The 56,219-nt window shown below is 66.7% G+C and carries 53 protein-coding genes, 1 tRNA gene and 1 other RNA gene (2 of these 55 running past the window's edge); 28 read left to right on the top strand and 27 right to left on the bottom strand.

The annotated features are described in order from the left end of the window. Window positions 1-114 carry the 5' portion of a glutaredoxin-like protein NrdH gene (gene nrdH / locus OU682_RS09965; protein ID WP_268941950.1) on the bottom strand. The gene continues 108 nt to the left of window position 1, outside the view, so 114 of the gene's 222 nt are visible here — the first part of the coding sequence; its start codon is at window positions 112-114; its stop codon lies beyond the left edge, outside the window. A gap of 465 nt (window positions 115-579) precedes the next feature. Between nrdH and OU682_RS09960 the strand changes: the two genes are divergently transcribed. From OU682_RS09960 to OU682_RS09910, 11 genes are all read left to right on the top strand, one after another. Continuing rightward, window positions 580-1,812 (top strand): aromatic ring-hydroxylating oxygenase subunit alpha, encoded by a 1,233-nt coding sequence (locus tag OU682_RS09960; protein WP_268941949.1) that lies wholly within the window; start codon window positions 580-582, stop codon window positions 1,810-1,812. A gap of 8 nt (window positions 1,813-1,820) precedes the next feature. After that, window positions 1,821-2,912, top strand: a complete 1,092-nt coding sequence (locus OU682_RS09955) for an FAD-binding oxidoreductase (protein ID WP_329609797.1) — start codon at window positions 1,821-1,823, stop codon at window positions 2,910-2,912. Between the two features lie 282 nt (window positions 2,913-3,194). Next, window positions 3,195-6,083 (top strand): monovalent cation/H+ antiporter subunit A, encoded by a 2,889-nt coding sequence (locus OU682_RS09950; RefSeq protein ID WP_268941948.1) that lies wholly within the window; start codon window positions 3,195-3,197, stop codon window positions 6,081-6,083. Then, window positions 6,083-6,427: a Na+/H+ antiporter subunit C gene (locus OU682_RS09945; protein WP_268941947.1), complete on the top strand. Its 345-nt coding sequence runs from the start codon at window positions 6,083-6,085 to the stop codon at window positions 6,425-6,427. Before OU682_RS09950 ends, OU682_RS09945 begins: the two co-directional genes overlap by 1 nt. Then, window positions 6,424-8,058 carry a monovalent cation/H+ antiporter subunit D gene (locus tag OU682_RS09940; RefSeq protein ID WP_268941946.1) on the top strand — a complete coding sequence of 545 codons (1,635 nt, stop codon included), beginning with the start codon at window positions 6,424-6,426 and terminating at the stop codon, window positions 8,056-8,058. Before OU682_RS09945 ends, OU682_RS09940 begins: the two co-directional genes overlap by 4 nt. Next, window positions 8,055-8,540, top strand: a complete 486-nt coding sequence (locus OU682_RS09935; protein ID WP_268941945.1) for a Na+/H+ antiporter subunit E — start codon at window positions 8,055-8,057, stop codon at window positions 8,538-8,540. The genes OU682_RS09940 and OU682_RS09935 overlap by 4 nt, the downstream gene beginning before the upstream one ends. Further along, a complete protein-coding gene (locus OU682_RS09930; protein WP_268941944.1) occupies window positions 8,537-8,818 on the top strand; it encodes a K+/H+ antiporter subunit F in 282 nt (93 codons plus the stop codon). The genes OU682_RS09935 and OU682_RS09930 overlap by 4 nt, the downstream gene beginning before the upstream one ends. Further along, window positions 8,815-9,198: a monovalent cation/H(+) antiporter subunit G gene (mnhG, locus tag OU682_RS09925; RefSeq protein ID WP_268941943.1), complete on the top strand. Its 384-nt coding sequence runs from the start codon at window positions 8,815-8,817 to the stop codon at window positions 9,196-9,198. Before OU682_RS09930 ends, mnhG begins: the two co-directional genes overlap by 4 nt. Window position 9,199: 1 nt before the next feature. After that, complete coding sequence (locus OU682_RS09920; RefSeq protein WP_268941941.1) at window positions 9,200-9,664, top strand: hypothetical protein; 465 nt, start codon at window positions 9,200-9,202, stop codon at window positions 9,662-9,664. A gap of 83 nt (window positions 9,665-9,747) precedes the next feature. After that, window positions 9,748-10,653, top strand: coding sequence for a polyphosphate kinase 2 (gene ppk2, locus OU682_RS09915; protein WP_268941940.1), 906 nt, complete (start codon window positions 9,748-9,750; stop codon window positions 10,651-10,653). Window positions 10,654-10,733: 80 nt separating this feature from the next. Next, window positions 10,734-11,180, top strand: a complete 447-nt coding sequence (locus tag OU682_RS09910; RefSeq protein WP_268941939.1) for a tellurite resistance TerB family protein — start codon at window positions 10,734-10,736, stop codon at window positions 11,178-11,180. On the opposite strand, the gene OU682_RS09905 is transcribed toward OU682_RS09910, so the two are convergent. The 3 genes from OU682_RS09905 to OU682_RS09895 are packed head-to-tail and all read right to left on the bottom strand — an operon-like array spanning window position 11,177 to window position 14,534. Continuing rightward, a complete protein-coding gene (locus tag OU682_RS09905; protein ID WP_268941938.1) occupies window positions 11,177-12,484 on the bottom strand; it encodes an NAD(P)/FAD-dependent oxidoreductase in 1,308 nt (435 codons plus the stop codon). The genes OU682_RS09910 and OU682_RS09905 overlap by 4 nt on opposite strands. After that, the gene (locus tag OU682_RS09900) at window positions 12,481-13,839 is read right to left on the bottom strand and encodes a glutamine synthetase family protein (protein ID WP_268941937.1); all 1,359 of its coding nucleotides are present in this window, start codon (window positions 13,837-13,839) and stop codon (window positions 12,481-12,483) included. The genes OU682_RS09905 and OU682_RS09900 overlap by 4 nt, the downstream gene beginning before the upstream one ends. After that, window positions 13,836-14,534: a type 1 glutamine amidotransferase gene (locus tag OU682_RS09895; RefSeq protein WP_268941936.1), complete on the bottom strand. Its 699-nt coding sequence runs from the start codon at window positions 14,532-14,534 to the stop codon at window positions 13,836-13,838. The genes OU682_RS09900 and OU682_RS09895 overlap by 4 nt, the downstream gene beginning before the upstream one ends. Window positions 14,535-14,679: 145 nt before the next feature. Here OU682_RS09895 and OU682_RS09890 point away from each other — a divergent pair, with 145 nt between their 5' ends. From OU682_RS09890 to OU682_RS09865, 6 genes are all read left to right on the top strand, one after another. Beyond that, the gene (locus OU682_RS09890) at window positions 14,680-15,813 is read left to right on the top strand and encodes an aminotransferase class V-fold PLP-dependent enzyme (protein ID WP_268941935.1); all 1,134 of its coding nucleotides are present in this window, start codon (window positions 14,680-14,682) and stop codon (window positions 15,811-15,813) included. A gap of 166 nt (window positions 15,814-15,979) precedes the next feature. Further along, window positions 15,980-16,198, top strand: coding sequence for a hypothetical protein (locus OU682_RS09885; protein ID WP_268941934.1), 219 nt, complete (start codon window positions 15,980-15,982; stop codon window positions 16,196-16,198). 23 nt (window positions 16,199-16,221) lie between these two features. Then, the gene (locus OU682_RS09880) at window positions 16,222-17,223 is read left to right on the top strand and encodes a sulfate ABC transporter substrate-binding protein (RefSeq protein ID WP_268941933.1); all 1,002 of its coding nucleotides are present in this window, start codon (window positions 16,222-16,224) and stop codon (window positions 17,221-17,223) included. 6 nt (window positions 17,224-17,229) lie between these two features. Further along, entirely contained in the window at window positions 17,230-18,069 is an 840-nt protein-coding gene (gene cysT, locus OU682_RS09875; protein WP_268941932.1) for a sulfate ABC transporter permease subunit CysT, read from the top strand. After that, window positions 18,062-18,937 carry a sulfate ABC transporter permease subunit CysW gene (gene cysW, locus OU682_RS09870; protein ID WP_268941931.1) on the top strand — a complete coding sequence of 292 codons (876 nt, stop codon included), beginning with the start codon at window positions 18,062-18,064 and terminating at the stop codon, window positions 18,935-18,937. The genes cysT and cysW overlap by 8 nt, the downstream gene beginning before the upstream one ends. A 10-nt stretch (window positions 18,938-18,947) precedes the next feature. Next, window positions 18,948-19,667, top strand: coding sequence for a sulfate/molybdate ABC transporter ATP-binding protein (locus tag OU682_RS09865; protein ID WP_268941930.1), 720 nt, complete (start codon window positions 18,948-18,950; stop codon window positions 19,665-19,667). Between the two features lie 12 nt (window positions 19,668-19,679). Here the strand turns inward: OU682_RS09865 and recN are convergent, their stop codons facing one another. From recN to OU682_RS09790, 15 genes are all read right to left on the bottom strand, one after another. Continuing rightward, window positions 19,680-21,326: a DNA repair protein RecN gene (recN, locus tag OU682_RS09860; RefSeq protein WP_268941929.1), complete on the bottom strand. Its 1,647-nt coding sequence runs from the start codon at window positions 21,324-21,326 to the stop codon at window positions 19,680-19,682. Between the two features lie 36 nt (window positions 21,327-21,362). After that, complete coding sequence (locus OU682_RS09855) at window positions 21,363-22,214, bottom strand: outer membrane protein assembly factor BamD (protein WP_268941928.1); 852 nt, start codon at window positions 22,212-22,214, stop codon at window positions 21,363-21,365. A gap of 154 nt (window positions 22,215-22,368) precedes the next feature. Continuing rightward, window positions 22,369-23,298 (bottom strand): UDP-3-O-acyl-N-acetylglucosamine deacetylase, encoded by a 930-nt coding sequence (lpxC, locus tag OU682_RS09850; RefSeq protein ID WP_268941927.1) that lies wholly within the window; start codon window positions 23,296-23,298, stop codon window positions 22,369-22,371. A gap of 220 nt (window positions 23,299-23,518) precedes the next feature. Beyond that, window positions 23,519-25,111: a cell division protein FtsZ gene (gene ftsZ / locus OU682_RS09845; RefSeq protein WP_268941926.1), complete on the bottom strand. Its 1,593-nt coding sequence runs from the start codon at window positions 25,109-25,111 to the stop codon at window positions 23,519-23,521. Window positions 25,112-25,331: 220 nt separating this feature from the next. Continuing rightward, a complete protein-coding gene (ftsA, locus tag OU682_RS09840; protein WP_268941925.1) occupies window positions 25,332-26,666 on the bottom strand; it encodes a cell division protein FtsA in 1,335 nt (444 codons plus the stop codon). 3 nt (window positions 26,667-26,669) lie between these two features. Beyond that, window positions 26,670-27,617: a cell division protein FtsQ/DivIB gene (locus OU682_RS09835; RefSeq protein WP_268941924.1), complete on the bottom strand. Its 948-nt coding sequence runs from the start codon at window positions 27,615-27,617 to the stop codon at window positions 26,670-26,672. Beyond that, on the bottom strand, window positions 27,605-28,495 hold the full coding sequence (locus tag OU682_RS09830) for a D-alanine--D-alanine ligase (protein ID WP_268941977.1): 891 nt from the start codon (window positions 28,493-28,495) through the stop codon (window positions 27,605-27,607). The genes OU682_RS09835 and OU682_RS09830 overlap by 13 nt, the downstream gene beginning before the upstream one ends. 196 nt (window positions 28,496-28,691) lie before the next feature. After that, window positions 28,692-29,633, bottom strand: a complete 942-nt coding sequence (gene murB / locus OU682_RS09825; protein ID WP_268941976.1) for a UDP-N-acetylmuramate dehydrogenase — start codon at window positions 29,631-29,633, stop codon at window positions 28,692-28,694. A 46-nt stretch (window positions 29,634-29,679) separates the two neighbouring features. Then, the gene (locus tag OU682_RS09820) at window positions 29,680-30,069 is read right to left on the bottom strand and encodes a hypothetical protein (protein ID WP_268941923.1); all 390 of its coding nucleotides are present in this window, start codon (window positions 30,067-30,069) and stop codon (window positions 29,680-29,682) included. Continuing rightward, a complete protein-coding gene (locus OU682_RS09815; RefSeq protein ID WP_268941922.1) occupies window positions 30,066-30,311 on the bottom strand; it encodes a DUF2484 family protein in 246 nt (81 codons plus the stop codon). The genes OU682_RS09820 and OU682_RS09815 overlap by 4 nt, the downstream gene beginning before the upstream one ends. Next, a complete protein-coding gene (gene murC / locus OU682_RS09810; RefSeq protein ID WP_268941921.1) occupies window positions 30,308-31,735 on the bottom strand; it encodes a UDP-N-acetylmuramate--L-alanine ligase in 1,428 nt (475 codons plus the stop codon). The genes OU682_RS09815 and murC overlap by 4 nt, the downstream gene beginning before the upstream one ends. Then, entirely contained in the window at window positions 31,732-32,829 is a 1,098-nt protein-coding gene (locus OU682_RS09805; protein WP_268941920.1) for a UDP-N-acetylglucosamine--N-acetylmuramyl-(pentapeptide) pyrophosphoryl-undecaprenol N-acetylglucosamine transferase, read from the bottom strand. Before OU682_RS09805 ends, murC begins: the two co-directional genes overlap by 4 nt. Then, the gene (locus OU682_RS09800) at window positions 32,829-33,992 is read right to left on the bottom strand and encodes an FtsW/RodA/SpoVE family cell cycle protein (protein WP_268941919.1); all 1,164 of its coding nucleotides are present in this window, start codon (window positions 33,990-33,992) and stop codon (window positions 32,829-32,831) included. Before OU682_RS09800 ends, OU682_RS09805 begins: the two co-directional genes overlap by 1 nt. A gap of 105 nt (window positions 33,993-34,097) precedes the next feature. Next, on the bottom strand, window positions 34,098-34,841 hold the full coding sequence (locus tag OU682_RS09795; protein WP_268941918.1) for a cytochrome c biogenesis CcdA family protein: 744 nt from the start codon (window positions 34,839-34,841) through the stop codon (window positions 34,098-34,100). A 95-nt stretch (window positions 34,842-34,936) separates the two neighbouring features. After that, window positions 34,937-37,624 (bottom strand): Rne/Rng family ribonuclease, encoded by a 2,688-nt coding sequence (locus OU682_RS09790; protein ID WP_268941917.1) that lies wholly within the window; start codon window positions 37,622-37,624, stop codon window positions 34,937-34,939. A 545-nt stretch (window positions 37,625-38,169) separates the two neighbouring features. On the opposite strand from OU682_RS09790, the gene OU682_RS09785 reads away from it, so the two are divergent. Continuing rightward, complete coding sequence (locus tag OU682_RS09785; RefSeq protein ID WP_268941916.1) at window positions 38,170-39,066, top strand: lipase family protein; 897 nt, start codon at window positions 38,170-38,172, stop codon at window positions 39,064-39,066. Window positions 39,067-39,177: 111 nt separating this feature from the next. Here the strand turns inward: OU682_RS09785 and OU682_RS09780 are convergent, their stop codons facing one another. Next, on the bottom strand, window positions 39,178-39,786 hold the full coding sequence (locus OU682_RS09780; protein WP_268941915.1) for an inner membrane-spanning protein YciB: 609 nt from the start codon (window positions 39,784-39,786) through the stop codon (window positions 39,178-39,180). A 71-nt stretch (window positions 39,787-39,857) separates the two neighbouring features. Then, complete coding sequence (locus OU682_RS09775) at window positions 39,858-40,820, bottom strand: DUF1223 domain-containing protein (protein WP_268941914.1); 963 nt, start codon at window positions 40,818-40,820, stop codon at window positions 39,858-39,860. 240 nt (window positions 40,821-41,060) lie between these two features. On the opposite strand from OU682_RS09775, the gene acnA reads away from it, so the two are divergent. The 4 genes from acnA (at window position 41,061) to radC (ending at window position 45,814) form a co-directional block, all read left to right on the top strand. Beyond that, a complete protein-coding gene (gene acnA, locus OU682_RS09770) occupies window positions 41,061-43,784 on the top strand; it encodes an aconitate hydratase AcnA (RefSeq protein WP_268941913.1) in 2,724 nt (907 codons plus the stop codon). 128 nt (window positions 43,785-43,912) lie between these two features. Continuing rightward, an RNA gene (gene rnpB / locus OU682_RS09765) (RNase P RNA component class A) lies at window positions 43,913-44,287 on the top strand. A 129-nt stretch (window positions 44,288-44,416) separates the two neighbouring features. Continuing rightward, complete coding sequence (gene rpmG / locus OU682_RS09760; protein ID WP_022707377.1) at window positions 44,417-44,584, top strand: 50S ribosomal protein L33; 168 nt, start codon at window positions 44,417-44,419, stop codon at window positions 44,582-44,584. A gap of 408 nt (window positions 44,585-44,992) precedes the next feature. Further along, window positions 44,993-45,814 (top strand): RadC family protein, encoded by an 822-nt coding sequence (gene radC / locus OU682_RS09755; protein WP_371832229.1) that lies wholly within the window; start codon window positions 44,993-44,995, stop codon window positions 45,812-45,814. 124 nt (window positions 45,815-45,938) lie between these two features. Here radC and OU682_RS09750 read toward each other — a convergent pair whose 3' ends face one another. Then, complete coding sequence (locus OU682_RS09750; RefSeq protein ID WP_268941911.1) at window positions 45,939-46,814, bottom strand: hypothetical protein; 876 nt, start codon at window positions 46,812-46,814, stop codon at window positions 45,939-45,941. Between the two features lie 153 nt (window positions 46,815-46,967). On the opposite strand from OU682_RS09750, the gene OU682_RS09745 reads away from it, so the two are divergent. The 6 genes from OU682_RS09745 (at window position 46,968) to OU682_RS09720 (ending at window position 50,928) form a co-directional block, all read left to right on the top strand. Continuing rightward, window positions 46,968-47,043: transfer RNA gene (locus tag OU682_RS09745), tRNA-Thr, on the top strand. Between the two features lie 73 nt (window positions 47,044-47,116). Then, window positions 47,117-48,034, top strand: a complete 918-nt coding sequence (locus OU682_RS09740) for a manganese-dependent inorganic pyrophosphatase (RefSeq protein ID WP_268941910.1) — start codon at window positions 47,117-47,119, stop codon at window positions 48,032-48,034. Then, window positions 48,034-48,903, top strand: coding sequence for a TIGR01459 family HAD-type hydrolase (locus OU682_RS09735; protein WP_268941909.1), 870 nt, complete (start codon window positions 48,034-48,036; stop codon window positions 48,901-48,903). The genes OU682_RS09740 and OU682_RS09735 overlap by 1 nt, the downstream gene beginning before the upstream one ends. 180 nt (window positions 48,904-49,083) lie before the next feature. Further along, complete coding sequence (locus tag OU682_RS09730; protein ID WP_268941908.1) at window positions 49,084-49,527, top strand: MaoC family dehydratase; 444 nt, start codon at window positions 49,084-49,086, stop codon at window positions 49,525-49,527. Between the two features lie 31 nt (window positions 49,528-49,558). Further along, window positions 49,559-50,488 carry a bifunctional riboflavin kinase/FAD synthetase gene (locus OU682_RS09725; RefSeq protein ID WP_268941907.1) on the top strand — a complete coding sequence of 310 codons (930 nt, stop codon included), beginning with the start codon at window positions 49,559-49,561 and terminating at the stop codon, window positions 50,486-50,488. Next, window positions 50,488-50,928: a YcgN family cysteine cluster protein gene (locus OU682_RS09720; RefSeq protein WP_268941906.1), complete on the top strand. Its 441-nt coding sequence runs from the start codon at window positions 50,488-50,490 to the stop codon at window positions 50,926-50,928. Before OU682_RS09725 ends, OU682_RS09720 begins: the two co-directional genes overlap by 1 nt. 78 nt (window positions 50,929-51,006) lie before the next feature. On the opposite strand, the gene aspA is transcribed toward OU682_RS09720, so the two are convergent. The 5 genes from aspA to benD form a co-directional block, all read right to left on the bottom strand. Further along, window positions 51,007-52,440 (bottom strand): aspartate ammonia-lyase, encoded by a 1,434-nt coding sequence (gene aspA, locus OU682_RS09715; protein WP_268941905.1) that lies wholly within the window; start codon window positions 52,438-52,440, stop codon window positions 51,007-51,009. Between the two features lie 78 nt (window positions 52,441-52,518). After that, window positions 52,519-53,412: a LysR family transcriptional regulator gene (locus OU682_RS09710; protein WP_268941904.1), complete on the bottom strand. Its 894-nt coding sequence runs from the start codon at window positions 53,410-53,412 to the stop codon at window positions 52,519-52,521. Between the two features lie 113 nt (window positions 53,413-53,525). Continuing rightward, entirely contained in the window at window positions 53,526-54,416 is an 891-nt protein-coding gene (pcaD, locus tag OU682_RS09705; RefSeq protein ID WP_268941903.1) for a 3-oxoadipate enol-lactonase, read from the bottom strand. Beyond that, on the bottom strand, window positions 54,391-55,719 hold the full coding sequence (locus tag OU682_RS09700; RefSeq protein ID WP_268941902.1) for an MFS transporter: 1,329 nt from the start codon (window positions 55,717-55,719) through the stop codon (window positions 54,391-54,393). The genes pcaD and OU682_RS09700 overlap by 26 nt, the downstream gene beginning before the upstream one ends. A 36-nt stretch (window positions 55,720-55,755) precedes the next feature. Then, window positions 55,756-56,219: the 3' portion of a benzoate diol dehydrogenase BenD gene (benD, locus tag OU682_RS09695; protein WP_268941900.1), read on the bottom strand. Its footprint extends 322 nt past the window's final position; the window shows 464 of its 786 coding nt (coding positions 323-786); the start codon falls outside the window, past its right edge — the gene reads right to left on this strand; the stop codon is at window positions 55,756-55,758.

Genomic DNA, 56,219 nt, shown 5'->3' with positions numbered 1-56,219 from the left:
CTGGGCATCCTCGGTCAGGTCGATGACGCTGTAGGACAAGCCGCGGGCATCAAGCGCACGGGTGGTTGCGGTGCATTGCACGCAAGCGGGTTTGGAATAAACGGTGATGGTCATGCGCACTGCTCCTTCTGCTTCGGGCAGAGTCGGACAGGCCGCAGGACAAGTCCCCGAACCGCTCTGTCAGGCCTGCTGCCCGGTGTCGTTTTCCTGTCATGGCCAGCCTTGGCCCCGGACCTCTCGGTCAGACTGCCCTGCCAGCCATCGGCTTGCCAAGGAGGTCGTTCCTGCGTGATCCGGTCGCCCTCTTAGCTGTTGCATATCGACAACCGCAAGGGGGCATCACCACATCATCTAGCCATATTTGCCAACGACACGTCAACATGTTGACAGGCGATTCGGTTTCTGACTTGGAGGAAAAACACCGCTGTTGCTTTTTCGGCACCACCTGCCGCCGTGTATTTCAGCATGGCAGCCAGCCATGTCTCAATCATGCGTCACAAGGTCGCAATTCTGCCATTTTTGCGCGACAATGCGTCTAACTTGCACCCCATAGCAGCCAGCACCTCCATGGGTCCAGACATGAACACGACCTCGACCGCCAGCCTGATCGCAGAACGCGTTCCCGGCTTTTCCCTGCCGCGCGACCTGTATTGCGGCGAACAGGCCTTCCAGGACGATCTGGAACAGATCTGGTATCGCGAATGGCTTTTCGCGCTGCCTTCCTGCGAGATCCCCAAGACTGGCAACTTCGTCACCCTGAATGTCGGCGCCTATCCGGTGATCGTGGTGCGCGGCGGCGACGGCCGTATCCGCGCCTTCCACAACGTCTGCCGCCATCGCGGCCAGCGGCTTTGCGCCAAGACGAACGGGTCCAACCCCAAGCTGGTCTGCCCCTATCACCAGTGGACCTATGACCTGGACGGCAAGCTGCTTTACGCCCGCGACATGGGCGAAGGGTTCGACGCCAGCAAATACGGGCTGAAGCCGGTCCATTGCGTGGACCTGGGCGGCATGGTCTTCATCTGCCTGGCCCAGATCCCGCCCGCGATCAACGAACTGGCCGCCAACCTGCCCCGCTTCGTGCAGCCGTCGGGCATCGCCGACAGCAAGATCGCCTTCAGCTCGACCATCATCGAGAAGGGCAACTGGAAGCTGGTGATGGAGAACAACCGCGAGTGCTATCACTGCGGCGGCTCGCATCCCTCGTTGTGCCGGACCTATTCCGACGATCCGCTGATGACGGTGATGGAAGGCCCGAATTCCGCCTCCCCCGAGATCCTGGACCACTGGGCGCGCTGCGACGCGGCGGGCCTGCCCTCGCGCTTCACCAACGCGCCCGACATGCAATGGCGCATGGCCCGCGTGCCGCTGATGGACAACCAGGAAAGCTTCACCATGTCGGGCAAGGCCGCCGTGTCGCGCCGGATGGGGACGATCCCCTGGAACGACGCGGGCAGCCTGATGTTCTATCACTTCCCCTCGTCCTGGAACCACTTCCTGCCCGATCACGCGATCGTCTTCCGCATCCTGCCGATCAGCCCCACCGAGACCGAGGTCACGACCAAGTGGCTGGTCCACAAGGACGCGGTCGAGGGCGTGGACTATGACCTGCAGAAGCTGACCGAGGTGTGGCTGAACACCAACGACGAGGACCGTCAGGTCGTCGAGGAAAACCAGCGCGGCATCCTGTCGCCCGCCTACCAGCCCGGCCCCTATTCGCCGACGCAGGAAGCCGGCGTCATCCACCTGATCGACTGGTATTGCGGGCTGATGGCCCGGCGGCTGACCCCGACCTCGGTCGCTGCGGAGTAAGAGAACTGATGAAGAAGCCACGCCTGAACTGGGCCGCCGAGCCGTGGTCCGACGACGAGTTGCTGGAATGCACGATGGTGGTTCCCGAAACACCGGACACTGCCACCTTCACCTTCCGGGCGCCGTCGGGGGCGTGGTTCGACTATCAGCCGGGGCAGTTCATCACGCTTGACCTGCCCGTCGATCCCGCGCGTGGCCAGGCGGGCAATGTCCAGCGGACCTACACGATCAGTTCCAGCCCGTCGCGGCCGCTGTCGATCTCGGTCACGGTGAAGGCGCAGCCGATGTCGGTCGGCACGCGCTGGATGCTGAACAACCTCAAGCCCGGCGTGCGGATCAAGGCCTTCGGCCCGTCAGGCATCTTCAGCTTCCACAAGCATCCGGCGAAGAAATACTTGTTCATCTCGGCCGGGTCGGGGATCACGCCGATGATGTCCATGACCACCTGGGCCTGGGATTCGGGCGAAGCGCCCGACATCGCCTTCGTTCACGCCGCGCGGCGTCCGTCCGACATCATCTTCCGCCACCGGCTGGAGCAGTTCGCCAGCCGCACTCCTGGCCTGCAGCTGCATTTCACGGTCGAGGAACAGGATGCCTTCGGCGCCTGGCCCGGCTATCGTGGGCGGCTGAACCAGATCATGCTGGGCCTGATGGCCCCCGACTACCTGGAGCGAGAGGTCTTCTGCTGCGGCCCCGAGCCCTTCATGCAGGCCGTGCGCGACATTCTGATCGCGCTCGGCTTCGACATGAACCATTACCATCAGGAAAGCTTCGGTGCCCCGATCATGACCGAGGCCGATGCCCCGGTGATAGAGGATGTCGCGCCCGAGGAAGGCGCCAAGGCCCAGATCACCTTCACCGCCAGCGGCGTCACCGCCGCCTGCGCGGAAACGGACACCGTTCTGGCCGTCGCCAAGCGGTCGGGGCTGAACATCCCATCGGGCTGCACCTTCGGATTGTGCGGCACCTGCCGGATCAGGAAGGTCTCGGGCGAGGTGCACATGGTCCACAACGGCGGCATCAGCGACGAGGATATCGAGGACGGATATATCCTTGCCTGCTGTTCCCATCCCATGGGCAAGATCGAGGTCGAGGTCTGAGAACCCGCGCGCGCCGTGCCCCAACGGCGGCGCGCGCCTCTTGGTTCAATGCCGGGACAATCTGCCGCAGGCCTTGCCCACCCCCCGGGAAGGGGTAACGGAAAAGTTGGAGAAATCTGGCCCTTGCCGTCAATCCAGCCTTGATCTTGGCCGTGGCGGAAGGCATTCGGGTCCAAACCCCCGACCGCCTGGCGCCGCTTGTTCCCGATACCCCGGAACCAGATTCGCACCGGCATGCGCGGGGACCGCGATGCATTTATCCAGGGTGAGGGCAAGGCAAGCATGGCCGAACACAATCTGTTCCTGTTGCTGGCTTGCCTTCCCTTCGCGACCTCGCTGATCCTGCTGACCCTCCCCCAGGGCGCGCGCGGAGCTTCCAGCTGGCTTTCGGCCCTGTCCATGGCGGGTGGGCTGGCGGTCCTGTTTGCGTTCCTGCCTGAAATCCAGGCAGGCAACGTGCTGCGCGCCCGCCTGGAATGGGTGCCCTCTCTGGGCATGAACATGGCGCTGCGGATGGACGGCTTTGCCTGGCTGTTCGCCACGCTGGTCCTGTCGATCGGGCTGCTGGTCGTGATCTATGCGCGATACTACATGGGCCGCAACGACAGCCTGCCGCGCTTTTACGCGCTGTTGCTGGCCTTCACGGGCGCCATGCAGGGCATCCTGATTTCCGGCAACGTGCTGGTGATGGTGGTCTTCTGGGAACTGACCTCGTTCATGTCCTTCCTGCTGATCGGCTTCTGGCACCAAGGCGCGGCGGCACGCGACGGGGCGCGGACGGCGCTGATCATCACCGCGCTTGGCGGGCTCTGCCTGCTGGTGGCGATGCTGATGCTGGGCCATGCGGCGGGCAGCTATGACCTGGGCATGATCCTGCGGGCCGGCGAAAAGATCCGGGCGCATTCCCTCTATGGCCCGATGCTGGCGCTGTTCCTGATGGGCGCCTTCACCAAGTCGGCGCAATTCCCGTTCCACTTCTGGCTGCCCGGCGCGATGGCCGCGCCCACGCCGGTCTCGGCTTTCCTGCATTCGGCGACCATGGTGAAGGCGGGCGTCTTCCTGCTGGTCCGCTTCGCGCCGGTCCTGGGCGGGACCGAGGCCTGGTTCTTTGCCGTCACCGGCGCGGGCTGCGTCACGCTGGTCCTGGGCGCGGTGGTCGCGCTTTATCGCCACGACCTCAAGGGGCTGCTGGCCTATTCCACGATCAGCCACCTGGGCCTGATCACCGCGCTGGCCGGGATTGGCGGTCGGGTGGCGCTGCTGGCCGCGATCTTCCACATCTGCAACCATGCGGTCTTCAAGGCCTCGCTGTTCATGGCCGCAGGCATCATCGACCACGAGACCGGCACCCGCGACATGCGCCGGCTGAGCGGGCTGTTCCGGCCCATGCCCTATACCGCGACGCTGGCCATCGTCGCCGCCGCCGCCATGGCGGGCGTGCCGCTGCTGAACGGATTCCTGTCCAAGGAGATGTTCTTTGCCGAGGCCGTGGACTGGCACAACGGCACCTGGCTGGACGACGCCCTGCCCTATTTCGCCATTGTCGGCAGCAGCCTGTCGGTCGCCTATTCGCTGCGCTTCATCGCGACCGTCTTCTTCGGCCCCCAGGCGACCGATCTTCCCAAACCTCCGCATGAACCGCCCGCCTGGATGCGCCGCCCGGTCGAGCTGCTGGTCCTGATCTGCCTGCTGGTCGGCATCTTCCCCGCGCTGACGCTGGGGCCGATCATTAACACCGCCGCCCGCTCGGTCGCGGGGGCCGACATGCCCTATTACAAGATTGCGGTCTGGCACGGCGTCAACGCCCCCCTGATGATGAGCCTGGCGGCCCTGGGCGTCGGCACGCTGATCTATGCGCTCAGCGCGAAATCCATCTCCGACGGTCCGGAAGGCCCCTTCCTGCTGCACCGCATCCGGGGCCAGCGCGTCTATGACTGGCTGTTGTTCCGCTTGACGTGGCGGCTGCCCCGCCTTGCACTGCGGTGGCTTTCGACCGAGGCGCTGCAACCGCAGCTTCGCCTGCTGGTGCTGACGGCCATCGCTGTCGCGTGCGGGGCGCTGTGGGGGGCGCTGAGCTTCGCGTCCGACCTGCGGCTGCACGCGCCGAACCCGGGCTTCGGGCTGCTGTGGCTGGTCGGCGCGGCCTGTGCCATCGGCGCGGCCTGGCAGGCCAAGTATCACCGCTTCGCCGCCCTGGTCCTGCTGGGCGGCGCGGGGGTCGTGACCTGCCTGACCTTCGCCTGGTTCTCGTCCCCAGACCTTGCCCTGACGCAACTGCTGGTCGAGGTGGCGACCACCGTGCTGCTGCTTCTGGGGCTGCGGTGGCTGCCCAAGCGCCGCTCCGAGATTGCCGAGGACAAGCTGCTGCCCGCCAAGGTTCGGCGCGCCCGCGACCTGGTGATCGCCGTCATCGGCGGCCTGGGCATCGCCAGCATCGCCTTTGCCATGATGACGCGGCCGCTGATCAGCAACCTGGGCGACTGGTTCCTGGGCAATGCCTATTACGAGGGCGGCGGCACCAATGTCGTCAACGTCATCCTGGTCGATTTCCGTGCCTTCGACACATTCGGCGAAATCGCCGTGCTGGCGATCGTGGGGCTGACCGTCTATGCGCTGCTGCGCCGCTTCCGGCCCGCCCCCGAAAGCGTCGAGGCGCCGGACCAGCAGACCCTGGCCGACAGCCCGTCGCTGGACGACTATCTCTACGTGCCGTCGGTCGTGATGGTCTGGATGTTCCCTGTGCTGATCATGGTCGCGGGTTACTTCTTTTTCCGGGGCCATGACCTGCCGGGCGGAGGCTTCGCGGCGGGCGTCACGCTGGCGATCGCCTTCCTGGTCCAGTACATCGGCACCAATGTCCGCTGGGTCGAATCGCGCATCACCGTGCTGCCGATCCGCTGGATGGGCATCGGCCTTCTGGTCTCGGTCGCGACCGGCATGGGGGCCTGGCTCTTCGGCTATCCCTTCCTGACGGCGCATGCCCGCTATGTCCACATCCCCCTTGTGGGCGAGGTCCCGGCGGCCACCGCGCTGCTGTTCGACATCGGCGTCTTTGCCACGGTGGTCGGCGCCGTGGTGCTGATGCTGGTTGCCATCGCCCACCAGTCGCTGCGCGCCAGTCGTCGTCGCGAGATGGACGAAGCAGCCGCTGCCCGGAAAGAGGTTGCCTGATGGAGATCATCCTGTCTGCCGCCATCGGTATCCTGTCCGCGTCGGGCATCTGGCTGGTGCTGCGTCCGCGCAGCTTCCAGGTGGTCATCGGGCTGTGCCTGCTGTCCTATGCGGTCAACCTGTTCATCTTCTCGATGGGCCGCCTGACCCCCGGCGCGCCCCCGATCATGCCGAAGGGTGGTTTCATTGACCCGACACTTTACGCAGACCCGCTGCCTCAGGCTCTCGTCCTGACCGCCATCGTCATCAGCTTTGCCACGACGGCGCTGTTCCTGGTGGTCATGATCGTGTCGCGCGGCCTGACCGGCACCGACCATGTCGACGGAAAGGAGCGCAGCCAATGATCAGCGAACACATGATCATCGCGCCGATCCTGATCCCCTTCGTCACGGGCGCGCTGATGCTGCTTTACGACGACCGGCAGCAGCGCGAGGCGAAGTTCTGGCTTTCGATCGTCTCGACGGCGGCGCAGCTGCTGATCGCAGTGGAACTGGTGGTGCGCGCCAAGACCGGCGGCGACATCAGCGACGCGGAAGGCATCAGCTTCTATCTGCTGGGGGACTGGGCCGCGCCCTATGGCATCGTGCTGGTGCTGGACAGGCTGGCCGCGATGATGCTGGTTCTGACCGCGCTGCTGGCGATCCCGTCGCTGGTCTATGCCCATGCGGCCTGGGACCGGCAGGGGCCGCATTATTATTCCCTGTTCCAGTTCCTGCTGATGGGCCTGAACGGCGCCTTCCTGACCGGTGACGTCTTCAACCTGTTCGTCTTCTTCGAGATCCTGCTGGCCGCCTCCTATGGCCTTTTGCTGCATGGCTCGGGCCAGCTGCGGGTGCGGGCGGGGATGCATTACATCGCGATCAACCTGGCGGCTTCGCTGCTGTTCCTGATCGGCGTCAGCCTGATCTATGGCGTCACGGGCACGCTGAACATGGCGCATCTGGCGAACCTGATCGCCCAAGTCTCGGTCGAGGACCGGCCGCTGCTGCATGCGGGCGTGGCCATTCTGGCGGTGGCCTTCCTGGTCAAGGCTGGCAGCTGGCCGCTGTCCTTCTGGCTGCCCACGGCCTACATGGCGGCGGCCGCGCCCGTGGGCGCGATGTTTGCCATCATGACCAAGGTCGGCGTTTACGCGATCCTGCGCCTGTCCATGCTGCTGTTCGGCGAAACCGGCGGGGCATCCACCGGCTTCGGCGCCAGCGTCCTGATCGTCCTGGGCATGGCCACGGTTCTGTTCGGGCTGCTGGGGGTGCTGTCGTCGCAGGGCCTGGGGCGCATGGCCGCGCATTCGGTGCTGATCTCGTCCGGGACGGTCCTGGGCATCACCGGCTTCGCGCTGGCGGGTGGAGGCCCGGCGATGCTGTCGGGGGCGCTCTACTATCTGATCGGCTCGGTCCTGGCGGCGGGGGCGCTGTTCCTGCTGATCGAGCCGATGAACCGCGAGGACGGGGGCATCGCCGCGATGCTGGCGCTGACCGCCGATGCCTATGGCCTGGATGACACGGATCTGGACGAGGTGCCGGATGCGGGCCTGGACATCCCGGCGATGACCGTGCTGAGCATCTGCTTCGCGCTGTGCGTTCTGATGCTGGCAGGGCTTCCGCCGCTGCCGGGCTTCATCGGCAAGCTGGCGATGGTGCAGGCCCTGATCGCGCAGACCGCGCTGCCTGCGGGCCTGGCCTGGGCCTTCATCGTGCTGCTGATCGTATCGGGATTCGCCACCCTGATCGGCATGGCGCGGATCGGCATCCAGACCTTCTGGGCCAGCGACATCGCCCTGCCCCGTGTGCTGGCGCTGGAAATCACCCCGGTGATCGGCCTGCTGGTCATCCTGGCCCTGACCAGCCTCAAGGCCGAGGCGATGCTGCGCTATACGACGGGCACGGCCCGCGCGCTGCACGACACCGAGGCCTATGCCTATGGCGTGTTCGCAACCCCCCGCGTCGCCGACCGGTCCGAGGATCCGGCGCCATGACAAGACTGGTTCCCCATCCCGTCCTGTCGGCGTCGCTGGTCCTGCTGTGGCTGATGCTGACGCGCTTTTCCCTGGGCTACCTGATCCTGGGCACCGCGCTGTCGCTTGTCGCCGGCTGGGCCTATTCGGCGCTGCACCCCGCAAAGCCCCGCGTCAGGCGCTGGCGCGTCATCCCCCGGCTGGTCGCCACGCTGCTTTGGGACATCATCCTCTCGAACATCAACGTCGCCCGCCTGCTGCTGACTGAGGGCCGGGGCACGCGCCGCTCGGCCTTCATGCAGGTGCCGCTGAAGATCACCGACGAGAACGCGCTGGCGGTGCTGGCGATCATCCTGACGGCGACGCCCGGCACGGCCTGGCTTGAATATGTCGCGGATACGGGCACGCTGGTGCTGCACATCTTCGACGCGACCCAAGCGGATCATTATCGCGACGTGATCGGCAAGACCTATGAACCGATGCTGATGGAGATCTTTGAATGAGCGCGACGATCCTGACCATCGCCCTGGGTTACGCGCAGGTGGCCCTTGCGCTGGCGGGCTGCCTTGCCGGCACGCGGCTTCTGCGCGGCCCGCGTGCGCAGGACCGGGTGCTGGCGCTGGACGCCCTTTATGTCTCGATCATGCTCTTGTTCCTGGTCACGGGGATGCAGCTTGGCACGGCCTTCTTCTTCGAGGCGGCGACGGTGATTGCCATCATGGGCTTTGTCACCTCGGTCGCGCTGGCCAAGTTCCTGTTCCGCGGCGAGGTGATCGAATGAGCCCGCTTCAGGCCGTTCCCCTGTTCATCGCCATCCCGGTCGCAATCATGGTCGTGCTGGGTTCGACCCTGACGCTGATCGGCGCGCTTGGCTTCGCGCGGCTGACCAGCTTCTACGACCGGCTTCACGCGCCGACGCTGGCCACAAGCTGGGGAACGGGCGGAATCATTATCGCCTCGGCGCTGATGTTCAGCGTGATCGAGGGGCGCGCGGTGATCCATGAATTCGTCATCGGCCTTTGCATCGTCGTGACCACGCCGGTCACGCTGATGATGCTGGCCCGTGCCGCCCTTCAGCGCGACCGGGCCGAGCGATCGCCCGTCCTGCCCGAAGACATGCAGCTCCGCCCGCAACACCCCGAACCTCCCGCGCAGGGCTGAGATGCGCAGCCTGTCCGTCGTCATCGCCCTGGTCCTGGCATCCGCCGCCGCCCATGCCGACGTGCCGCTGATCGTCCTGGACCAGACCCGCCTGCCCTTCGACCTCGGCCCCGGCCACCCGGCCAACAATCCGGCAAGCCCGACCAACTCCCCGAACGCCGCCTGGAATTCGTCGGGCAATACCGCCAATGCGGGCACCACCTGGCAGAACCGGCCCTCGAACCCCGACAACGAACAGCGCCTGATCATCACCGCCGACGGGGGTGTCCTGGGCTATTACGCGACCAATCCGGGCGGCGTGCTGAACCTTTTCGACGTGAACGGCCGCCGCATTGCCTATCGTCCCGCCCGTGGCACGCGCAGCCTGTTCACCGTCACCGGACAGTGGTGCGGCACCGTGGACGGGGGCGCCCGCGACTTCGTGCTGGCCGTCACGCCCGCCTGCGCGGCCCGATTCGGGCGCTGACAATCTGCCGCAGGAACAACGGGCCGCCGCAATTTCGTTACGTTCCGCCCCTAGACGAAACCTCGAATAGCCGGAGTTGTGTCATGAACCAAGAACCCAAGGACTGGCTGGAAGCCGAACTTCTGGATACCCTGGACGAGGATTACGAGATCGAGCTGGAAGATGCCGCCCTGTCCGAGGAGATCCGGCGCATCTATCGCGACAAGCGGCCCGACCAGATGGACCGCAAGCTGTATTTCCGCGAACTGCTGCGGCTGCAGACGGAACTGATCAAGCTGCAGGACTGGGTCAGCCACAACAAGGAAAAGGTCGTGGTGATCTTCGAGGGGCGCGATTCAGCCGGCAAGGGCGGCGCGATCAAGCGCATCACGCAGCGCCTGAACCCCCGCGTGGTGCGCACCGTGGCCCTGCCCGCGCCCTCGGACCGGGAAAAGACGCAATGGTATTTCCAGCGCTATGTCCCCCACCTGCCCGCCGGGGGCGAGATCGTGCTGTTCGACCGCAGCTGGTACAATCGCGCGGGCGTCGAGCGCGTGATGGGCTTTGCCACCGACGAGGAGGTGGACCAGTTCTTCCTGGATGTCCCCGAATTCGAACGCATGCTGGTCCGGTCGGGGATCCGGCTGGTGAAATACTGGTTTTCGATCACCGACGAGGAACAGCAGATGCGCTTCCTGATGCGCATCCACGATCCCCTGAAGCAGTGGAAGCTGTCGCCGATGGACCTGCAGTCCCGCGTCCGCTGGGAAGCCTATACCAAGGCCAAGGAGGACATGCTGGAACACACCAACATCCCCGAGGCGCCGTGGTATATCGTGCCTGCCAACGACAAGAAGCGCGCCCGCCTGAACTGCATGAGCCACCTGCTGAGCCTGATCCCCTATGCCGAGGTCCCGCATGACGAGGTGACCCTGCCCGACCGCGTCTTCAACCCCGACTACGAACGCGACGTACTCTCGCGGGAGTTGTATGTGCCGCAGGTGTACTAGCGGCGGGTCCCCGGGCCCGATAAGGGACGGCTGCACCCTTAAGCCTTGAATGATGGCGGCGAAGGTCTACTATGGGCGCCATGTTCCGCAATCTCCTGAGCCGCCTCTTCACGGAAGAACCCGATCCGAAGCCGCTGGCGACGGAGGACGCGGAGATTGCCGTCGCCGCCCTTCTGGTGCGCGTGGCGCGCGTGGACGACCACTACAACGCGGCCGAAAAGCGGCGCATCGACGAAGTTCTGGCACGCATGCACGGCATGGGACTGGCTGACGCCGCCGAGCGCCGCTCGGTTGCCGAGATGATCGAGGCCGAGGCGCCTGACACCGTCCGCTTCACGCGCCTGATCAAGGATCGCGTCTCGCTCGAGGATCGCATCGCCATCATCGGCGCGATGTGGGAAATCTCTCTGGCCGACAACCACCGCGCCGCGAGCGAGGAAATGGCGATCCGGCTGGTTTCCGGGCTTCTGGGGGTGACGGACCGCGATTCGGCCCTGCAACGCCAGCGTGTGGTGGGCGGCTCCTAGAAACCCAGCCTGTCGCGCAGCCCATACCAGGCCATGCCCGCCACCAGCAACGGGTTGCGCAGCATGGACCCGCCCGGAAAGGACCGCGTCGGGATCGCGGCCATCGCGTCAAAGCCTTCGGATTGTCCTGCCACCGCATCGGCCATCAGCCTGCCTGCCAGCGTCGCCACGGCAACGCCGTGGCCGGAATAGCCGCCGGCAGACAGGCAGTTCGCGGCGGGTCGCGCGAAATGCGGCATCCGGCTCATGGTGATGGCCAGCGTGCCGCCCCAGGCATGGGTCAGCCTGACGCCTTCAAGCTGCGGATAGACCGCCAGCAGATGCGGGCGAACCAGGGCCCCGATGTCCTTGGGGAAACGATAGCTGACGGTCTCGCCCCCGCCGAAGATCAGGCGGCGGTCGTCGTCCAGGCGCCAGTAGTTCACCACGAACTTGGTATCGGCGGCGGCGGTCCGGCGCGGCAGGATCTCGGGGAAGCGATCGCCCAGGGGCTCGGTCGCGACGATATAGTTGTTGATCGGCATGACCCGCGCCGCCACCTTGGCATCAAGCCGCCCCTGGTAGCCATTTCCCGCCAGGATCACATGATCGCAGATGATCTTGCCGGTATCGCAGAGCACGCGGCTCTTGGCCGTCGCCGTGCCGTGTTCGACGCGGTGGACATGCGTGCCCTCGAAGATGCGCACGCCGGCAGCCACAGCCAGTCGCGCCATGCCAAGCGCCAGATTCAGCGGGTGGACATGGCCCGCGCCCCAGTCCACGTCGCCACCGGCATAGGCGTGGCTGCCCAGATGCGCGGCCAGCGCCTCGCGGTCCAGGGGCTGGACCTTGTCATAGCCGTAACGGGTCGCCAGATGCGCGGCCATATGGGCGCTGTGTTCGACCTCGGCCCGGTTGCGGCAGGCATGGGCCACGCCGGGGCGGATCGGCACGCCGGATTCGGCGGCCAAGGCCTGCGTCAGGGCCTTCGCATCCTCGGCCATATCCCACAGCCGGCGCGCGGTGTCGCGCCCGAACTGGCGTTCCAGCCAGTCCACCTCTTGCCGCTGGCCGGACCCGATCTGCCCGCCATTGCGGCCCGAGGCCCCGAAGCCCACCCGCTGCGCATCGACCAGCACCACGTCCCGCCCCGCCCGCGCCAGATGCAGCGCGGCCGAGAGACCCGTGTAGCCCGCGCCGATCACCGCCACGTCGGCGCGCGTTTCCCCCTTCAGCGGCGGAAAACGGTCCAGCGCTGCGCGGGTATCGGCATAAAGGCTGGGCGGATATTCCCCCCGCCGGTCGTTGGCATAAAGCAGCTTCATACGTTCAGCAGCAGGTGTTCGCGTTCCCAGGGGCTGATGACCTGCAGGAACTCCTTGTATTCATTTCGCTTGACGGATTCATAGACGGCGGCGAAATCCTCGCCCAGGACGCTGCGCATCGGCGCGCTGTCGGACATGATGTCCAGCGCGTCGCCCAGGTTGTAGGGCAGCTCGTCCTGCGAGGACATGTAGGCGTCGCCCAGGCATTCGCCGCGCGGGTTTTCACCCTCTACCAGCCCCAGATAACCGCAGGCGAGGCTGGCAGCGATCCCCAGGTAGGGGTTGCAGTCCATGCCCGCCAGCCGGTTCTCGACCCGCCGCGCCTCGGGGGACGAGATCGGCACGCGCAGCCCGGTGGTGCGATTGTCGCGGCCCCATTCCAGGTTGATGGGCGCGGCGAAGTCGGGGACATAGCGGCGATAGCTGTTCACATAGGGCGCCAGCAGCGCCACGGCGGCGGGCAGGTGCCGTTGCATCCCGGCGATGAAATGCAGGAACTGCGGCGTCTCTGCCCCCCTTTCGTCGGAAAAAAGGTTCCGCCCCGTCGCCACGTCGATGATCGAGTGATGCAGGTGCATGGCGCTGCCCGGCTCGCCCTCGATGGGCTTGGCCATAAAGGTGGCGAAGCAGTCGTGGCGCAGCGCGGCCTCGCGGATCAGGCGCTTGAAGTAGAAGATCTCGTCGGCCAGCGCGACCGGATCGCCGTGGTTCAGGTTGATTTCCACCTGACCCGCGCCGCCTTCCTGCAGGATGCCGTCAATCTCGAAGCCCTGCGCCTCGGCAAAGTCATAGATGTCGTCGATGACCTTGCCGTATTCGTCCACGGCGGACATGGAATAGGCCTGCTTGGCCGCCGCCCGCCTGCCGGTCCGGCCCATCGGCGGGATGATCGGCTGGTTGGGGTCGATATTGCGAGCGACCAGGAAGAACTCCATTTCCGGCGCGACGACCGGCTTCCAGCCGCGCTGGCGATACAGATCCACCACCCGCTTCAGAACGTTGCGCGGCGCGATCGGCACGGGGTTGCCCTGCTGGTCATAAGCGTCGTGGATCACCTGCAAGGTCCAGTCGGCGGTCCAGGGCGCAGCGGTGGCGGTGCTGAAATCCGGGGTCAGGATCATGTCGGGTTCGGTGAACGCCCCCGCCGGATTGTCCGCCCATTCCCCCGTGATCGTCTGCAGGAAGATCGAGTTCGGCAGATAGAACTTGTCCTGCCGTGCGAATTTCGACGCGGGCATGGCCTTTCCGCGCGCGACGCCCGCGATGTCGGCCAGGATGCATTCCACCTCGTCCAGCCGGCGGCCGGCCACGAAGTTGCGGGCGGCCTGGGGCAGCCTGTCGATCCAGTCGCTCATGCGGCACCCCGGCTGATGGCGCGGGGCTGTTTGAAGAAGGCCTCGATCCGGTCGGCGATGGCGGCCGAGCCCTTCGGCTCGCCCATGCGGTCGGATGCGCGGTCCAGCAGGTCCTGCGGCACGAGGCCCCGGCCCCGCTTGTCCATCAGGCCCTGGATGAAGTCGTCGTTGAACTCGGGATGCGCCTGCACGGTATAGGCGCGGTCGCCATAGATCAGGGCGGCGTTCTCGCAGAAAGCGTTGCGGCCTGCGACCTGCGCGTCCTGGGGCAAGACCACGACCTGGTCCTGGTGCCATGCGTTCAGCCGCACGGTCTCGCCGTCGAAGTCGTAATCCTGGGTGCCGACCGACCAGCCGCCCGGATGCTTGACGACCGTGCCGCCAAGCGCCTGCGCGATGATCTGGTGGCCGAAGCAGATGCCGACCATCGGGACGGCAGCCTCATAGGCGTCGCAGATGAAGCGTTCCAGCGGGCGGATGAAGTCGTGATCCTCATAGGCGCCATGGCGCGATCCGGTCAGCAGCCAGCCGTCGGCGTCATGGACGGAAGCGGGAAACTCCATCGCCTCGACATGCCATGTCGTGAAGTCGAAGCCTCGCCCGTCCAGAAGCCGGACGAACAGGTCCGGGTAATCGCCCAAGTCCTGCTTCAATTCGGCGGGCGCCTGGCCGCATTGAAGGATGCCGATGCGCATGAAAAACCTGCGATGTTGCTGCACGCAGGAAGGTAGTCGCCCGGGTGGGGGGGCTGCAAGGGGGTGCGGGCCTTTGCGCCCTTTGGCGGTCTGGCCGTCCCCGCGCGTCAGGGTTAGTCTGCGGCCAACTGGACAGGAGAACGCGATGCCCCACATTCACCCCGACATCGACCCGAACGGGCTGGACGAATTCTCGGTCGTCTTTACCGACCGGTCGCTGAACCACATGTCGCAGCGCTTCCAGCAGGTGATGCGCGATCTGTCCGCCACCCTGCGCGAGGTCTATTCCGCCCATCAGGTCGCCATCGTGCCCGGCGGCGGCACCTATGCGATGGAAGCGGTTGCCCGCCAGTTCGGCACGGGCCATGCGCTGATCGTGCGCAACGGCTGGTTCAGCTATCGCTGGAGCCAGATCTTCGACATGGGCGGCTTCGCGCGCGAGACCACCGTCGTCATGGCCCGCCCCGCGGGCAACGAGCCGCAGCCCGCCTATGCACCCCCGCCGATCGACGAAGTGGTGGCCAGGATCCGCGAGACGCGGCCCGATGCGGTCTTTGCGCCGCATGTCGAAACCTCGGCCGGGCTGATCCTGCCCGACGATTATCTCCGCGCGCTGTCCGAGGCCGCGCATCAGGTCGGCGCCCTGATGGTGCTTGATTGCATCGCATCCGGTGCCGCCTGGGTGGACATGAAGGCTGCCGGCGTGGACGTGCTGATCTCGGCCCCGCAAAAGGGCTGGTCGGCCTCGCCCGCCGCGGGGCTGGTGATGCTGTCGGAACGCGGGGCGGAACGGCTGGCGCAGACGGACAGCAACAGCTTTGCGCTGGATCTGAAGAAATGGCGCGCCATCATGGCGGCCTATGAAGATGGCGGCCATGCCTATCACGCGACCATGCCGACCGACGCGCTGCTGGGCCTGCGCGACGCAATGGAGGAAACCCGCCAGATGGGATTCGAGGCCGCGCGCGACGCGCAATGGCGCCTTGGCAATGCGGTGCGGGACATGCTGGCCGAGCGCGGTGTCCGGTCGGTCGCGGCACCCGGCTTTGCGGCGCCGGGCGTGGTCGTCAGCTATACCGGCGATCCCGACATCAGGAACGGCAAGAAATTCGCGGCGGAAGGAATGCAGATCGCCGCGGGGGTTCCCTTGGCGGTGAACGAGGGCGACCAGTTCTCGACCTTTCGTCTGGGCCTTTTTGGGCTGGACAAACTGAAGGACGTGGACGGCACCCTGGCCCGGCTGCGGACCGTGATCGACAAGGTCATCCCCGTCGCCTGAGAACACCGCCGCAGACAGGCGCGGGCGATCCATCCCGCGCCTTTGCGGCAGAGAACTATTTTCTCCCTGAGGCTGGCATTTCAGCGCATCTCATCTCTTGCTAAACACGACTTTCCCTGTCGTTATTTGTGCCATAGATAAGTGGCGAGTCAGGGGAGCGGCCGAGATGACGATCCAAAGCCAACAGATCGGTGCAAGTTCCCCCCCTTTGTATTCGGTTCGCCTGATCGACCGGCGCACCGGGCAGGTGCACCGCGTCAATGGCGCCCCCCTTCTGGCGCTGAGCCGAGAGCCCGAGGCAGCGGCGGCATCCCTGCTGGAAGGGCGTGACCCGGCGCTTTGGGAAGCCCGGATCGAACCGCTGGCCACCCGCACGCACCAATAAAGACATCTTCAGGAGAGGGTCTAATGTTCAAGTCGAAGTCCAGCCGTATCGGCGCCTCGCTGTCCGCCATCGCGCTGGCCCTGGCGGCCGCGGTTCCGGTCCACGCCGAAACGCTTCTAAATGTCAGCTATGATCCGACGCGGGAACTTTATCGCGACGTGAACGCGGCTTTCACCGAAAAATGGGCGGCCGAAGGCCATGATGCGCCCACCATCGAAACCAGCCACGGCGGGTCCGGCGCGCAGGCCCGGGCGGTGATCGACGGTCTGTCCGCGCAGGTGGTGACGCTGGCCCTGGCGTCCGACATCGACAAGATTGCCGATGCCGGCAAGCTGCCCGCCGACTGGCAGTCGAGGCTGCCCCACAACTCCAGCCCCTATACTTCGACAATCGTGTTCCTGGTGCGCGAGGGCAACCCCAAGGGCATCAACGACTGGGGCGACCTGGTCAAGGAAGGGGTCGAGGTGATCACGCCCAACCCCAAGACCTCGGGCGGGGCGCGCTGGAACTATCTGGCGGCCTGGGCCTGGGCGGAAAAGAACGGCCAGGACCCCAAGGAATTCGTGGGCCAGCTGTACACCCATGTCCCGGTCCTGGATACCGGCGCGCGCGGATCGACCACCACCTTCGCGCAGCGCGGCATCGGCGACGTGCTGCTGGCCTGGGAAAACGAGGCCTATCTGGCGCTTGAGGAGATCGGCGAGGATCAGTTCGACATCGTCGTGCCCTCGGTTTCCGTTCTGGCCGAGCCGCCGGTCGCCGTGGTGGAGGGCAACATCACCAGCGATGCCCAACGCGAACTGGCCACGGCCTATCTGGACTTTCTCTACTCGCCCGAAGGCCAGGCCCTGGCATTCAAGCACTACTATCGAGCCTGGGACACCAGCGCCGCAGCGCCCGAGGATGTGGCCCGCTTCCCCAAGCTGGATCTGGTCAGCATCGAGGAATTCGGCGGCTGGAAGAAAGTGCAGCCCGAACATTTCGGAGACGGCGGGATCTTCGACCAAATCTATACGGCAAAGTAACAACGCATGACCCACCGACCCTTGGTCCACAAGACGGCGATGCCCGGCCTCGGCCTTTCGGCCGGCATCACGATCGCGATGCTCTCCATCGTCGTCTTGCTGCCGATCGGCGCCCTGCTTCTGAAGGGCGCCAATTTCGGCCTTTCCAACATCCTTGAAGTCGTGACCCGCGAACGGGTCGCGGCGTCGCTGTATCTGTCCTTCAAGCTGGCGCTGCTGGCGGCGCTGTTCAACCTGATCTTCGGCGTGCTGCTGGCCTGGGTTCTGGTCCGCTATCGCTTTCCGGGCAAGCGCTTCCTGGACGCCGCCGTGGACCTGCCCTTCGCCCTGCCGACCGCCGTGGCGGGCATTGCGCTGACCGCGCTTTATGCGCCGAACGGCGCCTTCGGCAGCGTGGCCCAGGAGATCGGCTGGAAGATCGCCTATACGCAGATGGGCATCTTCATCGCCCTGGTCTTCGTGGGCCTGCCCTTCGTGACCCGCACCGTCCAGCCGGTGATCGAGGAGATCGACCGCGAGGTCGAGGAAGCATCCGCCACCTTGGGCGCCTCTCGCCTTTATACGCTGCGCCACGTGATCCTGCCGATGCTGATGCCTGCCGCGCTGACCGGCTTCGCGCTGGCCCTGGCGCGGGCCGTGGGCGAATACGGGTCGGTCATCTTCATCGCCGGCAACATCCCGCTGCGCACCGAGATCGCGCCGCTGCTGATCGTGATCCAGCTCGAGGAATTCAACTATGACGCCGCAGCCGCCATCGGCATCGCCATGCTTGTGATCTCCTTCGTGATGCTGCTGGCCATCAACCTGATCCAGATCGTCAGCCGCCGGAGGATGGGCCATGTCTGATGCCACCCTGCACACAAGACGCCACGCCTTCCGCGCCGCGACCGAGGAAGCCCCCCTTCTGCGCATCACGCTGATCGGCATAGCGGTGGCCGGGCTGGCGATCCTGGTCTTTGCCCCCCTGGCGGTGGTCTTTGCCGAGGCGCTGCGGGAAGGCTGGCTTGCCGCCGTCGAAAGCCTGGGCAACCAGGACGCCCGTTCGGCGATCTGGCTGACGCTGCTGATCACCGCCATCGCCGTGCCGGCGAACGCGGCCTTCGGGATAGCCGCCGCCTGGTTCATCACCAAGTTCGACTTTCGCGGCAAGGCCTTCCTGATCACCCTGATCGACCTGCCCTTTTCCGTCAGCCCCGTGGTCGCGGGCCTGTGCATCGTGCTGCTGTTCGGCGCCAATTCCGCCATCGGCGGCTGGCTGGTCGCGAACGGCTGGCCCATCGTCTTCGCCATTCCCGGCATCGTGCTGGCGACGATCTTCGTGACCTTCCCCTTTGTCGCGCGCGAACTGATCCCGGTGATGATCGAACAAGGCCGCGCCGAGGAGGAAGCCGCCCTGACGCTTGGCGCGTCCGGCTGGCGGACCTTCTGGACCGTGACCCTGCCGAACATCCGCTGGGCCCTGCTTTACGGCACGCTGCTGTGCACGGCACGGGCCATGGGGGAATTCGGCGCGGTCGCGGTCGTGTCGGGCAAGATCCGCGGCCAGACTGCCACCATGCCGATCACCATCGAGATGCTCTACAACGAATACCTGTCCGTCGCAGCCTTTTCGATGGCCGCGCTGCTGACGGCGCTGGCCTTGGTCACGCTGCTTCTGAAAACCCTGCTGGAGCTGCGTCACGCCGACCAGCTTGCCGCCATCCGCCGCCACTGAGGAGGCTGCCATGCATATCGACATCGACGAAATCGCCAAGACCTTCGGGGGCACCACCGCCCTGCTGCCCGTGTCGCTGAACATCCCCTCGGGGGCGCTTGTCGCGCTGCTGGGGCCGTCGGGTTCGGGCAAGACTACGCTGCTGCGGATCCTGGGCGGGCTGGAATTCCCGACATCGGGGCGGGTGCTGTTCAACGGCCAGGACGCGACCGGCATGACGGTCCAGGAACGCCGCGCGGGCTTCGTGTTCCAAAGCTATGCGCTGTTCCGGCACATGACGGTCTTCGACAACATCGCCTATGGCCTGCGCGCCCGGCCCCGCAACCAGCGCCCCCCCAAGGCCGAGATCAACCGCCGCGTGACCAAGCTGCTGGAATTGATCCAGTTGCCGGACATTGCCAAGCGTTATCCGACGCAGCTGTCGGGCGGCCAGCGCCAGCGCGTGGCCCTGGCCCGCGCCCTTGCGATCGAACCACGGATGTTGCTGCTGGACGAACCCTTCGGGGCGCTGGATGCCAAGGTCCGCAAGGAACTGCGCCAGGGCCTGCGCGACATCCATGACGAAACCGGCCTGACCACGGTCTTCGTGACTCATGACCAGGACGAGGCGATGGAACTGGCCGACCTAGTCGTGGTCATGTCCATGGGCCGGATCGAACAGATCGGCCGCCCCCATGACATCCGCGACAAGCCCGCGACCGAATTCGTGCGCGAGTTCATCACGACCTGAAGGCGTCGCGCCTCAGCCCTGCAACAAGGCCCTTGCCGCGCCCGTTGCGGCATCGGTGATCCGGTCGCCCGACAGCATCCGGGCGATCTCGTCCACGCGGTCGGCCGGGGACAGCGCGGCGACGGTGGATGTCGTCATGTTGTCATGGACCGACTTCGACACCCGGAAGTGATTGGCGCCAAGCGCCGCGACCTGCGGCGAATGCGTGACCACCAGAACCTGCGCGTCATCCGACAACTTCTTCAGCCGCCGCCCCACCGCATCCGCCGTGGCCCCGCCCACACCCCGGTCGATCTCGTCGAAGATCAGCACCAGGGCGTCATTGCCGCGCGCAAGGCAGACCTTCAGCGCCAGCAGGAACCGCGACAACTCGCCGCCCGAGGCGATCTTGTCCAGGGCGCCAGCCGGCGCGCCGGGGTTCGTGGCGACGGTGAAGGCCACGTCGTCGCGCCCGTCGGGTCCGGGCTCGCCGGGCGTGACCAGCGTGTGGAAGACCGCGCGCTCCATCCGCAAGGGCGCCAGTTCGGCGGTGACGGCGCGGTCCAGCGCGGTGGCCGCATCCGTCCGCGCCCTGGTCACCGCATCGGCCGCCGCGTCATAGGCGGCATCGGCGTCCTCGACCTGCTTGCGCAACGCGGCGATCTGCGCCTCTCCCGCGTCGATCTGGCCCAGACGGCCGCGCAATTCGTCGGCCAGCCCGGCCAGATCATCGGCCAGCACGTTGTGCTTGCGGGCAAGGGCGCGCAGCGCGAACAGCCGCTCCTCGGTCGCCTCAAGCGCGGCGGGATCCACGTCCAACGCGAACAGCGCCTCCTCGACCCCGCGATGTGCCTCGCCCAACTCGAGCAGGGCGCGGGACAGCGCGGCCAGGGGTTCGTCCAGCCGACCCTCCGCCCGGTCGGCGGCGCCTTCCAGCCAGCGCGTGGCATCCAGCATCGCGCCCTCGGCCCCGTCGCCGCCCAGCATCTTCAAGGCGCGCGCGACATCCTCGCGGATGCGGATGGCGCCCTGCATGGCGCGGCGGCGGGTGTCCAACGTCGCTTCCTCGCCCGCCTCGGGCGACAGGTCGTCCAGTTCGGCAACGGCATGGCGCAGGAAATCCTCCTCGGCGCGCGCCGCGGTCAGGCGTGCCTCGGCCTCGTCCAGGGCGCGGCGGGCGGTTCGGCGCGCGGACCAGGCGCCGCGCGCCGGGCCCAGGTCGATGGCGCCGAAGGCGTCCAGCAGCGTGCGATGGCCGCGCGGGTTCAGCAGGCCCCGGTCGTCGTGCTGCCCATGCAGTTCCACCAGCGTCTCGGACAATTGCCGCAGCACCTCGCCCGAAACGCGGCGGTCGTTGACATAGCCGGTCTTGCGCCCGTCACCGGCATTCACCCTGCGCAGGATCAGCTCGTCATCCTCAAGCTCGATCCCCGCCTCGGCCAGAACGGCGCGGGCGGGATGGCCGGCGGGCAGGTCGAAGACGGCCGTCACCTCGCCCTGCTGCGCGCCCTGCCGGACCAGATCGGCCCGGCCGCGCCAGCCCAGGACAAAGCCCAGGCAATCCAGCAGGATCGACTTGCCCGCGCCGGTTTCGCCGGTCAGCACATTCAGGCCCGGACCGAAGCTGAGCCCCAGCCGGTCGATCAGCAGCATGTTGCGGATGTCCAGCGAGCGCAGCATCGGTTTATCCTTGCAGGGCGGGGCAATCGCCCGCCTTTACAGCCACCTTCCCTGGATCATCTGGCGATACACGTTGTTCAGCCAGTTGTCGCCGCGCGCCTCGGGCGCAAGCCCGCGCCCGCGCAATTGGCGATACGCATCCTCGTAGAAGGGCGAGGACTTGAAGTTGTGGCCGAGAATCGCCCCTGCCGTCTGCGCCTCGTCGTTCAGGCCCAGGGCCAGATAGGCCTCGACCAGCCGCAGCAGCGCCTCGGGCGTCTGCGTGGTGGTCTGGAATTCCTCGACCACGACGCGGAACCGGTTGATCGAGGCCGCGTAATGCCCGCGCTTCAGGTAATAGCGCCCGATTTCCATTTCCTTGCCGGCAAGATGGTCGAAGGCCAGGTCGAATTTCAGGATCGCGCTGCGGGCGTATTCGCTGTCGGGATACTGTTCGATCACCGTGCGCAGCGATTGCAGCGCCTGGAAGGTCAGGCCCTGGTCGCGTCCGACCTCGTCGATCTGGTCGTAATAGGACAGGGCCAGCAGATACTGCGCATAAGCCGCATCCTCATCGCCCGGAAAGGTGTCGATGAAGCGCTGCGCCGCGCCCCGGGCTTCCTCGTAGTTCTGGGCGCGGTGGTTGGAATAGGCCTGCATGATCAGCGCACGCTTGGCCCATTCGGAATAGGGGTAAAGCCGCTCGACCTCGGAGAAATAGAAGACCGCATCCTCGGGCTTGCGGCTGTTTTCCAGCTCGAACTCGCCGCGCTTGTAGATTTCCTCGGCCGTGAAGCGATCCAGGTTGCGCTTGTCGGATTCGGCAAGCCCCCCCCTGTCACATCCTGTCAGCACCAGACCCGCCAGAACCGCCGCCATCACGGAAGCCGAGAATTTCGAGCGCGCCATCTTCACCCTGCCTAAGACTTCTTCCCTGCAACCAAGCCGTTCGGCCAAGCTACATGGACCCTCTAGCACAGAACATCAGGGGGCGCAAAATGGCAATCCTTTGAATTTGGCCTGCCTTTTCAGCAGGGGTTCAAGATGGCGGGAAGCCGCCCGATTACGCGGCCACCCAAGCGGTCGCGGCCAGGTCATAGGCCGCGACTCCGGCCCCCGGCAGGCGGTCCTCCAGCGCAGGGGAACAGGTTTCCCATTCCCACGCCGTCGGATCGGCGAACAGCGCGCGCAGCAGCCTGTTCGTCATCGCATGGCCAGCGCGATGCCCGGTATAGCGCGCCAGCAGCGGCGCGCCGGCCAGGGCCAGATCGCCCATCGCGTCCAGCATCTTGTGGCGCACGGCCTCGTCCGCGTGGCGCAGGCCGCCCGGCGACAGGACCCGCGCGCCATCGACGACCACGGCATTCAGATAGGTGCCACCCAGGGCCAGCCCGTTCCTGCGCATCGCATCTACGTCCGCCTGGCGGCAGAAGGTGCGGCTGTCGGCCAGTTCGCGCAGGAAGGCGCCGTTGGCCATGTCCAGGCGCTTTTCCTGATGGCCGATCGCGGCATCGACGAAGTCTATCTCGAAATCGATCTCCAGGTGGTCCGCCGGGGTCAGGCGGGCAAAGGCCTCGCCCTCGCGGACCTCGACCGGGCGCAACACGCGGATCGCGCGCAGGGGCGCCGCCTGCACGGCGATTCCGGCTCGCAGGATACCGCGGACGAAGGGCGCGGAGGAGCCGTCGAGGATCGGAACCTCGGGACCATCGACGATCACCAGGCCGTTGTGGATGCCCGTCCCGGCCAGCGCCGCCATGACATGCTCGACCGTGGACAGGGTCGTGCCCTTGCCGTCATCCATCAGCGTGCACAGCTTCGAGGGCGTGACATGGTCCCACCTGGCGGCAATATCCACGGCCGGCGTCAGGTCGCTGCGGCGGAAGACGATGCCGTGTCCTGCAGGCGCGGGATGAATCTCCAGCCGCGCCGGGGCGCCGGAGTGCAGCCCCACGCCCTGAAACGTCACCATCTTTTTCAACGTCGCCTGCATGGCCACCTGCCTTCATCTTGCCCCGGAACGACATCGTTCATCGGGGTAACAGGTGAACTATGCCAAGGGTGCCAATCGGGCAATTAACGATTTGTAACGGTGTGAAACAATCAGGCCCGCAACGCCGCGGCGGACCCCGGGAATGCCATAGCTGCCTGACACAATAAGCAAAAAGGGCCGCGAAACAGCGGCCCTTCCTGTCTGAATAGTTGTGATCGGCTCAGTTCGCCTGCCGGCGCAGGAAGGCCGGGATCTCGACATTGTCGCCGCCCGCATCGGGGCTGGCCAGATCGTCGAAATCGGTTTCCTGCTGGCGCGCACGAACGGCCACGCGCTCGTTCACGCGCTCAGAAATGGTGGATGCGGCGGGCTTGGACGCCGAGGTGTCGGCATGGCCCGCCATCCGCTCCAGCATCCGGCCAAGACCCGCCATGCGGCTGTGGGGGCGGACGGGCTCCGGCTGGGGCGCGGGCTGCTGGCGTTCGCCCTTGTGCTCGACGGCGCGGCGCAAACGCTCCAGCGTCTCGGGCGAGGCCTGGCCGCGCGGGGCTGCGCCCTGCGGCGCGCGCGGAGCGATGAAGCCTGCGTCCTCGCGGACGTTCAGCATCGCGGGCTGCGCAGCTTCCTTGCGCTGATAGGCCGGGGCCGGCATGTCGTCCTCGGTCCGCGCGGCGGAAGCCGGCGCCGGAGCCACGGGGCGGGTGTCGCCCAGCGGAGGGGCGACGCGGCGCGGCGGCAGGTCGTCCTGCTGCGCCGAAACCTCGACCTTCTGCGAAACGGGCGGGTTCTGGGTCAGCGGCTCGGCCATGCTGCGGCGGGGGGCCGGCACTTCGGCGGCGGCGGCGACGCTGGCATCGATGCCGGTTGCCACGACCGACACGCGGATCGAGCCGTCCATGTCCGGGTCCAGCGTCGAGCCCACGATGATGTTGGCGTCGCTGTCCACCTTGTCGCGGATGACGTTGGCGGCCTCGTCCAGCTCGAACAGGGTCATGTCATAGCCGCCGGTGATGTTGATCAGCACGCCCTTGGCGCCGTTCAGGCTGATCTCGTCCAGCAGCGGGTTGGCGATGGCGCGTTCGGCGGCTTCCTGGGCGCGGTTCTCGCCCGAGGCCTCGCCGGTGCCCATCATGGCCTTGCCCATCTCGTCCATGACCGAGCGGACGTCGGCAAAGTCGAGGTTGATGAGGCCCGGCTTGACCATCAGGTCGGTCACGCCCTTGACGCCCTGGTACAGCACGTCGTCAGCCAGTGCGAAGGCATCGGTGAAGGTGGTCTTTTCGTTGGCCAGGCGGAACAGGTTCTGGTTCGGGATGATGATCAGCGTGTCCACGACCTTCTGCAGGGCCTCGACGCCCTCCTCGGCCTGGCGCATCCGCTTGGTGCCCTCGAACTGGAAAGGCTTGGTCACGACGCCTACCGTCAGGATGCCCATCTCGCGCGCGGCCTGCGCGATGATCGGCGCGGCGCCCGTGCCGGTGCCGCCGCCCATGCCGGCGGTGATGAAGCACATGTGCGCGCCCATCAGGTGGTCGACGATGTCCTCGATCGTTTCCTCGGCTGCCTTGGCGCCGATGACGGGCTTGGCGCCGGCGCCCAGGCCCTCGGTCACTTTCGGACCCATCTGGATGCGACTGGTCGCGCGCGACCCGGCAAGGGCCTGCGCGTCGGTATTGGCAACCACGAACTCGACCCCGTCCAGGTTCTTCTCGATCATGTTGTTGACCGCGTTGCCGCCCGCGCCGCCGACACCAAATACGGTGATCCGGGGCTTGAGTTCGTCCTCGTCGTTCATCATCAGATTGAGGTTCATGAGTCCGCCTGTTTTTGCTATGTCGATCGGGTCATGACCTGCCGCCCGTCGAATCCCTCGTATCATCGTCAATCCTAGCGGGCAGATGCCTTTCAGTCACCCGAAAAACGCGCAAAAACCGCAAAATCTGGCGGTATCTGCAGGTGTTTTAGGCGGTATCTTGCCAATGCCCCACCATGTGGTGGGACAGGCAGAATACGACCTATTACTGGTCAATGGCTTACCAGTTGTTCCTGAACCAGCGATAGGCGCGGCGCAAGCTGCGGGTCGGATAGCTGTCCGCCGGCATCTCGAAATCCCACCATTCGTCCTGGGGATGGGCGGCAAACAGCGCCAGCCCGACGGCGCTGGAAAAGCTGGGATCGGTGAACTGATGCGCCAGCCCGTCGATGCGCAGGGGGCGCCCGCAGCGGATGTTCGGCCCCAGGATGCGCGCCGCCAGACCGTCCAGGCCAGGGATCTGGCTGCCCCCGCCGGTCAGCACGATCTGCTGGCTGGGCATGGAGTCGAAGCCGGCCGCGTCAAGCACTTCGCGCACGCCCTCCAGGATCTCCTCGACCCGGGGGCGCATGATGCCGATCAGGTCGGCGCGGCTGACCGGGCGGCGGTCCCCGTCCCATCCCGTCGCGTCGCCGCCCAGATCCAGCATGTCGCGGTCGTCCCGGCCCGTCGCCTCGACTCCGCCATTCAGGGTCTTGAGGCGCTCGGCCACCGGCAGCGGGATGCGCAGACCCTGCGCGATGTCCTGCGTCACAAGATGACCGCCGATTTTAACATTGTCGGCGAAGATCATGTGTTTCTTGACGAAAATCGACACACCCGTGCCGCCGCCGCCAAAGTCGATGCAGGCCGAGCCCAGCTCCTGCTCGTCCTCGACCAGCGCCGCGCGGGCCGAGGCATAGGAGGCCGAGGCGATGCCCGCCAGTTCCAGGTCGCAGCGGCGGATGCACTGGACCAGGTTGCCGATCACGTCGCCATCGACCGTCAGCAGATGCATGTCGCAGGCCAGCTTGTTGCCGACGTGATCGCGCGGATCGCCAAGGCCGCTGCGGTTGTCCACGGCAAAATTGACCGGCTGCGCGTGCAGCACCTCGCGGCCCCGCCCGAAGTCGGGCGCGTCGCAGGCGGCCAGGACGCGGGCCACGTCATGTTCATGCACCCTGCCCGACTCCAGCGTGATTTCCCCCGCCAGGCCGTAGGATGCCGGGCGCCCGCCCGACAGGCAGGCGATGACGTGGTCAACGCGCACGCCCGCGACCTTCTGCGCGGCGGCAACCACCGTGCGGATGGCGCGTTCGGTTTCCGCCATCACGTCGATCTCGCCCCGGCGCATCCCGCGCGACCGGGTTGACGCGGCGCCGATCACCTTGAAGTTCGCCTGTCCCGCCATCGGCCCGACGCCGTCGGTTTCGCGAAAGGTGCCGGTGCCGTCGAAGCGCAGCACCAGGCAGGCGATCTTCGAGGTGCCGATGTCCAGGATGCCGATCACGCCGCGTTGCAGGGCCGCCCGGCGGATGTTCCGCATCGCACGTTGCGTCTGATAAAGTTCCGCCATCGTTCAGCCCCCCTTCTTGTCGTCTTCCGGAATGATGACCTTGCCGTCGGGCCCCAGAAGCGCCTGCCCCCGGGCCTCGCGGATGGTGTTGCGCGCGTCGATCCCCAGGCGCAGCGCCGGCTGGGAGGGATTGCGCAGATCGACGGCAGTGATGTCGCGGCCCAGCAGGTCCTGCGCACGGTCCAGCGCAATCGCGGCCTGAAGCGCGATCACCGCGTCTTCGGCCGGCAGCATGATCTTCTGGCCGTGATCCAGCTCAAGATCCCAGCGGCGTTCGCCCTTGCGCACCAGGCCGCGCACGCGGGGCAGGATCGGCCCGGCGGCGTCGATCAGCGACAGCGCCTCGGGCACGGCAAGATCCGCGCCCTCGCCCGCGATAAGCGGCAGGTCGGCGCGCACGTCGCGTGACGTGACCGATGCGACGCGGTGGCCGGTCCTGTCCAGAATCTCGATCCCCCGGGCATGGCGCCAAAGGACCGCCGGTTCGCGTTCCTTGACCACCGCCGACAGGATGCCGCCCGGCTTGATGCGCAGATCGACCGATTCGATCACGTCCAACTGCATCACCTGCAGCCGCAGCGCCGTCAGGTCGATGTCGAAGCTGGAGGCCGGCAGATCGACCGGCAGCATCTTGCGCAGCGCCTCGTCCACGACGGGCGAGACACCCTCGATCACCATGGTCCTGACCAGGAATTCCTCGCGGCTTTGCACCTTGTCCAGGACGTGCTGGACGCCGTCAGAGAGTTGCGCGCGGCGATCCTCGTCCGACAGCCAGATGCCGGCGGTCATCGCGACCAGAAAGGCCGGGACGCCGACCCGCACCGCGCGGCGCCAGATCGGGCGCAGCCACATGCGCTCCAGCCGGTATTGCAGGCGCGAAGGCGCGGGATCGCGCTTGATGCGGTCGGGCTGGGGCTGACGATTCGGGCGATGGTCGATCACGTCCGGCACAGCGCATCCTCCACCATCCAGCGCATCAGGGCGGGAAAATCGATGCCGGCATGGGCTGCCTGTTCGGGCGCCAAGGAGGTCGGCGTCATGCCCGGCTGGGTGTTCACCTCCAGGATGATCAGCCCCCCCAGGCCCCGCGCCTCGTCCCAGCGGAAGTCGGTGCGTGACAGGCCGCGGCAACCAAGCGCCTCATGGGCGCGGACGGCATAGTCCAGGCAGGCTGCCGTGATTTCGGCCGGGATATCGGCGGGGATCACATGGCGCGACCCGCCGACCGAGTATTTGGCGGCATAGTCATACCAGCCTTCGGTCACGATCTCGGTCACGCCAAGGGCGCGGTCGCCCATCACCGCCGTGGTCAGCTCGCGTCCCGGCGCATAGGTTTCGACCATCACCCGGGCGGGCATGGTGTCGGCCAGTTGCGGCGGCTGGTTCGCGCCGTCATGGACGATGTAGACGCCGACCGAGGATCCCTCGTCATTCGGCTTGACCACATAGGGCGGCGGCAGGACGTGGCGGGCGCGCACCTCGTCCGCGCAGGCGATGACGCTTTCGACCACGGGCAGGCCAGCGACGCGCAGCGCATCCTTGGCACGCGTCTTGTCCATCGCCAAGGCCGAAGCAAGGACGCCGGAATGGGTATAAGGCAGGTCCAGCCATTCCAGGATGCCCTGGACGCATCCGTCCTCACCAAAGCGGCCATGCAGGGCGTTGAAGACGACATCGCAACGAAGGCCCGCCAGGCGCGCGACCAGATCGCCGCCGCGTTCGGCCCCCAGTTCGACCTCGATCACCTCATAGCCCGCCACCCGCAGCGCATTCGCGCATTCGCGCCCCGACGACAGCGACACCTCGCGCTCGGCCGAGGGTCCGCCCATCAGAACGGCTACGGTATGGGCTGTCCCGCTCGACCTGCCCGCCACGTTTCGCCTTTCGCCCCGGTTGATCCGGGATTTTCTGTCCCCGCGCGGCCGGGTTCATCCCCGGTCTACGCTTATGGCGAAAGGATAGCTGATGCGCGAAAGCCGCAAAAGGGCATTTTTCGCTATCTGCCAAAGATTGTTAGGCAATTCGTTAATCAGCCTGCGGTTGCGGCAAGGGTTCGCCCACGCGAATCACCTCCCATTGCAACTCGTGGCCGCTGTCCTCCAGCACGCGGCGGCGGACCAGTTCGCCAAGCGCCTCGAGTTCCGCCGCCGTGGCGCCGCCGGTGTTGAGAAGGAAGTTCGGGTGCTTTTCCGACATCTGCGCCCCGCCCCAGCTATGCCCGCGCAGTCCTGCCCGGTCGATCAGCGCCCAGGCCTTCAGGTCATGGACATCATCCGCACGGCCGGTCGAGCTGTAGCCCGCCGGGTTTCGGAAGGTGGATCCGGCGCTGCGTTCCTTGGTGGGCTGCGTTTCATCGCGCCTGGCCAGCTGGTCGGCCATCTTCTGGTGCAGCCTGTCGGGGTCGGCCGGTGCGGCGCGGAAAGTCGCCTCGGTCAGGATGCAGCCTTCGGGCAGGTCGGAATGGCGGTAGGAAAAGCGCAGGTCGTCCGGGGCCAGCACGATCCGTTCGCCGCTGCGGGTGACGGCCCGCGCCTCGATCAGGTGATCGGCAACATAGCTGCCGTAGCAGCCCGCGTTCATGCGCACCGCGCCGCCGATGCTTCCGGGGATGGTGCGCAGGAAGGTCAGGTCCAGCCCCGCGTCCGCCGCGCGCCGGGCGACATGCGCATCCAGCGCGGCGGCGCCTGCCGTTATCCGGTCGCCTTCCACCGCGATCCCGTTGAAACCCCGGCCAAGGCGGACCACCACGCCCCGGATGCCGCCGTCGCGCACGATCAGGTTGCTGCCGACGCCGATGGGAAAAACCGGGACCGAGGGGTCCAGATCGCGCAGGAAGGCGGCCAGGTCATCCTCGTCGGCGGGCTGGAACAGCCATTCGGCCGGGCCGCCGACGCGCAGCCAGGTGAGGCTGTCGAGGGGGCGGTTGGGGGTCAGGTTGCCACGGGTGGGGGGAAGGTCGGTCATCATGGCGAATGTGGTAAACAGCGGGACCCGATGGGTCAACCGGGCGGCTCTATTCAAGCAGGCTGGCGATCACGGCGACAGCGGACAGCCCGCAAAGGCCCCAGATGTCCCAGGCCGGGCGCAGCGGCTCGGCGGGTTCGGCGGCCACCCGGCGGCGGGTCGCATCGTGCAGCCCGCGAAGCGCGGCGCCGAAGGCCACGGACCCGGCAGCCAGAAGCAGCAGCATGGAAGCCAATGTCCCCAGCAGCCCGGCATGGACATGTCCCGTCTTCTGCGCGCCGATCAGCCAGCAGGCCGCAGCCCCGGCCAGCAGCGCGGCAAGCGCCGCCAGCACCGGGCGAAAGGACCGCGCGGCGACGCGCGTCGCCCCGGTCCAGACGCCCCACAACACGACAAGGGCGATGACCAGATAGAAGGGGATCACCTGATAAGGGATCACGGGGCCGTTCGGGTCCGCGACCGCATGGGCAGGCGGACCAGCACCAGCAGGCCGAGCGAGAGAAAACCGATGCCCGCCCATGGACCGCAGGCATAGGTCAGCCAGCCAAGCAGCGGAACACCGCTGATGATCAGCGCCCAGAGGGCACGTTGGCGCTGGCGCCTGCCCAGGGTGCGGGCTAGGCGGACCAGAAGCAGCCAGCCCGCCACCACCGCAAGCGCCAGGACCGCCGAATGCATCATGCGGCCCGCCCCTGCAATCTTTCCGGCAGCCCGTTCGCCCAGGTCGAGATCGTGCCCGCGCCCAGGCAGACCACCATGTCTCCGGGACGCGCCTGTTCGCGGACCAGCCGCTCCAGGTCGTTCTCGTCCAGGATCGCGCGGGCGTGGCGGTGGCCGTGGGCGATCAGCCCGGCAACCAGTTCGTCGCGGCTGGCGCCGGGAATCGGATCTTCTCCGGCGGCATAGACCTCAGCGATGGCGACCACATCGGCCTCGTTGAAGCAGGTGCAGAAATCGTCGAACAGGTTCGACAGGCGCGAATAACGGTGCGGCTGGTGGACGGCGATCACGCGGCCCTTGGTGGCTTGGCGGGCGGCCTTGAGCACGGCGGCGATTTCCACCGGGTGATGGCCGTAATCATCGATGATGGTGACGCCATTCACCTCGCCCACGCGGGTGAAGCGGCGCCCGACGCCGCCGAACTTGGCCAAGGCCTCGCGGATTTCGGATTTCTTGATGCCCAGGTGGCGGGCCACGGCCACGGCGGCCAGGCAGTTCGAGACGTTGTGATCGCCCGGCATGGGCAGGGTGCAGCCCTCGATCATCTCGATGTCGCCGGTCTCGGTCGGGCCCTCGCCTTGCAGCGCGATGTCGAAATGCGCGATGCCGTTTTCATAGCGCAGGTTCATCGCACGCACATCGGCCTGGGCGTTGAAGCCGAAGGTCACGACGCGACGGTCGGTCAGCTTGCCCACCAGGGCCTGAACCTCGGGGTGGTCGGTGCAGCAGACGGCCAGGCCATAGAACGGAATCCCGGACGCGAAGTTGTAGAACCCCTGGCGCAGCGCGTCGAAGCTGCCCCAATGCTCCATATGCTCGGGGTCGATATTGGTGACGATGGCGATGTCGGCGGGCAGGCGGTTGAAGCTGCCGTCGGATTCGTCCGCCTCGACCACCATCCACTCCCCTGCCCCGGCCCGCGCGTTCGAGCCATATGCGTGGATCACGCCGCCGTTGATCACGGTCGGATCCAGCCCGCCCGCGTCCAGAAGCGTCGCCACCATGGTCGTGGTGGTGGTCTTGCCGTGTGTCCCGGCGATGGCGATGTTCGACTTCATCCGCATCAGCTCGGCCAGCATCTCGGCGCGGCGGACCACCGGCAGGCCGCGGCGGCGCGCTTCCTCAAGCTCGGGGTTGCCCTTCTTGATCGCGGTCGAGATGACGACCACGCCCGCCTGCCCGATGTTCTCGGCCCGCTGGCCCTCGAAGACGCGGGCGCCCAGGGTTTCAAGGCGGTCGGTGATCTTGGACTTCTTCGCGTCGCTTCCCTGCACGTCATAGCCCAGCGTCAGCAGGACCTCGGCGATGCCCGACATGCCGATGCCGCCGATGCCGATGAAATGGATGGGTCCCAGCTCGTGCGGCAGTTTGGTTGCGGCGTTCATCGGGCAATCTCCGTGACAAGGTCGTAAAGGCGCCGCGCCGCATCGGGCCGGGCGAGGGAAAGGGCGGCGCTGGCCATCTGGCTGGCACGGGCGGGGTCGTTCAGGATCGCGCGGATGTCGCGCGTGAGGCCGGGCACGTCAAGCACCGATTCGGGATGGACCAGCGCGGCCCCGGCCTCGGCCAGGGATTGCGCATTGGCGGTCTGGTGGTCCCCGGCGGCCGCGGCAAAGGGAATCAGGATGGCGGGCCGGCCGATCACGGTGATGTCGGCCAGCGACGATGCGCCCGAGCGGCTGATGACAAGCTGAGCCTGCGCCAGCCGTTCGGGAACATCGGTGAAGAAGGGCTGCACATCCGCCGCGATGCCTGCGGCGGCATAGGCGGCAGTGACCCGGTCGCCATCCTCGGCCCGCGCCTGGTGGCTGACGCGCAAACGGGCGCGCATGTCATCCGGCAGGGCGGCAATGGCCGAGGGAACCACATCGGAGAGCACCCGCGCCCCCTGGCTGCCGCCGATCACCAGCAGGTGCAGCGGTCCTTCGTCCGGAGGCGCATAGGGCGCGGCGGCATGGTCCAGCACCGCCTGGCGGACCGGGTTGCCGGTATGGACCCCCTCCACCTCTGCGGGCAGATCGGTCGGCCAGGTGCCGCAGGCGACGCGATGGACGCGCGAGGCAAAGACGCGGTTCACCCGGCCCATAACGCCGTTCTGTTCGTGGATCATCCGGGGCACGCCCATGCTGAGCGCCGCCGACATGGCCGGAATGGTCGGATAGCCGCCGAACCCGATCACGACGGCGGGCCGGTTGCGCCGGAAGGCCGCCCGCGCCGTCAGAACGCCCGCCGCGATCTTCAGGGGAGCGGTCAGCTTGCCCGCCAACCCGCCACGCGCGGTGGTGGCCGATCGCACGATGCTGCGCTCGACCCCCTCGGGGAAGCCGCCCGCATAGCGCGCGCCCCGGTCGTCCGTGGAAAGCTTTACGCGCCAGCCCTTGGCCAGCAGCAGTTCGGCAAGGGCCTGGGCCGGGAACATGTGCCCGCCGGTCCCCCCGGCGGCGATCAGGGCCAAGGGTGTTTCGGTCAGGGCAGCCATCAGCGTCCCCGCCGCAGGATCTCGCCCAGTTCGCCCTGAGGCCGGGTCCGGGTCAGGGCCAGCAGCATTCCCGCCGCGATCCCCGAGGCGATGACGGACGATCCGCCATAGCTGACGAAGGGCAGCGTCATCCCCTTGGCGGGCAGCAGGCGCACGGCCACGCCCATGTTGATCAGCGCCTGCACGCCAAAGGCGCAGGCCAGGCCCGCCCCGGCGATCCGCGTGAACGCATCGCGTTCGCGCAGCAGCCTCAGCAGCGAGCGGACAACGATGGTGCAGTAAAGCGCGATCACCGCCAGCACCATGATGGTGCCGTATTCCTCGGCCGCGACGGCGATGATGAAGTCGGTATGCGCGTCGGGAAGCGACCATTTCACGCTGCCCTCGCCCACGCCCACGCCGAAGAAGCCGCCGTCCTGGATCGCCTTGGTGGCATAGCCGATCTGGGTGCGCGGGTCGATCTCGGGCGAGAGAAACCCGTTGATGCGCCGAGCGAAGTGTTCGGACGCGCCATAGGCAAAGAACCCGCCCGCTGCCGCGATCCCCATGACACTAAGCAGAAGCACCATCGGCGCGCCGGCGACGAAATACATCACCAGCCAGGAAAACAGCACCAGCGAAGCCTGGCCGAAGTCCGGCTGCAAGGCCAGCAGGACGACCACCGCCATCGCGGTGATGAAGGAATAAAGCCTGCCCGGCGGGCCGCCGACCATTTGCGCGGCGGCCATGAACCAGGCGCAGATCGCGACAAAGCCGGGCTTCAGGAACTCCGACGGCTGCATGGAAATCCCGGCGATGGACAGCCAGCGGGTCGCGCCCTTGCCGTGATCCTCGCCGATCAGGGGCAGCAGAAGGATCAGCACGAAGGCCGCGGCAAAGCCCATGACGCCGATCCGCCGGATCTGGCGCGGCGGCATCATCGAGATCACCAGCATGATCACCAGCGCCATGCCGCCGAACAGCCCCTGCCGCTGGACATAGTAGAAGCGCGGCAGGTTGTTCTTTTCCGCCAGCGGAACCGAGGCCGCCAGCCCCAGCAGGATGCCGATGGCAAACAGGCCCAGCACGCAGGCCAGGGACCACTTGTCCAGCGTACGCCACCAGCGTGGAAGAATGGGGTCGCCCGCCCGTACGGGCGCCGTGCCAAAGACCATCTCGGTCATGGGAATACCGCCGTCACTGCCTCTGAATATTGCCCGGTTGATCCGGGTCTGCCGGTCAGCATAGCGCGAAAGTCAGGCCCGCGCTACTGGGGATTGTGCGACCGGTCAGCCCAGGCTGGCGAGACCGGGAAAGGTTTCCAGCAGCCAATAGGAAAAAGCCGAGAAGGCGCCGGTCAGCAGCATCACCCCCACCACCAGCAGCAGAAGGCCCATCACGCGCTCGATCACATGCAGCCAGGGCTTGATGCGGTTCATCAGGCCGATGGCGCGGTTGATGAAGATGGCGGCCAGCAGGAAGGGGATCCCCAGGCCGAGCGCATAGACCGCCAGCAGCGCCGTGCCGCGCGACAGCTCGCCTCCCGTGGCTGCCAGGGACAGGATCATGCCCAGTTGCGGCCCGATGCAGGGGGTCCAGCCAAAGGCGAAGGCCAGCCCCAGCAGATAGGCCCCGACCGCGCCGCCCCCCTGCTGGCCCGCGTCGAGCCGCGCCTCGTGGTCCAGGAAGGGAATGCGGATCACGTGAAGGAAATGCAGGCCCATGACGATCACCACGCCACCTGCGATTCTGGCCAGAAGGTCCTGATACTGCAGGAAAGCCCGGCCAAAGGCCGATGCCGCGAAGCCCATGATCAGGAACACCGTGGACAGGCCCAGGATGAAGAACAGCGCGGGCAGCACGGCGCTGCGTTCATGGGCACGCAGCCCGTTCACCCCCACCCCGGTCATATAGGCCAGGTAAGGCGGCACGATGGGCAGCACGCAAGGCGACAGGAAGGACAGGATTCCCGCCAGCAGCGCGACAAGGGCGGCGGGCAGAAAGGCGGCGGTGGCGAGTTCGATTCCCAGCATGGCGCGCAGTCTAGCGTTTGCGGCCGCCGGGGCCATGGGTCATCGGGTCACGCCTGCGCGAAAAGGGCGCGGTTTCACCCGCGCCCCTTGTCTTGTCAGCGATTTCCGGACCACCAGCCGCGGCGTTTGGGCCGGTCGGACTCGGCATCGGCCATTTCGTGTTCACGTTCGGCAGGCGCGGAGGCCGATTCCGCCGGTGCGGGCTCGGGCGCGGGTTCAGGCTCGGCGGCAGTCTCAGTTGCGGCGGGCTGGTCCTCGGGGGCCTCGGCCGGCGCGCTTTCGGGTTCGACTGCCTCGACAACCAGCGCTTCGATCACCGTTTCCTCGACCTGCACCGCAACCACATCGGCAGGCACGAAGGCTTCCGCCTGCGGTTCGGCTTCGGCTGCGGCCTTGGGCTCGGATGCGATCTCGGACAGCGGCACGATCTCGCCTTCTTCCTCGATGGACTCCACCGGTTCCTCGCGCCGGGCGTTCAGGCCGGGCAGCGATTCGACCGGCTCGTCGGACGGATCGCGCAGGTCCACGACCTCGGGCAGGCCCTCGGCGGGCGGCAGATCGCCGTTGCGGCGGCGGTGGCGCGACCGCGAGCGGCGGCGGCGGCCGTTCCCCTCGGCCTCGGCCGTTTCGGCTTCAGCCTCACCCTCACGCTCGGCCACGTCCTCAGCGGCTTCCTCGGCATCATCGCCGGCCTCGCCAGCCTCGCCCGTCTCCTCGCCCTCGGCGCGCTCGCCCCCCTTCCGGCGGCGGCGGCGACGGCGGCGGCGCGAGCGGCCTTCGCCATTCTCCTCCTCGGAGCCGGCGGCCTCGCCGGTTTCCTCGGTTTCGGTCTCGGCCTCGGCTTCGGCTTCGGTTTCCTCGACCAGATCCTCTTCCTCGTCGTCGATCTGGGCCATCAGATCGGCATCGACCGACAGGACGGGCGCCACGGCCTCGGCAAGGCTGCGGGTCGCCGTCTTGAACTTCTCGATGGCGAAATCGGGCGAGATCAGCGAGGGATCAGCCTCAAGCCGGACCGACAGGCCGTAGCGCGCCTCAATGCCTGCAATATGCTCGCGCTTCTGGTTGATCAGGAAGTTGATCACCGCAACCGGCGCCTTGACCAGCACCTCACGCGACCGCTTGCGGGTGCCCTCGTCCTCGATCGCGCGCAGGATGGTCAGCGCAAGGCTGTCGTCGCTGCGGATCAGACCGGTGCCGTGGCAATGCGCGCAAGGCTGCGTGGTCGATTCCAGCATGCCCGGACGCAGGCGCTGCCGCGACATCTCCATCAGGCCAAAGCCCGAGATGCGGCCGACCTGGATGCGGGCGCGGTCGGACTTCAGCTTGTCCTTCAGGCGCTTCTCGACTGCGGCATTGTTGCGCCGCTCCTCCATGTCGATGAAGTCGATGACGATCAGGCCCGCAAGGTCGCGCAGGCGCAGCTGGCGCGCCACCTCGTCGGCGGCCTCCAGGTTGGTCTTCAGCGCCGTTTCCTCGATCGAGCCTTCCTTAGTGGCCCGGCCCGAGTTGACGTCGATGGCAACCAGCGCCTCGGTCACGCCGATGACGATATAACCGCCGGACTTCAGCTGCACGACCGGGTTGAACATGCCCGACAGATAGCTTTCGACCTGATAGCGCGCGAACAGCGGCATCTGGTCGGTGTATTGCTGCACGGCCCGGCTGTGGTCCGGCATGATCATCTTCATGAAGTCCTTGGCCACGCGATAGCCGCGCTCGCCCTCGACCAGGACCTCGTCGATGTCCTTGCTGTAAAGGTCGCGGATGGTCCGCTTGATCAGGTCGCCTTCCTCGTAGATCGGGGCCGGGGCGACGGACTTGAAGGTCAGGTCGCGGATCTGTTCCCACAAACGCAGCAGGTATTCATAGTCGCGCCGGATCTCGGTCCGGGTGCGCTGGCTGCCCGCCGTGCGGATGATCAGGCCCGCGCCCTTCGGCACATCCAGTTCGCCGGCGATGTCCTTGAGCTTCTTGCGGTCCGCGACATTGGTGATCTTGCGGCTGATGCCGCCGCCGCGCGCGGTGTTGGGCATCAGGACGCAGTAGCGGCCCGGCAGCGACAGATAGGTGGTCAGCGCGGCGCCCTTGTTGCCCCGCTCCTCCTTGACGACCTGGACCAGCATGATCTGCCGGACCTTGATCACCTCCTGGATCTTGTAGCGGCGGGGACGCGGCTTCTTCTGGACGCGGATTTCCTCGGCGACGTCCTCGTCCGCGACCGATTCGATCTCCTCGTCCTTGTCGGAGGCATGCGTCGCGCGTTCGGACGCGTCCTCGTCGGCGCCCTGCTCGGCGTCCCCGGCTTCGGCGCCGTCGCCCGAGGCGCGCTCCGCGTCCTCGACCTCGGCCACGTCGCGTTCGACGACATCACCCTCGGGGGCATCGGCGCCCTCGCCCTCGGCGCTGACGACTTCATCGCCCGTTTCGGCCCTTTCGGCCCGGGTGTGGCGGCGCTTGGCGCGTGCGGCTTCCTCGGCCTCCTGCGCCTCGGCATAGGCGCGCTCCTCGGCGATCAGCGCCTCGCGGTCGGCGGCGGGGATCTGGTAGTAGTCCGGGTGGATTTCCGCGAAGGCCAGGAAGCCGTGGCGGTTTCCGCCGTAATCCACGAAGGCCGCCTGCAGCGAGGGTTCGACCCGCGTGACCTTGGCCAGGTAGATGTTGCCCGAGATCTGGCGCTTGTTTACAGTCTCGAAGTCAAATTCTTCGACCTTGGTTCCGTCGACCACGACCACCCGAGTTTCCTCGGCATGGGTGGCGTCGATCAGCATTTTCTTTGCCATTGCTATATCTTTCGCGCGAGCCTGTGCCGGGCGGCGCCAGTGGCGTCCCGGAAGCCAGGCTGCGATGTGATGGGGACGCGGGTGCGGCATCGGCAACGGCGATGCGGCGGGAAAGGCAGCCAGCCCCCCCGTCCCGATCCTGTCCGTGCCATGCGCGCGTCATCGCGTCTGTTCCTTACGGTTGACGCGATGGCAAGAACCCGCCGCGCCGCTGTCTGATATCGCCCGGTTGCACGGCAACGCGCAGCATGGGCGGGTTTTCCGCGTGACACATGCCGCCTTCCGTTCATCCGGTGCCAGAGGTGCCGCGCTGCGAAACTGTGAGCGCCCCACAACCCGCGATTGAAGATCGCAGGACGCATAGCCGCAACATAGAGGGGGTGGCAGGGAAAATTCAATGGCGAAAACGGCATGGCCCCGAATGGGCGGGTTCTGGCGCGCATGAAATGCCCCTGCAACAGACGTCACGCAGCCTTAACGCTTCTTTCACGCCCATGTCGCACCCTTGGCCTATGCCCGACGGGCAAGGAAGGGGAACGCTGTCCATGCCGGTGGTCAAGGTCGATGCCGATCACGCGCCGCCCCCGGGGCTGACCAGGGCCCTGGGCGCCCTGCCCGGCCATGCGCCGGTCATCCTGATGATCCACGGCTATCGCTATTCGCCCGCCGCCCCCCGTTGCGATCCGCACCGGCATATCCTGTCGCTCGACCCGGATCGCGCGGACCGCCGCGCGCTGTCCTGGCCCCGCGCGCTCGGCTTCGGCGCGGGGGCCGAGGACGAGGGCCTGGCCATCGCCTTCGGCTGGGAGGCGCGGGGGATGCTGGGGCAGGCCTATGCCCGCGCGGGTGATGCCGGCCGCCAGGTTGCCGCCCTGGCCTCTGCCGTGGCGGACCGGGCCGGCAGGCCGGTCGCGGTGATCGCCCATTCGCTGGGCGCGCGCGTTGCGCTTCAGGCGCTGCACGGCGCCGATCCCGGCAGCATCGGCCGCATCGTCCTGCTGGCGGGGGCCGAATTCCGCGACACCGCCGCCGCCGCGCTGGACAGTCCCGCCGGACGGCGGGCCGAGGTGCTGAACGTCACCTCTCGAGAGAACGACCTGTTCGATTACGGGATGGAGCTTTGGCTGGATCGCGGCCGCAGGCAGGCCCTGGGCTTCGGGCTGGAACGCCCGGCGGGCAACTGGCTGGACGTGCAGATCGACGACCAGGCGACCCTTGCCGCCCTGGAAAGCCTGGGCTTCCCGGTCGAGCGACGCCCGCTGCGCTTGTCGCACTGGACGCCCTATCTGCGGCGCGGGCTGTTCGATTTCTATCGCACCGCCCTGGCACAGCCTTGGGCGCTGTCGCTGCCGATGCTGCGCGCCCGCCTGCCCGGCCGGATCGAAGCGCGCTGGTCGCGCCTGCTGGCCCTGCCCGCGCCACTGGGCGGGGTCGGGGCCTAGGCCGTTTCCTTTCGCAGCCCCGCGCGGGCGGGCTTCAGGAAACGCATGTGCCCCGGTTGGGTGATCGGGTTCCATCGGGGACATGTCAGCCGCCGACGGGAACGACCTGACCTATTTCGTGGCGTCGTCGGTCGGGACCTCGATCGAATGGGCGCGATAGAGCCCGGCATTCGCCATCAGGAAGACAAAGATCACCACCGGCATCCCGAAGGTCTTGAAGTAGACCCAGGTGGTCTCGGACATGCTGCGCCAGACGACCTCGTTGGCGACAGCCAGCGTCAGGAACAGCAGCGCCATGCGTCCCGTCAGCTTGCGCCAGCCCTCGGCGTCCATGGGCAGCGCCTCGGACAGGATCGCCTGCAGCCAGTTCCTGCCGGCCACCAGGCTGAAGCCCAGAAGCCCCGCGAACAGCAGATAGATGATCGTGGGCTTGATCTTGAAGAAACGCGGATCGTTCAGCCAGACCGACAGGCCACCGAAGACCACGACCAGCAGCAGCGTGGCGATCTGCATGGGCGACAGGTGCCCCGTCAGCCGCCAGCGGATCAGCGTGGCGACCACAAGCGCCGGGATGAAGACCAGCGTGGCAAAGACCAGCGGCGTATAGTCCTGCCCCCACAGGCTGACGCTGCCCCCGCGGTTCAGCATGAAGACGGCGAAGAACAGAAGCAGCGGCCCCCATTCCAGCGCGGGCAGCACCCAGGGTTTCGGTTCCTTCATCGCAGCATCCTTCATCCGGTCAGGCCAGCCCGTTTTCCCGCATCGCGAAGCGCCCGGCAAGGGCCGCCGCGTCAATCCAGCCGGATCGCGGCCAGGATCGGACCGGGCAGGTTGTCGCCGCCCTGCTCCTTCTGGACCAGCAGCGCGTGGCGGGTGTCTTCGGGATAGCGGTCATCCGCCGCCCCGTCCGGGCTGACGGTCATGCGCAGCGGCGCCGAGCCGTCCCATTCGGCCAGCCGGTCCAGCGACAGCACGACATTGGTATAGGTCACGACCTTGCCGCGATTTTCGCCCGCCGTCATCTCGACCGCACGTTCGGGGGCATAGCGGATCAGCAGGATCTCGACCCCGCCGCCCAGGTCGGACAGGGGCATCAGCTCGATCCTCTGGCCGTCCTTGGTGGCTTCGCGCTGCACGCTGACCATGGCGGGGGCCACGCGGCTGGCGTCGATCAGCCCCATCAGCTGCGCGGGCCCAAGCGCCACCGCGGTGTCCACGCCGCCCACGATCAGTTGCGGCGTATAGACCGCATGTTCCCCCGCCGCCCGGGCATAGCTTTCCTGCCGGGCCGTGAATTCCGGCCGCGCGAAACTGTCGGCCCAGCCAAGATAATCCCAGTAATCGACATGAAAGGACAAGGGCAGGATGCCGGGTTCGCCCGCCAGCGTGGCCAGCATGGCATCGGCCGCCGGGCAGGACGAGCACCCCTGCGAGGTGAAAAGCTCGACCACCACGGGGATCGCATCGAGGCCAAAGCTTTCCATCGGCGGCGGCGTGTCCGTCGCGGCAAAACTGTTGAGCCCGCCGAACTCGGTCGGCGCATAGGCCGACGATGGGGCGGATCGCCCGGGATGGCGTGGCGCGGCGATGACGGGCGGGCTGCCCCCATTCGCCGCATCGGCCGGTCCGCCCGGCACTCCGGGGCCACCGTTGCCCGCCCCTTGCGCGGCGGCCATTCCGCCGCAGGCGGCAGTCAGGCCGCACAGGGCGGTGATAAGCGTCTTGCTGCGCAGGGCTGCCGATACGGCCAGCATTCCGTGGTCCGATGCTTTTTGAACGTGCCTATCTGCATAGCGCCGGCAACGCCCCGCGAACAAATCAACGCTTTGTTAGCGAGTGCGTGAGATCCCCTTGTGCCCCTTGAGCAACAGCACCATCTATGGTATGCGATTGCATACAATTCGTCGCGTGACACTCTTGCGCTGTTCGGTCTCATCGGGCAAAGCAAGTCCACGCAAGCCCGACCCATCCAATTCGCAGACAGGGAGGCCACCATGCCTATCCAGATCGGAACCGACACCGCCAGGACACGCCGCAAGCTGACGGCGGGCGGCAAGGACTACGCCTATTACTCCATCGCCGCCGCAACCGAGGCCGGGCTTGGCGATTTCTCGAAACTGCCCGCCGCGCTGAAGGTCGTCCTGGAAAACCTGCTGCGCTTCGAGGACGGCGGCTTCTCGGTGTCGGTGGACGACATCAAGGCCTTCGGCGAATGGGCGTCCCTGGGCGGCAAGAACCCGCGAGAGATCAACTATCGCCCCGCCCGCGTGCTGATGCAGGACTTCACCGGCGTTCCCGCCGTGGTGGACCTGGCCGCGATGCGCGACGGCATCATCGGCCTGGGCGGCAATGCGCAGAAGATCAACCCGCTGAACCCGGTGGACCTGGTCATCGACCATTCGGTCATGATCGACGAATTCGGCAACCCGCGTGCGTTCCAGAAGAACGTGGACCTGGAATACGAACGCAACATCGAGCGTTACCAGTTCCTGAAATGGGGCCAGAACGCGTTCCAGAACTTCCGCGTGGTCCCGCCCGGAACCGGCATCTGCCACCAGGTGAACCTGGAATACCTGGCCCAGACCGTCTGGACCGACACCGACCAGAACGGCGATCTGGTCGCCTATCCCGACACGCTGGTCGGCACCGACAGCCATACCACCATGGTCAACGGCCTGGCCGTGCTGGGCTGGGGCGTGGGCGGCATCGAGGCCGAGGCCGCGATGCTGGGCCAGCCCGTATCCATGCTGATCCCGGAAGTCGTGGGCTTCAAGCTGACCGGCAGGATGGTCGAGGGCACCACCGCCACCGACCTGGTGCTGAAGGTTGTGCAGATGCTGCGCAAGCACGGCGTGGTGGGCAAGTTCGTCGAATTCTACGGCGAGGGGCTGGACAACCTGCCGCTGGCCGACCGCGCCACGATCGCCAACATGGCCCCCGAATACGGCGCCACCTGCGGCTTCTTCCCGATCGACGACGAAACCCTGCGCTACCTGCGCAACACCGGCCGTGACGAGGACCGCATCGCCCTGGTCGAAGCCTATGCCAAGGAGAACGGCTTCTGGCGCGGCGCGGATTACGCGCCGGTCTACAGTTCGACCCTGGAACTGGACATGGCAAGCATCGTCCCGGCCATTTCCGGTCCGAAGCGTCCGCAGGACTATCTGCCGCTGACCGACTCGGCCCAGACCTTCGGCAAGCTGGTCGCCGACTATCGCGGCGGTGCGCAGGAGGATGGCGACGTGCTGGTCCGCGACGCCGTGCGCACCGTTCCGGTCGAAGGCACCGACTACAGCATCCGCGACGGCTCGGTCGTGATCGCGGCGATCACGTCCTGCACCAACACCTCGAACCCTTATGTGATGATCGGGGCCGGCCTGGTCGCCCGCAAGGCGCGCCAGCTGGGCCTGAACCGCAAGCCCTGGGTCAAGACCTCGCTTGCGCCCGGTTCGCAGGTCGTGGGCGAGTATCTTGAGGCCGCCGGCCTGCAGGAGGATCTGGACGCCCTGGGCTTCAACCTGGTGGGCTACGGCTGCACCACCTGCATCGGCAACTCGGGCCCGCTGGGCGATCCGGCGATCTCCAAGGCGATACACGACAACGACCTGGTCGCGACCGCCGTGCTGTCCGGGAACCGCAACTTCGAGGGCCGCATCAGCCCCGACGTGCGCGCGAACTTCCTGGCCTCGCCGCCGCTGGTCGTGGCCTATGCCATCGCGGGCGACCTGAACGTGGACCTGACCAAGGACCCGATCGGGCAAACCCCGGAAGGCAAGGACGTCTATCTGAAGGACATCTGGCCGACCAACCAGGAAATCGCCGACCTGGTCCACGCCACCGTCACCCGCGAGGCGTTCCAGTCGAAATACGCCGACGTCTTCAAGGGCGACGAACGCTGGCAGGCGGTCAAGGTGACCGACAGCGAGACCTATGACTGGCCGCCGACCTCGACCTATATCCAGAACCCGCCCTATTTCCGCGGCATGGCCAAGGAAGCTGGCGTGATCAGCGACATCGACGGCGCGCGGGTCCTGGCGATCCTGGGCGACATGATCACCACCGACCACATCAGCCCCGCCGGGTCGTTCAAGCCGACCACCCCGGCCGGCAAGTACCTGACCGAACGCCAGGTCGCGCCGAAGGATTTCAACAGCTACGGCTCGCGCCGCGGCAACCATGAAATCATGATGCGCGGCACCTTCGCCAACATCCGCATCAAGAACGAGATGCTGGACGGGGTCGAGGGCGGCTTCACCAAGGGTCCGGACGGCCAGCAGACGACGATCTTCGACGCCTCGATGGCCTATCAGGACGCCGGCACGCCGCTGGTGATCTTCGGCGGCATCGAATACGGCGCCGGATCGTCCCGCGACTGGGCGGCCAAGGGCACGAACCTTCTGGGCGTCAAGGCGGTCATCGCGGAATCGTTCGAGCGCATCCACCGGTCAAACCTGGTCGGCATGGGCGTCGTCCCGTTCGAGTTCCTGCCGGGCGAGAACCGCAAGACCCTGGGCCTGAAGGGCGACGAGGTCGTGTCGATCCACGGGCTGGCGGGCGACTTCAAGCCGCTGTCGCTGGTGCCCTGCACCATCCGCTATGCCGACGGCACCGTGAAGGAGATCCAGCTGAAGGCCCGCGTCGATACCGAGGTCGAGATCGAATACCTCAAGAACGGCGGCGTGCTGCACTACGTGCTGCGCAACCTGGCCAAGAGTTGACCCGTAGGGTGCGTGCTTGCACGCACCTTCGCGCCAGATATGCGTGCAAACACGCACCCTACCCCCGCTGCCAGCCAGCGGGGGTTTTTCATTGACCCGCGCCCCCTTCCCCGCCATATCCCCCTTGCGCGGAGGGCTGGATGACCGCGGCAGGCGACTGTCGAGGAAAGTCCGGACTCCATGAGGCGACGGTGCCGGGTAACGCCCGGCGGGGGCAACCCCAGGGAAAGCGCCACAGAGAACGAGACCGCCCATGTCCGCATGGGTAAGGGTGAAACGGTGGGGTAAGAGCCCACCGGGGGACTGGCAACAGGCCCCGCATGGCAAGCCCCACCGGGAGCAATGCCGAATAGGGACCGCGCGCGGAGCGATCCGCAGGGCCGCCTTGCCCCAGCAGGTCCGGGTAGGCAGCTTGATCCGGCGGGCAACCGCCGGGCCAGAGGAATGGTCATCCAGCCGCCAACGGCGGTGGACAGAATCCGGCTTACAGGCCCTCCGCGCAATCTGGCCCTTTCGCCGTGATTTCCCCGGCGATTCGGGTTGACTTCGGCCTGCCGGTGGGTAAAAGGCGGGCTTCCAACGAATTCCACGGGGTCTGCGCCGCGCGATTGCCCCGAAGCAGGAGCAATGACATGGCGAAGCCGACCACCATCAAGATCCGGCTGAACTCGACCGCCGGCACGGGCCACTTCTATGTGACCAAGAAGAACGCCCGCACCATGACCGAAAAGATGACCGTCCGCAAATACGACCCGGTCGTCCGTCAGCACGTCGAATACAAGGAAGGCAAGATCAAGTAAGGATCTTGCCGGACAGGTCGGACCCTTGGGCCGATCCAGAACAAGGGGCGCCCGCGAGGCGCCCTTTTTGTTTGCCGGAATGCGGCGACCTCCCTGGCCTGCCGGAAGGTTGGTTCCGTGCAGTCGTCCCCCGACATGGAACCTGCAAGGCCCATCTTTCGCCCTGTCTCATCTGACGGCAGGAGCATTAACGCTTCCTTTACCCGGATCGGGCATCTTCCTTGCGCAAGGAAGGGCAGCGACTAGACGCGGGGTTCGTCCGCGTCTTGCGCAAATGGGTCAGTGCGGATGGCAGATCAGCATCGGGATGGGCGTGTCGATACCGCCGACGGGGGGCCGGGACCGCGCCGGGGCTTGCAGATGCCGGACGGGACAAGGCACCCGCAGGGCGGCTTTTCCGAGGAAGCGATGCGGGGACTGGATGACCTCGACGCCCGCCTGCCCCCGGCGCATGCCGTCACGGAACCTGCGTCTGCGCCGTCGTTCCGCATGACGGACCGGCTGAGGCCGGATGTCGCGGCGGGCGGCGGCCTCCTCCGGGACGAGACCGGAGCGGCACGCCCGCATTACTGGGGCCATCGCGAACGGCTCCGCACGCGCTTCCTTGAGGGCGGCCATGCCCCCATGCCCGAATACGAGCTTCTTGAGCTTCTCCTGTTCAACGCCATCCCGAAGATCGACGTGAAGCCGCTGGCCAAGCGCCTTCTTGCGACCTTCGGGGACCTGAACGGCGTGATCGCCGCATCCGAGCATCGCATCCTTCAGGTCGAGGGCGCCGACCGCTGGGTTTATCTGCAACTGAGGCTGGTGGACGCCTTTGCCCAGCGGATGGCACAGGCCAAGGTGCTCAGGCGCGAGGTCCTGTCATCCTGGGACGCCCTGATCGCCTATTGCCGAACCTGCATGGCGCATCGGGAAATCGAGCAGTTCCGCGTGCTGTTCCTCGACCGCAAGAACATGGTGATCGCGGACGAGGCCCTGGGCAGCGGCACGGTGGGCCATGTCCCGGTCTATCCGCGCGAAGTGGCCAAGCGCGCGCTGGAACTGAATGCCAGCGCGGTGATCCTGGTCCACAACCACCCTTCGGGCGATCCGACGCCAAGCCGCGAGGACGTGACCATGACGGCACGCGTGGCAGCGGCCTGCGAGGCCATCGATGTCACCGTCCACGACCATATCGTGGTCGGCAAGGATTCAGAGGTGTCCTTTCGCGCGACCGGTCTGCTGTAGCCGGACCCGCGTGGCCACTGGCGCCGATGCAGGCGCGGACACCACATGCCGACCGTTGCAAGAAAGGCGGACCGCAGCAAAGGGCCGCCTGGGACCACGACAGCCGACCACCCCGCGGCCGCCCTTACGCCAGCACGAACTCCACCCCCGGCAGCACCGCGATCTCGGCCACGTCGGCGCGGTAATTGGCGGTCACCTGGTCCACCACCTCCTGCGTCCAGCCCGGCAGGTCGATCACCTGGTCCAGCGCGGCGGGCAGCGCGTGGTTCTGGATCACATCGGAGGATATCGCCCGGCGCTGCGCGACGGTCAGGCGGTCCTGCGCCGACAGCGCCTCTTTCAGGCAGGTCATGCCTTCCTGGCCCAGGATCTCCTCCAGATACATCATCCCGCCCTTCAGGGGCGCGTCGGGGGGGATGTTGCCGATCAGGCGGGCGATCTCGGGCCAGATCAGGGGCACGTCCTCGTGGCACCAGATCACCACCCGGCGGCCGGGGACCGCGCGCAGCAGCGCCTGGATCGGGTCGCGCCAGCGCAGGTCCAAGGGCTGCCGGCCCTGCATCAGCACGTGATAGCCGCCGCCGGTGAAGATCGGCAGGACCTCGGCGATCAGGGTGGCGGGGTTGCGGATGGCCAGGAAGAACTCGACCTCGTGGTCGGGAAACAGGTTTGCAAGCGCCGCCGCCCGCGCGCCGATCTGGGAATAAAGTCCCGTCTGCCCCACCACCCGGCCCGGCGCGCCCATGAAGGTCGGCGTGGAAAAGACGGCGCGGTCGAGGGATTCGCTGTGCAGGACCGCGTCCAGCATGATCTGCTGCATCTCGGCCGTGGCGGAACCGCCCTTCAGCGACATCAGCGCCTCTTCGAACAGTCCGCGATGGCGGTTCGGGGTGATGACGTCGGTGCCGTGCTGCATCAGCCAGTCGCGGTTGTTGAGCAGCGTCTTGAGCAGCCTGTCGCCATCCGTGCCATGCACCCCCAGATGAAACACCATCTGCATATCGGATCCGTCCCTTTCCTTGGCCTTCAACCCACGCGGGTAACGCCGCACAGTAGCGAGGCGTCCCGCGCAGTCAAACCGCATTCGCTGCAAAGGCGGCTTGCGGAAATCGCCGCCAGAAGCTATCGCAGGACTGGCGGCCTTGCGCGCCATGCCGGTTTAGCTCAGCAGGTAGAGCAGCTGATTTGTAATCAGAAGGTCGCGGGTTCGATTCCTGCAACCGGCACCATCCCCTCCCCCGTTGGACATCGCTCCCGCCCCGCCCTATAACGCGCGCGAAACCCGACGCTTACAGGTGCATCATGATCAAGGTCTTCGGCCATACCGCCCCCGACACGGATTCGACCGGCTCTCCCATCATCTGGGCCTGGTATCTGAACGAGGTCCGCAAGACCCCCGCGCAGGCCGTCCTGCAGGGCGAGCCGAACACCGAGGCCGCCTGGATGCTGAAGCGCTGGAACTTGGACAAGCCGCAGATCATTGCCGATGTCGCGGCGGGCGATCAATGCGTGATCGTGGACACCAACAACCCGGCCGAACTGCCCGCCAGCCTGGACGATGCCGACGTGATCGAGATCATCGACCACCACCTGCTGGCCGGCGGCATCAAGACCCGGGTGCCGATCAACATTACCCTGCGCCCGCTGGCCTGCACCGCCACCATCATGCACGACCTGATCGGCGAGGACATGGCCCGCGCGCCCCAATCCATCAAGGGCGCGATGCTGACCTGCATCCTGTCGGACACCCTTGAATTCCGCAGCCCGACCACAACGGTCCATGACCGCGCCGTGGCCGAGAAGCTGGCCGCCGACCTGGGCATCAACATCACCGATTACGCGACCGAGATGTTCGCCGCCAAGTCGGATGTCAGCGCCTTTTCGAACGAGGCGCTGCTGCGGATGGACAGCAAGGAATACGAACTGGGCGGCAAGCAGCTGCGCATCTCGGTCCTGGAAACCACGTCGCCGCAGGTCCTGCTGGCCCGCAAGGACGCGCTTCTGGCCGCCATGCCCGCCGTCGCAGCCGCCGATGGCGCGGACGAGGTGCTGCTGTTCGTCGTGGACATCCTGCGCGAACAGGCGACCCTGCTGGTGCCCAACGATTATGTCCGCCAGATCGCCGAACGCAGCTTCGGCGTGACCGTCACCGGCGACAGCGTGGTCCTGCCCGGCGTCATGAGCCGCAAGAAGCAGATCATCCCGGTGCTTGCCGTCTGATGACCCGGATCATCCAGTCGCTGTCGCAGATCGGCGTCGATTACGACGTGCTGTTCTGCGACCTGTGGGGCTGCCTGCACAACGGCAAGCAGCCCTATCCCGCCGCCGTCGCTGCCCTGCAGGACTTTCGCCACAAGGGCGGCCAGGTCGTGCTGATGACCAACGCGCCGCGCCCGAACCAGTATGTCGTCGCCCAGTTGGACCGCATGGGCGTGCCGCGCGACGCATGGGACGTCGTGGTCAGTTCCGGGGACGCCGCGCAGGAAGCGATGTTCTCGGGCGCGGTCGGCCGCGAGGTCTGGCATATCGGGACCGCGAAGGACGACGGCTTCTTCGACGACATCCCCGCCGAATGGCGCGACGCCCCGCCGATCCGGCGGGTTCCCCTGGCCGAGGCCGAGGGGATCGTCGCGACCGGTCCCTTCGAGGAACTGACCGAAACGCCGCAGGACTACCACGACCGCTTGATCGAGGCACGGGACCGCGGGCTGCCGCTGCTTTGCGCCAATCCGGACGTGGTCGTGGACATGGGCGAGACGCGCATCTATTGCGCGGGCGCGCTGGCGGAATACTATGAAGGCCTGGGGGGCCGTTCGCTCTATTTCGGCAAGCCGCATCCGCCCATCTATGACCGGGCGCGGCGGCTGCTGGAACTGGCGCCGGACGCGCGGATCCTGGCGGTCGGGGACGGCATCTTCACCGATGTGAAGGGCGGGCTGGAACAGGGCATCGACGTGCTGTTCGTCACGGGCGGGCTTGCGGCCGATGCGCTTGGTCCCGATGTCGAGAACCCCGACAACAGCATGCTGCTGGACTGGCTGGAAGGCCACAGTATGACCCCCCGCTACAGCATCGGCCGCCTGCGCTGAGACTGCGGAACAGGACAAGGCCCGCGCCTGCCAGGGCGCGGGCTTTTTGCTGGCCGCCGAACCGATCAGCAATAATGTTATACTTTTCTGCAGTATGTGCGCATTATAATTGCGCAATGATGTCTTCGCTGCTATGCAGCATCATCACCCGTCGGTTCGGTCGCACGAATGGAACGCATCATGCTGGACAACCTTCCCCGCGGCACCATCGTCATCGAGGATCTCGAGGTCGGCATGACCCGCCACCTGCAAAAGCAGGTGACCGAGCGCGACATCGAACTGTTCGCCGAAGTGTCGACCGACCGCAATCCGGTCCATCTGGACGACGATTATGCCCGCGACACGATCTTTGAAGGGCGCATCGCCCATGGGATGCTGACGGCCGGGCTGATCTCGGCGGTGATCGGGGAACAGTTGCCGGGGCACGGCACGGTCTATCTGGGCCAGACGCTCAGGTTCATGGCCCCCGTCCGTCCCGGCGACACGGTCCGGGCCGAGGTGACGGTGGACAGCATCGACCATGCGAAACGGCGGGTCACGCTTGCAACCCGCTGCCTCGTGGGTGATACGGTCGTCCTGAAAGGCGAGGCAGTCGTTCTGGCGCCAAGCCGCAAGTTCGACTGACGGGGCACCCGCGCCCCAGTGGGGGCACCCTTTGCAGATCCATCGCGATTGGACAGGACTTCCGGCAGGCGCCCGTGGCGCCTCTGTCGCCATGGGGAATTTCGACGGCGTCCATCTGGGCCACCGTGCCGTGATCGAAGCCGCGCGCCAGGCCAGCGACGCGCCCCTGGGCATCGTCACCTTCGAGCCCCATCCCCGCCAGTTCTTCAATCCCGACGCCCCGCCCTTCCGGCTGATGAACTCGGAATCGCGCGCCAACCGCCTGGCGCGGCTTGGGGTCGAGCAATTGTATGAACTGCCCTTTGGCGCCGTGCTGGCGGGCCTGTCGCCCGAGGCTTTCGCGCGCGACGTTCTGGTCGGCGGGCTTGGGGTTGCCCATGTGACGGTCGGGGCGGACTTCGTCTTCGGCAAGGACCGGGCGGGCAATGTCGCGACCCTGCAGGATCTGGGCCGGCAGCTTGGCTTCGGCGTGACCTCGGCGCCGCTGGTGGGCACGGGCGGGCAGCACTACAGTTCCACCGCCATCCGCCGCGCCCTGACCATGGGGCGCCCGCGGGACGCCGAACGCATCCTGGGCCACCTGCACCGGATCGAGGGCGAGGTGGTCCATGGCGACAAGCGGGGCCGCGAATTCGGCTGGCCGACCGCCAACATGCGCATCGACGGCCTGCACCTGCCCCGCCTTGGCGTCTATGCGGTTGTCGTGGACGTGCTGACCGGGCCGGACAAGCTGTCCTGCCAGGGCGTGGCCAGCCTTGGCGTGCGCCCCATGTTCGGCCGCAACGCCCCCAACCTCGAGGTGCATCTGTTCGACTTCAGCGGCGACCTTTATGGCCAGCATCTTTCAGTGGGTCTGGTTGAATTCCTGCGCGACGAAGCCAAATTCGACAACGTGCAGACATTGATCGATCAGATTGCCGCCGATGCGGACCAGGCCCGCACGGTGCTGGCAGGCGCCTGATGCGTGACCGGTTCTGGGAATTGCCCCTGGCGCAGTTGCAGCCCGACGAATGGGAGGCCCTGTGCGACGGCTGCGGCAAGTGCTGCCTGAACAAGATCGAATACGAGGACACGAGCGAACTGGCCTTTACCCGCGTCGCCTGCAAGCTGCTGGACGGCGAGAAATGCCAGTGCAGCAGCTACACGAACCGCCATGACTATGTCCCCGACTGCGTCGTCCTGACGCCGAGGAAGCTTTCCGAGATCGCCTGGTGGCTGCCCGCCACCTGCGCCTATCGCCTGCGCCACGAGGGGCGGCCGCTGTACAAATGGCACCACCTGATCTCGGGCGACCGCGAGACCGTGCACCGCGCCGGCGCCAGCGTCCGCGGCTGGACCGTCAGCGAGGCCGCGGTCAGCGAGGAGGACTGGGAGGACTACATCATCGAGGATCTGTCCTAGGCCGGCCCGGGCCTTGTCCCTTCGACCGCCCGCAACCCCGCCCGCTGCGGCCGTTTCGCTGACGCGCGCGCAGTTCCGTCAGGCCTGCGGCTCCATGCCCAGCCTTTCGTGGGGCCGGGCCAGGATTTCGGGCCGCATCACCGCCTCGAGCTGGTCACGCGCCATCAATCCGCGTTCCAGCACGATCTCGACCACGCCGCGACCGCTGCGCAGCGCCTCTTGCGCGACGGCGGTGGCGTTCTGATAGCCGATATAAGGGTTCAGCGCGGTCACGAGGCCGATCGATTGCTCGACCATGTCGCGCAGCCGATCACGGTTGGCGGTGATGCCGCGGATGCAGTTCTTTTCCAGCGTCAGGCAGGCGGCGGTCAGATGCGCGACGCTGCGATACAGGCTGTAGAAGATCACCGGCTCGAAGGCGTTGAGCTGCAATTGCCCGGCCTCGGCGGCCATGGTGATGGTCACGTCATTGCCGATCACCTCGTAGGCGACCTGGTTCACGACCTCGGGGATGACCGGGTTCACCTTGCCCGGCATGATCGACGATCCCGCCTGCATGGCCGGCAGGTTGATCTCGTTGAACCCGGCACGCGGGCCCGATGACAGCAGCCGCAGGTCGTTGCAGGTCTTGGACAGCTTGACGGCGATCCGCTTCAGGACGCCTGACAACTGCACGAAGGCGCCGCAATCCTGCGTGGCCTCGATCAGGTCGGGGGCGGTGATCAGGGGGATGCCGGTGATCCGCGACAGGGCCTCGCGCACCTTCGCCGCATAAAGCGGATGCGCGGTGATGCCCGTGCCGATGGCGGTCGCGCCAAGGTTGATCTCGCAGATCAGGGCTGCCGCCTCGGTCAGGCGCGCCTCGTCCTCGGACAGCATCACGGCATAGGTGCCGAATTCCTGGCCCAGCGTCATGGGCACCGCGTCCTGCAACTGCGTGCGGCCCATCTTCAGCACATCCGCGAATTCGGCGGCCTTTTCCGCGAATGCCCCGCGCAGCACCGCCATGGCCGCGGCCAGCCGGTGAAGGCCCGTCCAGGCCGCCAGCTTCAGCGCGGTCGGATAAACGTCATTGGTGGACTGGCCCATGTTGACGTGTTCGTTCGGATGCAGGTGCCGGTAATCGCCGCGCGCATGTCCCAGGATCTCCAGCGCGCGGTTCGCGATCACCTCGTTGGCGTTCATGTTGGTCGAGGTGCCGGCGCCCCCCTGGATCAGATCCACCACGAACTGATCGTGCAGCGTGCCTTCGCGGATCTCGCGGCAGGCGGCGATGATCGCCTCGGCACGGGCCGGGTCGAGCAGGCCAAGGTCGCGGTTCGCCTCGGCCGCGGCCCACTTGATCGCGGCCAGGGCGTTGATCAGGTCGGGCGCGCACGCCACCGTCTGTCCGGTAATCGGAAAATTCTCGACGGCGCGCAGGGTATGGACGCCCCAGTAGGCCTGCGCAGGCACGGCGCGGTCGCCGATCAGGTCATGTTCGATGCGGGTGGGGGCAAGGGTGGCGGTCATGGGGACTGTTCCGGCATGAAGGGTTTCGGCCGGGATACATCCGCTTCCGCAGCCGCTCCAATGCCAAGGCAGACTGGCTCATGCGTTTTTGGAATAACCCTGCGCTGCGGCCTGCCAGACCCGCTCGACAATCGTGCGGGAGCGGTTGGCGTTGCGATAAAGCCGGATCTCCATCGGCAGTTCAGGGGCGACCACCTCCAGCAGGCCCGCGTCGATCTCGGGCGCGACCAGGCTGCGCGGCAGCCAGGCCACGCCATGGCCTTCCAATGCCATGAACTTCATCGCCTCGGCCATCGAGTTCTCGTTGATATGGGCGACAAAGGTTTCCGGCGCCCCCGGCTGCGCCTGAGCGAGCGAGGTCAGCAGCCCGAGGAACGAGCCCCGGGAATATTGCAGCAACGGCAGCCTGCCCGCCAGGCGCCAGTCGGCGGCGCGGCCGCTGCTGGCCACGGCCGCCAGGCTGTCGTGGCCGACCGTCACGCAGGGAAAGCGCGCCGGATCCAGGGGGACCGGAACACTGGGATGGTGAAAGCTCAGCAGGAAGTCATAGCCGCCCTCGACCAGCGCCTGGATGCAGAGCGCATAGTTCTCGGGCAGGATGCGGCTGCCCAGGGGACCAAGTTGCTGGCGCAAGCCCCCCAGCCAGCGCGGCACGAAGGTCACCGACAAGGTATGCAGGGCCGTCAGCGCGATGCTGGCCTGCGGCAGGGTGGACTTGCCCCCGCCCAGGCTGGCGCGGCTTTGATAGCTCAGCCGGACGATTTCCTCGGCGGATTCGCGAAAGGCGCGGCCTTCGGCCGTAAGGCTGACAGGATAGGTCGAGCGGTCCAGAAGCTCGGCCCCCAGCCACAGTTCAAGCGACCGGATGCGGCGGCTGAAGGCGGACTGGGTGACGTTGCGCGCCTCGGCCGAACGCGAGAAACTGCGCGTGGTGGCGATGCTGAGAAAGTCTTCCAGCCATTTCAGTTCCATGCCGAAGCCCGTGAATGCGAGAGCCTTGAAGCCGGAAGGTCGCCGAAGCCCTTCACGATCATGCCGCTTTGCAGCCTTTTTCCGGCCGATGGAAGTGGCATTCACGACGCCGATCAAAAGGGCGCGTTATCGGGATCGTTGGTCAGAAATTCCCGCAAGGCAGCATTGAACCCCCGGGCTGATTCAAGGTTCACGACATGCCGCCCCGGCAAGGTCAGGTGATGCCCGCATTGCGCGCTGCGGGCGATGGCCTCCAGACAGGCAGGCGGGCAGACCGGATCGTCGGCACCGGAAATCGCCAGAAGCGGATTGGCGATTTCGGCCAGCCTGCCATGAAGATCCGTATCGGCCAGCGCGGCGCAGCATCCGATATAGCCATGGGCGGAAGTCGCGGCAAAGCCCTTCAGGATCGTGGCCACACGGCCTGGATGGGCAGCGCGGAAGCCCGGCGTGAACCAGCGTTCCGCGGTCGCGGAAACAAGACCCTCCAAACCGTTTACTGTGACGTCACCGATGCGGGCGTTCCAGCCTTCGGCGGTCCCGATCCGCGCGGCGGTGGCGCAGACCACGATGCGGCCAAGGCGTTCCCCGGCGTGGATGCCCAACCATTGCCCCGTGAGGCCGCCGATGGACAGGCCGCAGAAATGCGTGCGATCGATCTTCAGCGCATCCAGCAACGCGATCACGTCGCGACCCAGATCGGCCAGGCCGTAGGGCGGCTTTGGCGCGGATGATCGTCCGTGGCCGCGGCGGTCATAGCGCAGGATGCGGAAATCGCCCGAAAGATCGGCGATCTGGTCGTCCCACATGTGCAGGTCGGTGCCCAGCGAGTTGCAGAAGGTCAGCCATGGCTTGTCCCCTGCTCCGCCGTCGGTGCGGTAATGCAGGCGATGCGTGGGCAGGTCCAGATAGGGCATGGTCAGGCTTTCGCATATGGCCGACGCGCGGTCATCGCCGCGCGTCGGTTCCGGTGGATTGTCAGGCAGGTGCAAGCTGGGCGGCATCGCGGGCGCGGCCATTGCTCAGCGCGAAGACCAGCATCGCCAGGGCCGAGATCACCGCCGGAATGGCGAAGATCACGAAGTTCTGCCCCAGCGGCAGTTCCCGCGCCAGCAGCACCCCGCCGAAGGTCGGACCGACGATGGCGCCGATCCGGCCCACGCCCGAGGCCCAGCCCAAGCCCGCCCCGCGGACCGACAGGTTGTAAAGCTGCGCGACGCTGGCATAGAGCAGGATCTGCGTGCCGATGGTCGTGGCGCCAGCGACGAAGACCAGCAGGAACAGCAGTCCCGCCGCCGGGTTGAAGCCGATCAGCGCAATGGACACTGCCGCTGCCGCGAAGAAACCAACCACGACCTTGGGCAGGCCGAAGCGGTCGCCCATCCAGCCCCCGGCAATCGCGCCCGCCATGCCGCCGAAGTTCAGCGAGAACAGCGACAGCAGGCTGGCCCGTTCGGCATAGCCGGCTTCCTGCAGCACCTTGGGCAGCCAGGATGACAGCAGATAGACCAGCAGCAGGCAGCAGAAGAATGACACCCACAGCATCAGGGTCCGCAGGGTCCGGCCGTGCCGGAACAGTTCCGCCACGGAAGCGGAGGAACCCTTGGCCTCGCTGAAGACCAGCCGGTCCTCAGTGCCCAGGGGCGTTCCCGACACCTTGGCGAAGATGCGCTTCGCCTCGTCCTGCTTGCCTTGGCGGATCAGGAAGCCCAGGGACTCGGGCAGTTTCCACAGCACCAGCGGCAACAGAAGCAACGGCACTGCGGCAATGAAGAACATCGGCTGCCAGCCGAAGCTCGGGATAAGGCCGATGCCCAGGCCCGCCGCGACCATGCCGCCCACCGAATAGCCCGAGAACATCAACGCGACCATCGTGCCGCGCAGGCGCTTCGGCGCGTATTCGTTCATCAGCGCCACGGCATTGGGCATCAGCCCGCCGCAGCCCAGTCCGGCGATGAAGCGGAAAATCTTGAACTGCTCGGGCGAATTGGCAAAGCCCGTCATCACCGTGGCCGAGGTGAACAGCACGAAGCTGATCGCCACGCCCTTCTTGCGGCCGATCCGGTCGGCCAGCGGCCCCAGGATCAGCGCCCCGAACATCATCCCGAACAAGGCCCAGGCCTGCAGCGCGCCCGCCTGGGGCTTGGTCAACCCCCATTCCGCAATCAGCGTCGGCAGCACGGTGCCGGCGACGAATACATCATATCCGTCAACGATCAGCAGCGCCCCGCAGAGCGCGACGACCATCCATTGAAAGCGGCCGAACGGACCCTGGTCTATGGCCTCGCTCACGTCTATGCTTCGCATTGTCTTCTCCTCCCTTGTTTTTCGCGTGAAAGCCGGTCAGCCCGTGTCGCCTCCCGCGACGGGCAGGACGGTGCCGGTGATGTAGGACGCCTCGTCCGAGGCCAGGAACAGGATCGGCGCGGCCTGCTCCTCGATCGTGCCATAGCGGTGCATGAAGGCGGATTGCTTCACCTGCTCCACCACCTCGGCCATCCATTGCCGTTCGTCGGGATTGTCGCCGTCCGCATTGCGGGGGATGCGGCGCGGGGGTGCCTCGGTCCCGCCGGGGGCGGTGGCCACGACGCGGATGTTCCGGCCCGCCATTTCCATCGCCAGGGACTGCGTGACCGCATTCACGCCGCCCTTGGCCGCCGAATAGGGCACGCGGTGGATGCCGCGCGTGGCGTTCGAGGACACGTTGACGATGGTCCCGCCACCCCGCGCCACGAGATGCGGCAGGACGGCCCGGCAGCAGTACAGGGTCGGCATCAGGGATCGGCGGATCTCGGCGTCGATCTGCC

Source organism: Paracoccus benzoatiresistens, from assembly GCF_026913015.1.
Lineage (GTDB): Bacteria > Pseudomonadota > Alphaproteobacteria > Rhodobacterales > Rhodobacteraceae > Paracoccus > Paracoccus benzoatiresistens.
Note: the sequence above shows the minus strand (reverse complement) of the source record. Positions and strands in the feature narration are given on the sequence as shown.

Excerpts from the sequence above, each read along its gene's own strand:
- OU682_RS09740 (WP_268941910.1), top strand. The coding sequence starts at position 47,117 with ATGATCAAGGTCTTCGGCCATACCGCCCCCGACACGGATTCGACCGGC.
- cysW (WP_268941931.1), top strand. The coding sequence starts at position 18,062 with ATGTCTGATGCCACCCTGCACACAAGACGCCACGCCTTCCGCGCCGCG.
- OU682_RS09775 (WP_268941914.1), bottom strand. The coding sequence starts at position 40,820 with ATGCTGGCCGTATCGGCAGCCCTGCGCAGCAAGACGCTTATCACCGCC.
- OU682_RS09890 (WP_268941935.1), top strand. The coding sequence starts at position 14,680 with ATGCCCCACATTCACCCCGACATCGACCCGAACGGGCTGGACGAATTC.
- mnhG (WP_268941943.1), top strand. The coding sequence starts at position 8,815 with ATGAGCCCGCTTCAGGCCGTTCCCCTGTTCATCGCCATCCCGGTCGCA.
- murB (WP_268941976.1), bottom strand. The coding sequence starts at position 29,633 with ATGATGACCGACCTTCCCCCCACCCGTGGCAACCTGACCCCCAACCGC.
- OU682_RS09800 (WP_268941919.1), bottom strand. The coding sequence starts at position 33,992 with ATGACCGAGATGGTCTTTGGCACGGCGCCCGTACGGGCGGGCGACCCC.
- OU682_RS09750 (WP_268941911.1), bottom strand. The coding sequence starts at position 46,814 with ATGCAGATGGTGTTTCATCTGGGGGTGCATGGCACGGATGGCGACAGG.
- OU682_RS09780 (WP_268941915.1), bottom strand. The coding sequence starts at position 39,786 with ATGAAGGAACCGAAACCCTGGGTGCTGCCCGCGCTGGAATGGGGGCCG.
- OU682_RS09935 (WP_268941945.1), top strand. The coding sequence starts at position 8,055 with ATGACAAGACTGGTTCCCCATCCCGTCCTGTCGGCGTCGCTGGTCCTG.
- OU682_RS09920 (WP_268941941.1), top strand. The coding sequence starts at position 9,200 with ATGCGCAGCCTGTCCGTCGTCATCGCCCTGGTCCTGGCATCCGCCGCC.
- OU682_RS09830 (WP_268941977.1), bottom strand. The coding sequence starts at position 28,495 with ATGGGCGGACCCTCGGCCGAGCGCGAGGTGTCGCTGTCGTCGGGGCGC.
- ftsA (WP_268941925.1), bottom strand. The coding sequence starts at position 26,666 with ATGGCGGAACTTTATCAGACGCAACGTGCGATGCGGAACATCCGCCGG.
- OU682_RS09905 (WP_268941938.1), bottom strand. The coding sequence starts at position 12,484 with ATGAAGCTGCTTTATGCCAACGACCGGCGGGGGGAATATCCGCCCAGC.
- OU682_RS09815 (WP_268941922.1), bottom strand. The coding sequence starts at position 30,311 with ATGATGCATTCGGCGGTCCTGGCGCTTGCGGTGGTGGCGGGCTGGCTG.
- OU682_RS09805 (WP_268941920.1), bottom strand. The coding sequence starts at position 32,829 with ATGGCTGCCCTGACCGAAACACCCTTGGCCCTGATCGCCGCCGGGGGG.
- OU682_RS09785 (WP_268941916.1), top strand. The coding sequence starts at position 38,170 with ATGCCGGTGGTCAAGGTCGATGCCGATCACGCGCCGCCCCCGGGGCTG.
- aspA (WP_268941905.1), bottom strand. The coding sequence starts at position 52,440 with ATGACCGCCACCCTTGCCCCCACCCGCATCGAACATGACCTGATCGGC.
- OU682_RS09955 (WP_329609797.1), top strand. The coding sequence starts at position 1,821 with ATGAAGAAGCCACGCCTGAACTGGGCCGCCGAGCCGTGGTCCGACGAC.
- OU682_RS09960 (WP_268941949.1), top strand. The coding sequence starts at position 580 with ATGAACACGACCTCGACCGCCAGCCTGATCGCAGAACGCGTTCCCGGC.
- OU682_RS09950 (WP_268941948.1), top strand. The coding sequence starts at position 3,195 with ATGGCCGAACACAATCTGTTCCTGTTGCTGGCTTGCCTTCCCTTCGCG.
- OU682_RS09795 (WP_268941918.1), bottom strand. The coding sequence starts at position 34,841 with ATGCTGGGAATCGAACTCGCCACCGCCGCCTTTCTGCCCGCCGCCCTT.
- murC (WP_268941921.1), bottom strand. The coding sequence starts at position 31,735 with ATGAACGCCGCAACCAAACTGCCGCACGAGCTGGGACCCATCCATTTC.
- OU682_RS09735 (WP_268941909.1), top strand. The coding sequence starts at position 48,034 with ATGACCCGGATCATCCAGTCGCTGTCGCAGATCGGCGTCGATTACGAC.
- OU682_RS09710 (WP_268941904.1), bottom strand. The coding sequence starts at position 53,412 with ATGGAACTGAAATGGCTGGAAGACTTTCTCAGCATCGCCACCACGCGC.
- OU682_RS09945 (WP_268941947.1), top strand. The coding sequence starts at position 6,083 with ATGGAGATCATCCTGTCTGCCGCCATCGGTATCCTGTCCGCGTCGGGC.
- OU682_RS09895 (WP_268941936.1), bottom strand. The coding sequence starts at position 14,534 with ATGCGCATCGGCATCCTTCAATGCGGCCAGGCGCCCGCCGAATTGAAG.
- OU682_RS09885 (WP_268941934.1), top strand. The coding sequence starts at position 15,980 with ATGACGATCCAAAGCCAACAGATCGGTGCAAGTTCCCCCCCTTTGTAT.
- OU682_RS09940 (WP_268941946.1), top strand. The coding sequence starts at position 6,424 with ATGATCAGCGAACACATGATCATCGCGCCGATCCTGATCCCCTTCGTC.
- ftsZ (WP_268941926.1), bottom strand. The coding sequence starts at position 25,111 with ATGAACCTCAATCTGATGATGAACGACGAGGACGAACTCAAGCCCCGG.
- OU682_RS09720 (WP_268941906.1), top strand. The coding sequence starts at position 50,488 with ATGCGTGACCGGTTCTGGGAATTGCCCCTGGCGCAGTTGCAGCCCGAC.
- radC (WP_371832229.1), top strand. The coding sequence starts at position 44,993 with ATGCGGGGACTGGATGACCTCGACGCCCGCCTGCCCCCGGCGCATGCC.
- OU682_RS09700 (WP_268941902.1), bottom strand. The coding sequence starts at position 55,719 with ATGCGAAGCATAGACGTGAGCGAGGCCATAGACCAGGGTCCGTTCGGC.
- acnA (WP_268941913.1), top strand. The coding sequence starts at position 41,061 with ATGCCTATCCAGATCGGAACCGACACCGCCAGGACACGCCGCAAGCTG.
- OU682_RS09855 (WP_268941928.1), bottom strand. The coding sequence starts at position 22,214 with ATGGCGCGCTCGAAATTCTCGGCTTCCGTGATGGCGGCGGTTCTGGCG.
- OU682_RS09865 (WP_268941930.1), top strand. The coding sequence starts at position 18,948 with ATGCATATCGACATCGACGAAATCGCCAAGACCTTCGGGGGCACCACC.
- rpmG (WP_022707377.1), top strand. The coding sequence starts at position 44,417 with ATGGCGAAGCCGACCACCATCAAGATCCGGCTGAACTCGACCGCCGGC.
- OU682_RS09730 (WP_268941908.1), top strand. The coding sequence starts at position 49,084 with ATGCTGGACAACCTTCCCCGCGGCACCATCGTCATCGAGGATCTCGAG.
- OU682_RS09930 (WP_268941944.1), top strand. The coding sequence starts at position 8,537 with ATGAGCGCGACGATCCTGACCATCGCCCTGGGTTACGCGCAGGTGGCC.
- OU682_RS09910 (WP_268941939.1), top strand. The coding sequence starts at position 10,734 with ATGTTCCGCAATCTCCTGAGCCGCCTCTTCACGGAAGAACCCGATCCG.
- lpxC (WP_268941927.1), bottom strand. The coding sequence starts at position 23,298 with ATGCAGGCGACGTTGAAAAAGATGGTGACGTTTCAGGGCGTGGGGCTG.
- pcaD (WP_268941903.1), bottom strand. The coding sequence starts at position 54,416 with ATGCCGCCCAGCTTGCACCTGCCTGACAATCCACCGGAACCGACGCGC.
- recN (WP_268941929.1), bottom strand. The coding sequence starts at position 21,326 with ATGCTGCGCTCGCTGGACATCCGCAACATGCTGCTGATCGACCGGCTG.
- OU682_RS09880 (WP_268941933.1), top strand. The coding sequence starts at position 16,222 with ATGTTCAAGTCGAAGTCCAGCCGTATCGGCGCCTCGCTGTCCGCCATC.
- ppk2 (WP_268941940.1), top strand. The coding sequence starts at position 9,748 with ATGAACCAAGAACCCAAGGACTGGCTGGAAGCCGAACTTCTGGATACC.
- cysT (WP_268941932.1), top strand. The coding sequence starts at position 17,230 with ATGACCCACCGACCCTTGGTCCACAAGACGGCGATGCCCGGCCTCGGC.
- OU682_RS09900 (WP_268941937.1), bottom strand. The coding sequence starts at position 13,839 with ATGAGCGACTGGATCGACAGGCTGCCCCAGGCCGCCCGCAACTTCGTG.
- OU682_RS09790 (WP_268941917.1), bottom strand. The coding sequence starts at position 37,624 with ATGGCAAAGAAAATGCTGATCGACGCCACCCATGCCGAGGAAACTCGG.